The organism is Acinetobacter sp. LoGeW2-3, from assembly GCF_002688565.1.
In the GTDB taxonomy this organism is placed as follows: Bacteria; Pseudomonadota; Gammaproteobacteria; order Pseudomonadales; family Moraxellaceae; genus Acinetobacter.
Window position 1 is genome coordinate 1,787,816 of record NZ_CP024011.1, and the last position, 57,671, is coordinate 1,845,486.

Genomic DNA, 57,671 nt, shown 5'->3' on the forward strand with positions numbered 1-57,671 from the left:
GTCTATATCCACAAAGCTTCCTTGATATTTCGAACTCAAGCATGGCGTGGTTAGCAAATAGCTACATTCCTGTGTCTGAAGCAGCTGATGCTGTGCAGCAAGCTGCCGTTTCAGCTGAAAATGTGGAGATCCAATAAGCCATGAACTTCACAATGTCTTTTTCTGAGCTTATGCCCCTAGCACCTGTGATGATCGTGGCGTTGACTGCGATCGTTGCAATGCTGGTGACAGCAGTTAAGCGTAACCACAACCTGGTTGCGACGACGACAGTTATTGGTTTAAACCTGGCTGCGTTATATATGATCTTCGTCCTGTTGGCGGGTAAATTTGCACCTGCCAACGTGATGAACCTGTTCATCGTAGATCCGTTTACGATGCTGTACCAGTTTGTGATCCTGATTGCTGCACTTGCGTGTAGCACACTGTCACATGCATACATTGAAACCTATAAAGATAACCGCGAAGAACTCTACATCTTGATGTTGTGTTCGGTTGCAGGTGCAATGTTGATGGTGGCAAGCACGCACTATGCTTCATTCTTCATCAGCCTTGAGTTAATGTCGATTCCGGTTTACGGCCTGTTGGCGTATACACATCAACGTTCTCAGTCGCTTGAAGCGGGTGTGAAATACCTGGTATTGTCAGCAACTGCATCTGCAATGCTGCTGATGGGTATGGCTTACATCTATGCGTACACAGGTACACTGAACTTCACTGCTGAACCAGGCAAAATGTTTTCTGCATTTAGCCAGCCAGCTGTGGTAATCGGTCTTGCGCTAATTGTCTTTGCTGTGGCATTCAAACTATCGCTTGCACCATTCCACAAGTGGACACCAGACGTATATGCAGGCGCTCCATCACCAGTTGCAACTTTCCTTGCGACTGTTGCAAAAGTAGCAATGTTGGGTCTGTTTGTGCGTTATGTATTGTCTTCAGGTTTAATCTTGGCAGACAGCTTCGTCACCATCATTACGATCCTTGCAGTGCTTTCGATTCTTGCTGGTAACTTGCTGGCAGTGAAACAGGTGAACCTGAAACGTATCCTTGCATACTCTTCAATTGCTCACTTCGGTTATGTACTGGTTGCCATCGTTTCTGCACGTAACTCTGACTTCCTGCAAATCCAGGGCTTCGCGACATTTGAAAGCGTGAATGTGTATATCATCACTTATGTGTTGACGACAATCGGTGCATTCGGTGTGGTAACCCTGATGTCTAGTCCGTATAATAATACGGATGAAGCTGGTAGTCTGGCTGAGTACCGTGGTCTGTTCTGGCGCCGTCCAGTATTGACTGCTGTATTAACGGTAATGATGCTGTCTCTTGCTGGTATTCCATTAACAGCGGGCTTTATTGGTAAGTTCCTGGTGGTGAAAACTGCGGTAGCTGGCGAGTCTTGGTTCCTTGCTGCAATGGTCATCCTGGGTTCAGGTATTGGTCTGTATTATTACCTACGTGTAATGGTGGTAATGTACATGACTCCACCAGAAACGCCTCGTCTTGACGCTGTAAATCACTGGGGGCAAAAAGTGGGTGGTATCATGGTGCTGGCAGTGGCTGCACTGGTACTGATCCTGGGTGTTTACCCAGATCCAATGATTGCATTCTCTAAGCTTGCTTTCTTTGCAATCTCACCTGAGCTTCAACAGTTCATTTTCACTCTGGTGCAAAGCGGTTATAACTAATTAATCGAAAGATTAGAACGTTATTACAAAAAAAGCCTCCTCGATAGGGGGCTTTTTTATTTATATAAAAACGAAAATCGCTTTATAATAAGCAGCAATTTATCTTTAACCTTTTAGGTGTTCTCCCGTGGCTATCCATGAAATCCGTCATCCTTTAATCCGACATAAACTCGGTTTACTTCGTCGTGCAGACATCAGTACCAAGAACTTCCGTGAGCTGGCTCAAGAAGTGACCATGCTCTTGACTTATGAAGCGACCAAGGATCTTCCTGTTGTTGAGCATGAAATTGACGGTTGGAACGGCTCAGTCACTGTAGACCGTATCGCTGGTAAGAAAATTACCGTTGTGCCAATTCTACGCGCCGGCATTGGTATGCTGGATGGTTTTCTGAACCTGATTCCAAGCGCCAAAGTATCTGTACTGGGTCTTGAGCGTGATGAAGAAACTTTAGAAGCACGTACTTACTATAAAAAACTGGTACCAGATGTACAAAATCGTATTGCGATGATCATTGATCCAATGCTGGCGACGGGTTCTTCTCTGGTGGCTGCAATTGATGTGCTGAAAGCAAGCGGCTGTAAAGACATTCGGGTGATGGTACTGGTTGCTGCACCAGAAGGTATTAAACGTGTTGAAGCAGCACATCCAGACGTGGTGATCTTTACGGCTGCGGTGGACGATGGCTTGAATGAAAATGGTTACATCGTTCCAGGTCTGGGCGATGCGGGCGACAAGATTTTTGGTTCGGTTCAAAAAGACTGATTTTTGAAGATGAACAGGAAAGGGGCTTTTATAGCCTCTTTTTTATATACTGAACAATATAATGGTCAGATTAGGGTACGTAAATGAGTTCTGAACAATATCAAGGCAAAGTCAAACAATACAATGCAGAGAAGGGCTTTGGTTTTATTTCATCTCCAGAAGGTGATGTATTTTTCCATATTTCGGATTTTCCTGCAGACTCAGGTGAGCCGAAGCGTAATGAGCGGGTAAAGTTTAACGTGATTCAAAATGGTGATAAGTACAAAGCTATTAAAATTGAACGCGTAGCTGATAAGTCCAAGAAAGCGAAAAAAGCCAAGGCTGTCGCGGTAAATACTTCAATTACCACTGAATTATTGTCTAGCTTAAAACGTTAAATTTTTACTTTCGATTTAAACTGAAAAGGGGCTTTAGAGCCTCTTTTTATTTGATTTTTTATTTAATGTAATTTTATAACGGTTTTTTTAACTTAAATGCTATGCGATGTTGCTAAAACAATAAAATACCTACTAAAGCTCACAATATATCTTATGGCCTTCCACTTAAAATACGCATCTATGATGATTCAGGGACATATATCATGTTTACAGATGGAAGAGTTAAAACCTATGACTCCCTAAGCGGGACCGGAAGCATTGAACTGGCAAACACGGCACAGGAGTTAGGTTTCCAGTTACAGCAATTACCTTCACCTGAAATAATGCCTCAAGTTGGAGAGCGGCTTAAATTCAGAATCATTGAAGAACAGAATAAGATTCAACTGGACAATATGGTGCGTCTAGATATCAAACCCCAACAGGAATTTGTTCCTGATGTAGTCGTACTGCCATCTCTAGCACCTGCCGTGGTGGCTGTTCCAGTACGTAACAGTATTTTCTTTAGTCCTACACTCTGGCTGGCTTTTGTATCAGCGCTTGGATTCATGATATTTGGAGAAATTTAGGTCAGTCTTCAATTTTTAATAAGATATTTGTCCCATTCTTAAAAAAGCGCCTTAAGGCGCTTTTTTAATTTGAACAGAAATTTAGGCTTCACAGAATTTCATAAAAGCTTTTAAACCTGGACCTTGATACTTCTGACGGTGTACCAGCATAAATAATGGACGGGTTAGAGACCAGAAGGGTGTATCAAGAATCACCAACTGACCTTTTTCACGTAAAGGTTCAATTGCCAGTTTAGAAATACACGACATACCTAAGCCACCAGCTACAATTTTCAGAATTGCTTCGTTATGACCGAGGGTCAGACGGATATTGGCATCCGGAACATCTTGCAGAATTGCGTTATCAAAGACTTCACGTGTACCTGAACCTTCTTCACGAAGAATCCATTCAACCGATTTAAAATCTTCCGCAGTCAATGGGCGGTCTAACTGAGCTAACGGATGATCTGGGGCACAGCAAACAGCAAGTTCATCATCACGCCAATGGATGCATTGCAACTGTGGCAAGTGACATGAACCTTCAATTAATGCGAGATCCAATTGGAACTGGTTCACAGCTTCGATCATCTGGCGGGTATTACCCACCTGAAGTTGCAAATGGGCCTGCGGCTGGATTTTCAGGAAATCCGCCATCAGGTCTGGCATCAGATAGTCAGAAATGGTCAGGGTTGCACCGAGACGCAGGTCAATGCTTTGCAGTTCACCTTTGGCGGCTTGCTCGAAAGATTCACAGCGACCCAGAATTTCTAGGGCTTGAGGGAGAAGGAAGCGACCTAAGTCATTGAGCTGTAAACGCTTACCAAGACGGTCGAATAAAGGCGCGCCAAGACCATCTTCTAAATCTGCTAAAGCCATACTCGCCGCACTTTGGGTGAGTTTGACTGCATCACTGGCTTTGGTGACGGTGCCTTCTTGAGCAACTGCTACAAAAACAGCCAACTGGCGTAAAGTCATGCGCATGAATAGAGCCTTAACATTTAAAAAATATTAATAAATTATGCTGTCATGCTAACATGAGCACAGTCTTTGATGCCACGTTTGAATCATGTCTATTGAAAAATTTAGCTTAGAAAAGGTTTTATCTGTACACCGTTGGACCAATACGCTGTTTAGTTTCACTATGACCAGACCCGCACATTTCAAGTTTACCGCTGGTCAGTTTGCGCGTATTGGCTTGAAAGTGGGTGATGAAATCGTGGTTCGGGCGTATTCAGTGGTGTCATCACCGTTTGATGAAGTCTTAGAATTTTTCTCGATCGTGGTACCAGAAGGTAAATTTACTTCGAATTTACAACATCTTAAAGTAGGTGATGAACTTTACCTGGAAAAGATTCCTTATGGTTATCTGACCCTTGCACGTTATCAATTGCCTTTGCCACAAGATTTATGGCTACTTGGAACCGGCACCGGTTTGGCACCATTTTTATCCATGCTACAGGACTTTGAAACCTGGAATAACTATACAAAAATTAATCTGGTTTATAGTGTGCGTAGTCAAGCTGAACTGGCTTATGTAGATCGGATTCAGGAAATTGCTGAAAGCTTTGGAGAAGGGCATGGTGGCTTTAAATTTATTCCAATTATTACCCGCGATCCTGAAGCACCACTACATGACCGTTTACCGATTCTGATTGCCAATGGTGAGCTGGAGAAAGCAGCAGATATGCAGCTTAATCCCGAAACCAGCCATGTGATGTTGTGTGGTAACCCGGAAATGGTTGAAGATACCAAAGAAGCGTTGAAAGCACGTGGCCTGACTATGAACCGCCGTGGTGAAGGGAATATTGCGGTGGAGAATTATTGGTAGGCTTGAATGACTTACCTTCAAAAGCTCATCCTAGGATGAGCTTTTTTATAGGTATCTAATAAAAGCTAAGTGGTAAAAACTTAGTGCAGAATCTTATTCAGGAATTGCTGCGCACGCTCACCACGCGGTGTATTGAAGAAATCATCTTTACTGCAATCTTCCACAATTTTTCCCTGATCCATAAAGATCACGCGATTGGCGACCTGTCGGGCAAAGCCCATTTCATGGGTGACGCACATCATGGTCATGCCTTCTTTGGCCAGTCCGACCATCACATCGAGTACTTCATTAATCATTTCAGGATCGAGTGCTGAAGTCGGCTCATCAAACAGCATTGCAATCGGATCCATACTCAATGCACGGGCTATTGCAACACGTTGCTGTTGTCCACCAGAAAGTTGTGCCGGGAATTTATTGGCCTGTGCACTTAAACCGACCCGATCCAGATAGGCAAGACCTTTCTGTTGGGCTTCGGTTTCAGAACGGCCTAATACTTTGATTTGGGCAATGGTCAGGTTTTCGGTAATGCTCAGATGTGGAAACAGCTCAAAATGCTGAAACACCATACCGACACGACTACGTAATTTATTTAAATTGGTTTTTGGATCATTAATTTTAATTCCATCAACCAAAATAGTACCTTGCTGAACCGGTTCCAGACCATTGACGGTTTTAATCAGGGTTGATTTTCCTGAACCCGAAGGACCACAAACCACCACGACTTCACCTTGGCGGATCTGGGTGGTGCAGTCAGTCAATACCTGAAAATCCTTGTACCATTTACTGACATGCTGGAGGTCAATCATGATTTTTCCTTCGCTCATATACTTAACCTCTGCTGTAATTTTTTCACGATATATGTGGCGATCAAACTAATAGTGAAATAGACCAGACCGGCAAAAAGAATATATTGGGTGAGTAGAGACATCAGATCTCCACGCACATAATTGGTCCGGAAAAAGTCCAACAGGCCAATCGCATAGACCATGGTGGAATCCTGAAACAAAATAATGGTCTGTTGTAATAACAGCGGTGTCATCTTGCGAAAAGCCTGGGGCAATACAATCAGCCGCATGGATTGCCCATAGCTCATGCCCAAGGCATAGCCTGCATCCGTTTGTCCCTTGGGAATGGACTGAATCCCGGCTCGGACAATTTCAGAAAAATAGGCAGCCTCAAACAGCATAAAGGCCACAATACTGGACACCAGTGCCGTATCCATGGTCAGGTATTTTCCAGTCACTCCGGTATAGATAAAAGGTACAGCGAAGTAAAACCACATCAGCACCAGCAGCAAGGGAATCGAACGAAACAGATTTACATAACCCTTGGCAATCCAGTTAAACACCCGAATTGAAGACAGTCGCATTAAAGCCAGTAATGTGCCAATCAAGACCCCGCCAATAGTGGCAAAACATAAGACTTTTAAGGTGATACTCAGACCATGCCACAAGGCAGGTGCGGATAACTGTAAATCCTGAAAAAAAGCAGTGAACCATTCCATTATTCTGTCCCCGCAATCAGACCAGGTACCTGGAAGCGTCTTTCCAGAAAGTTCATCAAGCCAATCAGGTAGACATTAATCAAGATAAAAATCAGCGTGACGTAGGTATAGACCTCAATGGTATTTTGCGTATATTCACTAATGGTCTTCATCTGGGAAATAATTTCCGCAACGCCAACCAGTGAGGCTACCGAAGTATTCTTGACGCAGTTGGTCAGTTCAGAACTGAGCGGTGGCAAGATCATGCGGAAAGACTGCGGTAAAATCACATAGCGATATAATTGTGTGGTACTAAAACCCATGGCATAGCCGGCATTGACCTGCCCGGGTGGAATGGCTTCAATCCCGGTACGCACCTGTTCACAAACCCGTGCTGCAGTAAACAGTCCCAAACCGATACTGGCTGAAATCAACGCCGTGGTATTTGCGCCAAAATCATTAATCCACCAGCTTTGAATACTGTTCGGCAGAAAGTTGGGAACTACATAAAACCAGATAAATAACTGGATCAGTAAAGGCACATTGCGGAAAACAGTGACATAGGTAGTCCCAATCGCCCGAGCAGTGGGACTAGGCAAGGTTCGCATAATGCCCAACAGACTCCCCAGGAGCATGGCGATCGACCAGGCCACAATCGCAATCACCGCTAACCAGCCGATGCCCGTCATGATCCAGTTAAGATAGGTTGTATCACCAATCCCGGTCGGTTGTAATAAGACACCCCAATTCCAGCTGTAATTCATTATCACTCCAGAATCTGCTTAAACAGGCCATGCTTAAGCAGATGGATAAAGTTTAGTGCTTATTGATCGCGGTCATGCGGGTTGCTGATCAGGGCTCTTAAGTCATCCGACATGGCAAAGTTCAGGTTGATATTTTTGGGTGGAATTGGCGACTGGAACCATTTTTGGTACATGCTGTTGATTTCACCGGAGCTATAGGTAGCTTTAATTGCATCATCTACCACCTGCTTAAACTCGGTGTCACCTTTACGGATCATTCAGCCATAGATTTCGTTAATTGGCGCGGTTCCGACAATGTGCCATTGCTCCGGATTTTTAGCTTTGGACTTTTCACCTGCCAGCAGAATGTCATCCATCATAAAAGCGGCTGCACGGCCACTTTGCAGCATTAAAAAGGATTCTGCATGGTCTTTGGTAGAAATAATTTCGCCAATACCCAATTCTTTTTCATGCTGACGAATATAGCGTTCAGAGGTGGTGCCAGCCGTAGTCACCAACTTTTTGCCTTTCAAATCGCTAAAGTCATTAATACCAGAATTGGTAGAGGTTAATAGGCGTGAACCCACTTCAAAAAAGCCCACAGAGAAATCGACCTGTTGCTGACGCTCTTTGTTATTGGTAGTGGAACCACATTCCAGATCCACTGTACCGTTGGAGACTAGAGGAATGCGGTTCTGGCTGGTCACCAGGTTATAGCGGATTTTTAAATCAGGAAGATTCAGCTTTTGTTTGACTGCTTCAACCACTTTGAGTTGCAGGTCATGGGCATAACCCACTGGCTGATTCGGATTATCCGCGATATAAGAAAATGGAATCGAGGAATCACGATAACCTAAAACAATCGTGCCAGACTGCTTGATTTTATTCAGTGTGCCAGAAGTATTTTCGCTACCTTGCTGATTACTTGGCGCCTTGTTATCACTACATGCGCTGAGTCCTAAGGGCACTGGCACATAGCAGCGTAGCGAACTGAGTCTTTGCTTTCATCGTAAAACTCCATTTTCATTTTCAATTATTATGCGTCAGCCCTTCTTAGGCTGTGCTGAGACGATATTCTGGTTATTGCTATAAAGTCTAAGTGCTCGTTTATATTCATCTTAGTTGATCATTCCAGCATGACTCAAGCTGTATTTATTGCTGAAATGTTACTGAGGCAGAAAAGAAAATCTGCGGGATAATGTTTTGAATGCAAATAAAGAAAAGAATAGAGTCAAAAAATAAAGGCACAAAAAAACCTCCATCATGGAGGTTTTCATCACAATGTTATTTAGTGTACAAACATATCCATAAAGTCACGGATTTCCTGAATCGCTGTCTCTACATCCGAGGTCAACCAGGTTGGTTCAAAGAAACCGGCATAATGTTCCAGGCGTTCTGCAGGCACGACCAGACGTACTGGACATTCTTCTTCCAATAAGCGCCATGGAATGATCGGCACGTCATTATCGAGCCAAGCTGCAACATTACGCACATCAATGATCATTGCGTTCACGCAATCCGGAAACGGCATCACCGACATTTCTTCGGTACGACGACGGAAATATTCCAGATCCTGCCAGCGCAGCAAAAAGCTTGGCTTGCTGAATTCAATAATTCCAATCAGATGCTGATCGCGGGTGTGGTGTAACGCACATTGATGTGTGACGTCAGTGTCAAGATCAAGCGATACACTTTGTTGACGATACGCCATAAAACTCGAGTGTATAAATAGGAGGTGGATGATTATAGCGCATTTCGTACCGATAGGGCAGCGATTCAATTTGCTTTCACTGAACAGTAAATAAACTGGTACGGCTTATGCATATCTTCAGGGAACAAAGATAAAAACAAAGAGGTTGCTATGTCAGAGCCAAAAAGTGTCATCGATACCGGCGTCACCGAAACTACAGTACAAGAAGATTATTTTGCCCTGCGACAGCTGAAAAAAGGCGCCGTAGGCTGGCTGCTCCTGGTTGGGTTAGGCGTAGCCTATGTGATTTCAGGGGACTTTGCTGGCTGGAATTTTGGTCTGGCACAGGCGGGTTGGGGCGGAATGTTTATTGCCACTATTGTCGTGGCATTTATGTACCTGTGCATGTGTTTGGCGATGTCTGAGATGTCAACCATGCTACCGACAGCGGGTGGGGGTTATAGCTTTGCCCGTACAGCTTTTGGTCCATTTGGCGGCTATTTGACAGGCAGTGCAATCTTGATCGAATATGCGATTGCACCCGCAGCAATTGCCTGCTTTATCGGGGCGTATTGTGAGGCTTTATTTGGTATTGGCGGCTGGATTATTTATCTGGTCAGCTACCTAATCTTTATGGGGCTGCATCTTAAAGGCGCAGGCGAAGCGCTGAAGATCATGTTTATTATTACCGCAATTGCTGCTGTAGCCTTGATGGTGTTCATCTTTGGTATGTTGCCGCATTTTAATAGTGCAAACCTGTTCAATATTGCAGTCAATACTGGAGCCGCTGGCGCAAGTACTTTCCTGCCATTGGGCTATTTAGGGATCTGGGCTGCTGTACCTTATGCAATCTGGTTCTTCCTGGCGGTTGAAGGTGTGCCATTGGCAGCGGAAGAAGCTAAAGAGCCGGCAAAGTCCTTACCACGTGGTCTGATTGGTTCCATGCTGATTCTGGCTTTCTTTGCTTTAAGTATTCTGCTGCTAGGTCCAGGTGCTGCTGGGGCAGATGCGATGAAAGACTCTGGTGCGCCGTTGGTCGATGCTTTGGTTGCGGTCTATGGTACTAATACCTGGATGGCGAGCTTTGTCAATTTTGTCGGTCTGGCAGGCTTGATCGCAAGTTTCTTCTCGATTATCTATGCCTATTCCCGTCAAATCTTTGCGCTGTCACGTGCAGGCTATTTACCGAAAAAACTATCCTTAACCAATACTAATCATGCACCGTATCTGGCGATCATCATTCCAGGGATTATTGGCTTCTTACTATCACTTTCAGGTGAAGGTGATCTGCTGATTTTAATGGCTGTGTTTGGTGCGACGATTTCTTATGTCCTGATGATGATGTCTTACATCAAACTCAAAGTATCTCGTCCGAATTTGGCACGTCCATACACAGCACCGGGTGGGATTGTGACTGCGTCGATTGCTTTAGTTCTTGCTGCAATTGCAGTGGTGGCTGGCTTCCTGGTTGATCCAAAAGTCTGGTTAATGGCAGCTGCGATCTACGTGGTGCTAATTCTCTACTTCCTGTTATATAGCCGTCATCATCTGGTGGCAGGTACGCCGGAAGAAGAATTTGCCCGTATTGAGGCAGCAGAAAAAGAACTGAACTAAACCATCAAGCCAAGGGAGCATACGCTTATGTTGTATCAGATTAATGTGGCTAATCAGCACTATGTTTTCGAGGATTTAAAAACGCTGATGGCCAAGGCTACCCCTGAACGTTCTGGCGATCAGCTGGCGGGGATTGCGGCCAATGATGCAACTGAGCGTGTTGCTGCACAAATGTGTCTGGCAGAGGTGCCGTTAAAGCAGTTTCTGAATGAAGCGCTGATTCCTTATGAAGAAGATGAGGTGACCCGACTGATTCTGGATGAACACGAGGCTGCTGCCTTTTATCCGATCTCGCACTTCACCGTGGGAGATTTCAGAAACTGGTTACTCAGCGAGGATGCCACGACTGAAAAGCTCACGGCTTTAAAGACGGGACTCATCCCGGAAATGGTCGCGGCAGTGAGCAAGATCATGCGTAATCAGGACCTGATTCTGGTGGCGAAGAAATGCCGAGTGGTGACCCAGTTTAGAAATACCATTGGGCTGGAAGGACATCTGTCGACACGCTTGCAGCCAAATCACCCTACTGATGATCTGATGGGCATTTCCGCTTCGATTCTGGATGGCTTGATGTATGGTAATGGTGATGCGGTGATCGGGATTAATCCCGCGACGGATAACCTGCAAAATCTGTCTGAGTTATTAAAATTACTCGATCACATCATTCATGAATATGAAATTCCGACCCAGTCCTGTGTGCTGACTCATATCACTTCCGGGATTCAGCTCGTGAACAAAAACATCCCGATCGACCTGATGTTCCAATCCATTGCTGGAACCCAAACCGCCAATACCGGTTTTGGGATTAATCTGGCTTTGTTGCAGGAAGGCTACGAAGCCACTTTAAGTTTGAAACGCGGCACAGTCGGTCAGAATGTGATGTATTTTGAAACCGGACAGGGCAGTGCCTTGTCCAGCAATGGGCATCATGGCGTTGATCAGCAGACCTTGGAAGCACGTGCCTACGCCGTGGCGCGCAAGTTTAATCCGCTGTTAGTGAATACTGTGGTGGGTTTTATCGGACCAGAATATCTGTATAACGGTAAGCAGATTATTCGGGCGGGGCTGGAAGACCATTTCTGCGGCAAGCTACTCGGTGTGCCGATGGGCTGTGACATCTGTTACACCAATCATGCTGATGCCGATCAGGATGATATGGATGTACTGCTAACTTTACTCGCCAATGCTGGTCTGAATTTTATTATGGGGATTCCAGGTTCGGATGATGTCATGCTGAACTATCAGACCACGTCTTTCCATGATGCCTTATATATTCGTCAGCTATTGGGATTGAAGCCTGCACCTGAATTTGATCACTGGCTGCAACAGCAGGGTATTCTGTCCCAGCAAGCCAATCAGTTGCAGTGGCCAACAGAATTACCCAAACAATTTTCTCGTCTGATGCTGTCTTAAGGAGTGATGATGAAACTGGTTCCTGATGTGCAATTTCAGTCACAACTGCAAGACAATCCCTGGCAACAACTCAAAGCCTATACCGATGCACGCATTGCCTTAGGCCGTGCCGGTGGTAGCTTGCCAACCCGACCAAGTCTGGAATTTCAGTTGGCCCATGCTCAAGCCAAGGATGCAGTGCTTAAGCCACTCGATACAGAGCAACTTAAAGAAAATTTAGGCAAGATTGACCTGCCCATCCTGGAAATTGAAAGTCAGGCGGTGGACAAGGATCTGTATCTGAAACGTCCTGATTTAGGACGTATCCTGTCCGCTGAATCTAGAACGATGTTGCAGCAATATCGGGCTGAATATCAGAACAATTGGGATGTCGTGATTGTCGCTGGAGATGGACTGTCTGCACGTGCCATTGAGGAGAATACCCCACATTTTATTCCTGCATTGATCGAGGCTTGCAAAGCACAGGGCTGGAGCATCGCACCTTTAATAATTGCCCGCGGTAGCCGTGTCGCACTGGGGGATGAAGTCGCAGAAATCTTAAAAGCCAAAATGCTGGTCATGCTGATTGGGGAACGGCCTGGACTAAGCTCACCCGACAGCATGGGAATTTACTACACTTATAATGCTTTTAAAGGCTGTCATGATGCACTCAGGAACTGCATTTCAAATGTTCGTCCAGCAGGCTTGTCCTATCCTTTGGCGATTCAGCGGCTGGTCGCGCTGATGCAGAAATCCTGCGTATTGCAGCTTTCAGGCGTACAGCTGAAAGATGAACATGAAACCCCAGCTGAAGTTCAACATGAACCCAGCAAAAGATTATTTTAGATAATAAATAGCGTAGAAATTTCTGCGCTGTTACAGACTTACACGCCGTCACCATCTCACTTATTTTTGTCACACAAGTTAAAAAATCAACTTGTTATGATGAAATCCACACATGAATAAAAAACAGTGAGGATGGTTATGGCTAATGATTTCAAAAAAACACCACCTTCAGGCTATGATGAAGATACACGGGTGAAAAAAAGAATTCCTGTCTATATTTTGATTTTAGTAGGTATTTTCCTATTGGCACTACTGCTTTATATGTTTGCTGATATTAATCCTTCGCCAAAAGAAGCACCACCGGATCATCCAAATCCACAAGCTGAGCCAGCGACCATGAACAATACGACCCCAGCTCAGTCAGAGGAAGGGCGTAGTCAGGATCTGGATCAACCTGCCAACTTAAGTGGTGTCACCGGTACCACTGAAGCCACCGCAGAAGGTACAGCGGGAGGCATGGACGTTGGTATAGCGACTGATTCGGAAGGAACCAGTCAAGGCGGAGCTGCTGGTCAGTAAGCACCCTCTTAAAAGGCCCTGGTTAAGAATCAGGGCTTTTTTGCAATCTAATGTGCGGATTTGTTGTAGTTGTGCATTTCTCAATTGAATAAGAAAAGCTCAAATTCTAATGTGAATAGTGCATAACAAACGGCTTTACAACTTTCCAAATAAGAAGTCTGTAAATACTTATAAATAAAGTAAAACCATAGAGGGCATGACAACATGAATGAATATATGAGAGGCCCAGGCGGTTATGATGCCATGTACTATTGGGAGCAGTTCCATCCCATATTAAGTGCAGTGGCGATCCTGCTAATAGGCTGGGTCATTGCATTACTGGTCTCTGCAGGCGTAAAAAAAGTTCTGCAAAAACTCGGAACCAATGAACGGCTTAGCCATGCGACTGGCCATCGTTCCAATATTGAAAATATCATTACGCGAATTGTCTTCTGGTTAATCCTGATTATGGCAGTCATTGGTGCACTGAATGTGCTGAATCTCACCAATGTCAGCGGACCGTTCAGTAACATGATTCAGCGCTTCCTGTTGTTTATCCCTCAATTGCTTGCCGCGATTGCAGTCGGATTCATTGGTTGGATTGTCGCCAATCTGGTCAAGGTTGGGCTGCAAAAGCTGCTTGATCGCACGCAACTGGATGAAAAACTCAGTTCAGAAATCGGTGTAAAACCACTCAGCGAAAATATCAGTGAAATTATTTACTGGCTGATTCTACTGTTATTCCTGCCAATCGTGCTCTCGATCCTTGGTTTAAGCGGTCTGCTTTATCCAGTTCAGAACATGGTGAATGATGTTGTCGGTTATCTGCCAAATATCTTCATTGCAGGCGTGATCATTTTTGTCGGTTATATTCTGGCAAAAATCGTTCGTGGCATTGTAGAAGGTTTACTGCGTAGTCTGAATGTGCAGCAACAGGCAGAGAAGGTCGGCATCTTCAAGAACTCGAATGTTCCTCAGGTGATCGGTTCCTTCATCTTTGCTGTAGTTATCATTACAGCGTTGATCATTGCCTTTGAAGCACTCGGAATTGAGGCGATTTCACAGCCTGCGACTGCAATGCTGTACGAAGTAATGAACGCCATTCCAAACATCATAGCCGCAGCCCTGATTCTGATTTTGGCTTATGTCGTGTCGAAACTGGTTGCGAAGCTGGTGACTGAAGTTCTGGCAGGCACAGGTGTCGATGAAGTTCCGGCTAAACTGGATCTGCAACGTTTTCTGGGTACCACTAAAATTTCTCATGTGGTCGGTTGCCTGATCATTCTGTTTACCATGCTGTTTGCTGTGTCTGAAGCGGCGAACCGTCTTGGCTTTGAACAGGTGAGTAGCCTGATTGCGATGTTCATCTACTTCGGTGCGAACATCCTGCTTGGTGCGGTGATTCTTGTAATTGGCTTCTGGCTGGCGAATGTGGTTGCGAATGTGGTGCAGCGCGGTGAATACAACAGTTCACGCTGGTTAGCCAATCTGGTTCGTGTCCTGATTATGGGCCTTGTAGTTGCCATGGGCTTACGTGCCATGGGCATTGCCGATTCGATCGTCAACCTGGCATTTGGTCTGACTCTGGGCGCAGTAGCTGTAGCGTTTGCGCTGGCATTCGGTCTCGGTGGTCGTCAGCCGGCAGAACGTGTGCTAACTGATCTGATTGATAAAGCCAAACGCGAAGCCAAAGAGCCAAATCCTGTGAAAAATGATACCGATATCATGACAGCAGCTTTTGGTTCAGGTAATGCAACTTCAGCAACTGGTTCAACTGCAACAACAGGAGCGAATATCGTGCCTACTCCAGGTCAATCTAATGATGACAATGCACCAATGAGTACTGACTTATCCAATACTACTCCTGCATCACTCACTACTGCACCGCAGGCTGATGAAGCATCAGGTATTGATCAGGTTACGCCAGATATAGATCAAGCCGTACCAGATTCACTCGACGTCGATCCGACTCATCCACCAGCCAATAATCCATTTGGCTCTACCGGTGAAGATGAACCGAATATCGATAGTCATCCTAAAAAAGATGACCCGAATTAACCTGTTCCAATCATTCAAAATCGGCCACGCTTAAGTGGTCGATTTTGTTCAGTCATGAGGAAAAATGAATGAATACAAGGAAACCTAATAAGATACTTGCTCCCTTAGTAATCGCGGGGATTACCATAGGCTTCTTTACCGCAGCTTATCGTTTTATTTTTGCTAAAACCGAAGGTAGTGAAAATGAGCAGTCTGCTATGCAAGAGTCTGAAGTAGAAGATAATAATTTAGAAAATTCTTAAAAAATTATGATTCAGAGTGCTATTTATTGATCAATATTTTATGTAATATTCAAATAAATATTAGAGTGTTTGGTCTAATATTTGCTTATTAAAAATAAATGATAAATAAAATGGAGATCATTAAAATGTTGAATACACTTAAGAATATTTTAAACCTCAGTGCAGAGCATGAAGCACCTTCCTATTTGCAAGATGCAGCTCAGAAGATGCAGCTGACGATTGACCGTCTTGAAAATACGGCCAATCTCAACCTGTTTAAAACAGACTATCTGGAGTGATCTTAAAACTGACTTTAGAACATTTATTGCTTAAACATATTCCGATGCGGCATGTGCAGATGACCATGCCCATTGGAAATTAAACCCGCCCAGATGTCCAGTCACATCCAGAATTTCACCAACAAAGAATAAACCTTTCTGTTTCTTGCTTTCCATGGTCTTAGAAGATACTTCCGTGGTATCGACACCACCTAAAGTCACTTCGGCAGTACGGTAACCTTCAGTACCTGACGGTTTCACTTCAAAGCCGTGCAGACGTTTCGCGATCTGTTCCAGTTTATCATCACTAATATTGCCAATCGAAGTTTCTGCAACTTCCGCCCAGATCAGAGTCTGTAATTCCAGTACCACGCTTTTTGGTAAATGCTCGGTGAGCAGAGTCCGTAACAAGACCTTCGGCTGGTTTTGTTTTTTGGATTTGAAGAAATCAAATAGATCCACACTTGGCAGGAAATCGACTTTAAAGCTTTGACCCACATCCCAGTAATTTGACAGCTGTAAAGAGCTTGGACCACTTAGACCACGATGGGTAAATAGTAGCGCTTCAGTAAAGCTGTTTAGCTCATTGGATAAGGTTGCTTCTACGGCATTACCACTGAGACGTGTGGTCACTTCTTTAAAATTATCCGAGAAAGTGAAAGGAACCAGACCGGCACGGGTCGGATAGATATAGTGACCAAACTGCTTGGCAATCTCATAGCCAATGCCTGAACCACCCAGTGTTGGAATGGATAGCCCCCCAGAAGCCACGACGACTGATTCAACTTCGAAATATCCTAAAGACGTCGCAACCTGGAAACCTTGATCATCTACCGCATTGACTGCTTTCACTTCACAACTAGTTTTAATCTCAACCAGACCGGTCTTGTCACATTCAGACAGCAACATTGCCAGAATTTCTTTGGCACCATTTAAGGTAAATAGTTGACCATGTTTTCGTTCTTCATATTCAATTCCATACTCGCATACCATGCCAATGAAGTCCCAGTTGGTATAACGGGTCAGGGCTGAAATGACGAAATGCGGGTTATGTGAAATGAAATTTTCCGGCTCAACGTACAGGTTGGTGAAGTTACATTTGCCACCACCAGACATCAGGATCTTCTTACCGACCTTGTTGGCTTTTTCAACCACGACAACACGACGACCACGTTGCGCAGCCATATATGCTGTCATTAAACCTGACGCACCTGCACCTATGACTAAAACATCGTATTGCTTGGAAGACATGACACACTCAAGGGAGAAGAAAAGGAAAGCATTATAGACAATTTTATTTCAGCTTTCTCTATTCATCCCGAAGCAAATTGAATTACAGATTCTCATCACACGTTCATCACAACTGATTTGAAATATGGAAATGCTGCTTCTATAGTTTTTATACATGAGGATAAAAAGCCTAAGGAGAAATACTGATGGCGAATATCGAACAATTAAAACAATATAATCTGATCACTTATATTCTGTATATTTTGGGCTTCTTTGTGGGTCTGACACCGATTGTTGCCATTATTATGAATTATCTGAAACGCAATGAAATGCGCGGTACGTGGCTGGAAAGTCATAGCGATTGGCAGATTCGAACCTTTTGGGTAAGCCTAATAGGTTATCTGGTTGGTGGCCTATTAACCACGATCCTAATTGGATTTGGGATTCTGTTTGTAGTCTTTATCTGGCACATTTACCGTTTAGCCAAAGGTTTGATGGCTTTAAATAATAATGAGCCAATCAATCCGGTTTAATTCGTATTGAGCGCAGGGATTCTGCCTTGCAAGCCACCGGTATGAATGACCAATAACTTCGAGCCAGCAGGGATGTGGCCTTTTGCAATCAGATCGGTTAAACCCATCAGCATTTTCCCGGTATAAATCTGTTCCAGTGGAATACCATGTTCAGCTTCGAAATTCTGAATAAACTGAATCAGTTCAGGTGTAGTCTTGGCATAACCACCAAAACAATAGTCATCGATAATTTGCCAGTTCTTCTTGCTGGTTAGCTGGGCAACATCTTCATTTAAGAATGAACCTTTTAAAGCAGAAAAGCCTAAAATTTGCTGATGACTCTGACTGGCTTCAATTAATCCTGTAATTGTTCCTCCAGTACCGACGGCACAGCAGATCAGATCAAATTGTTCATCATCTGGCTTTAAAATTTCCTGACAGCCTTGGATGGCAAACGTATTGGTGCCGCCTTCAGGAATCACATAATGATCTGGAAATTGTTGCTGCAATTCTGCCAAAAATTCGAATTGTTGTTTACGTCGATAATCTTCTCGGCTAACAAAATGCAGCTGCATGCCAAAGTCTTGTGCCGTCTTTAATGTTGCATTTAAAGGTTTATCTTTGAGTTCTTCACCACGAATAATGCCGACACTTTCAAAACCAAATTGCTGTGCTGCAAATGCTGTTGCTGCAATATGATTGGAATAAGCCCCACCAAAAGTCAGCAACTTGTTAAAGCCGAGTCGTTGCGCTTCCAGAAAATTATATTTCAGCTTAAAGAATTTATTGCCTGAAATCTGCGGATGCACCAGATCTAATCGGCGGATGGTCAGTTGCATGCCGTGTATAGTCAGGTTCTGGTCGATGACTTGCTGGGCAATTGAATCAAACATGGCAATCTTAAAAGTGAGAACCGTAATAGTATAACCAAGTTATGAGTACTCGAAAGTGGCTTGATTTCTATCCAGAAAATGAAATGCTGTATGATGCAGCTTGAAACAAAATAATTGAATAAAAAACAGACACAGAATGCTAATCTAGAGCCAAGGGAATCTTGTCAGGAGGGTAGCAATGAAAAACCTATCCTATGCTGTGCTCGCGTTATTATTATTCAGTCTTGCAGGCTGTGATAATGACAAAATGAATAAACCAAAAACTGAAGTCAGAACCATGATCATTGGGGGGATGCCAGTGCATGATCATGACTATCATTTGCCTAAACCGCAATTGATCGCCCAAGAGGTGCAGTAAACTTAAACTGAATATTTATTAGATAAAGTTAAGATTTCGCACCATAAAAATGCAGCATTCGTGCTGCATTTTGCTTAGAATAGCGCAATCAAGATTTAACTGAGTTATGTTGTGGAATCATTCTGGATTTTGGGCTCGATTGCCTTTGCATTAATGTTAGGCGCAATGAGTCCTGGGCCGACATCCATTTATGTGGCAAAAAATTCAATTGCTATTTCGCGTAAGCATGGCCTGTTTACGGCTTTAGGTACCGGTACCGGTGCGGCTGTTTTTGGCCTGCTCGCAGTGCTTGGCTTACAGGCATTCTTGCTGGCGGTGCCATCTGCCTATCTGGCTTTAAAAATCTGTGGTGGCATTTATTTACTGTGGCTGGCATTTAAAATTATTAAACATGCCAAAGAACCGATTGAGTCGGATGAAAATAGCAATACTCAGATGTCGTTGCGTCGAGCTTATACGACAGGTTTAATTACTCAGTTATCTAACCCAAAAATTGCGATTGTACTCGCCAGTATTTTCACGGCACTTTTACCGAAAGAAATTCCGACTTATTTCTATGTGGTACTGCCAATCCTGTGTTTCTTTATTGATGCAGGCTGGTGCTCACTGGTGGCTGTTGCATTATCAGCAGAAAAGCCACGTCGAATATATTTGAAGTTTAAAGCTGGTTTTGACCGTGCAGCAGGAGCAGTTATGACGGTACTAGGTTTAAAATTAATCTTTGGTATGAAGTAATTTTTCCTATAGAAACTCAATCTATAGATATAAAAAAGCCCCGATTATTCGGGGCTTTTTTAATTTTGTTCTTAAAAAATATTTTCTTCGGAATTAGCCGAGATCCGGTGAATAGATAAATCCGCACCGGTAAATTCTTCTTCCTGACTCAAGCGAATACCGATTAATACTTTCAGCAGGCCATAGACCAGGAATCCACCTGCCAGAGCGACAATAATGGCTAAAACTGTGCCGAATAGCTGTGCAATGAATGACACTCCACCCATGCCACCGAGCCATTGCTGACCGAAAATACCCACAGCAATCCCACCGAAAGCACCACATACCCCATGCAAAGGCCAGACGCCTAGTACATCATCCACTTTGAGTTTATTTTGGGTGTAGGTAAACAGTTTCACGAAAATTACGCCAGCACTAATTCCGATAAATAATGCACCCAGTGGATGTACAACATCAGAGCCTGCACAGATCGCCACCAGACCCGCTAATGGTCCATTATGCAGGAAGCCTGGGTCATCTTTACCAGCGACTTTGGCTGCAATAGTTCCACCGACCATTGCCATTAAAGAGTTAATCGCCACCAGTCCAGAAATCGCATCAAGACGCTGTGCACTCATCACATTAAAACCAAACCAGCCGACAATCAGAATCCATGAACCTAAAGCCAGGAATGGAATCGATGAAGGAGGATGTGCGGTAATCTTGCCATCATTTTTATAGCGACCATGACGTGCACCGAGCAGAATCACCGCAGCCAGTGCAATCCAGCCGCCCATGGCATGCACCACCACTGAGCCAGCGAAATCATGGAAGCTGGCACCAAATGCCTGAGCCAACCAGTCCTGAAAACCAAAGTTCCCATTCCAGATCATGCCTTCAAAAAACGGATAGATCAGGGCAACCAGAAATAACGTCGCTAAGGCCTGTGAGCGCATTTTAGCTCGCTCAGCAATACCACCAGAAATAATCGCTGGAATGGCTGCAGCAAAGGTCAGCAGGAAGAAACAGCGCATCAGGTTATAACCATGATCGGCTGCCAAAGTATTGGCATCATGGAAAAAATGCTGACCATAGGCAATATAGTAGCCCACCAAAAAGTAAGCGATGGCGGAGATGGAAAAGTCAGTTAAAATTTTACTTAAGGCATTCACCTGATTTTTATGTCGAACTGTCCCTAGTTCTAAAAATGCAAATCCTGCATGCATGGCAAGCACTAGAACTGCACCGAGAAGGAGAAATAACAAGTCTATATTTTGCATTGTGCGTTCCAAATTAGTGCGTAGAATCACAAAAGAAATCCAGTATATAGAGGCAAGCTGATTCTAAAAGAGGCACAAACACGGGAAATTTTGATAAAGAATTTCTTGAAATTGATAAGACTCGATATAAAGCACAATGTGATTTTTCTGCACCAAACTAAGACATATTAAGAAAAGATAAAGTTTGAATTTATATTTTATTTTTAATGATTTAGGTTTATTACACTAATTTTAGTGCTAAAAATGAGTGCTAAAGGTGCACATTCAATGCGAAGAAATTTTTAAATAAAAATTTAAATAAATTAAATGAAATAGCAAATTTTAATCATCAAGTTGCATTTGATTTTTAAATTTAAGATTCGTAGAAACTGTAGTCCAGCATCTATAAAATAAATGAAACCCTAAAATTTTAGGGTTTCAGATTTAGAATATTGTAATCGGAGTATTCTCTTAATCTTTAAAATGTACCGGAATCCACTGATAGCTCTTTCCATCTTTTGAGTAAATATGACCGATTCCCGGGAATGGTAAATGTGGCGCTGCAATGGTCTGACCTTGCTTCGCATATTCAGCAAAATGCTTCAAACGGGTTTGTACCGCAGTTTGAGGGTCCACATCGAATTCTATTGCTGTTTCAGGTTTGTCGAATTGCAAGGTATGCGAATGTACGATGTCACCCACAAATACCACTTCTTGACCATCGGCTTTGAGTTTAAAGCTGTAATGTCCTGGGGTATGACCAAAGGATGGCTTAAATTCGACGCCACCAAATGCTAAAGATTTATCTGAGAAGACTTTCACTTTTTTAGCTTTTTCATAAGGAGCGAGTGCAGCTTTAATTTTCTCTACTGTGCCTAAGAAACCTTCCTGTTTGTCTTTCGGTAGTTTCTTAACAGTATTTGGACTCAGCCAGTAGTCATATTCGGTTTTGGAAATATGCAAAGTCGCATTTGGATAATTCGCTACGCCATTGTTTGAAATACCGCAGACATGGTCAGGGTGTAAGTGCGTCAGGAAAATGTCATTCACTTGCGTAGGCTGATAACCTGAAGCTTTAAGATTGTTATAAATTGAACCTAAATGTTCGCCAAAGCAGCTTGCTGCACCGCTATCGACCATGAGCAGTTGCTTGCCTGTATTGATTAAAAAGGCGTTGACTGAGGTTTGAATGCCTTTGTCATTTACAGCAGCGTATTTTTTTAGAATCTCAGATTTTTCAGTGTCACTTAAGCCTTTAAACATGGATGGATTTAAATAGTTTGTTCCATCAAGCAGGGCTGTGATTTGGGTATTACCGATTTGGTGATGGTAATAGCCAGCGACTTGTTTTTGAGTTGCGATGGTTGTTGGTTCAATTGCGTGGGACGTGAGGGCTATGGTGCTTAGAGCGAGTGTGAGGAATAGGGGTTTTAAAGTTTTCATAGGATTTTATAAGTTTTGAAGGGTTACTTCTTTTTTATCATATTTATTAAGGAAGTTTAAAATTAGTTGGAAGCTCCTTCTCCCTATGGGAGAAGGTTGGGATGAGGGCTATGACCACTATTTTGTTATCTGCCTTACTTTTGAAGGATCAAAAGTAACAAAAATCCTTTGTTCTTTAGAGGGCACGTCCGTGTGCCCCTAACGAACGGGCGACATCCATGTCGCAGGTCATTTAATGTTATGCTGCTTTAAGCTTATTTAATTTCTTTGAAACTATTTTTTATTAGATCAATTAATTCATCTTTATATTTAGAATCTAAATTTAATTTAGCTTGATTTTTTTTAGCAACTAATTCTTCTTGATATGGGTAAGGTTGACCTAATTCTAAAGATGATTTTTTAATAAATTCAAAAGCTTTTTTGCTATAACCTTCTATTTCAGGAAGTAAGTAGATTTCATTAATTTGTATATTTTCAATTTTGATAAATTCATTTTTATTTTTATTTTTATTTTTAATAGATTCTAAGTTATTAAGTATTTTCAGTTGGACTAAATCAAACTGATTTTTATCAAATTCATTTAATAGGCTTTCTTTAAGAACTTTTTCCTTAACTTCACTAAAACATGGAGCAAGATCGTAATCTAAACGATCAGAGTATTCTGGAATTTCTGTCAGAGGATTTAGTACACATGCAAAAATATAAGTTGTCTGCAAATCCTTAATGTAATTTTTTTTAAGTACGGAATATTGTGTCGCAACTTGATTATTAATTTTTTTTAATTCTATGGTTTTTTCTGCAATTTGTTCTTCTAAAACAGCTTTCCCATATAGTGGTATAACCGTATACCAAATTGTAAAAATAGCTGATAAAAGAAGTCCAATCTGCGAAAGATGACTAAATCTACTTAATGTTTTGTCTAGATCAATCTTCATTATTAATTTATTTAGGTGGTAGTTATGGATAATTATATAGAAAAATCATAAAGTTGTGAAAGTTTACTTGTGGCGGATCAAAATTAAGGTAATGCCTACGCAATGAAAATTGAGTTTTAATCGTAAAGCAGGGCAGTGATTTAATAAATCCTATCCCTAACCCTCTACTTTAAAAAAGGAGAGGGAACTTAAAGGCATAAAAAAGCCCCTACAACGTAGAGGCTTTTTCTTATCTTAATCTAACAATTAAGACACTTTATCACCTGGTTTAGCACCAGATTCAGGTGAAATCACCCAAACACCTTCGCCATTACCAGCCGCAAGTACCATACCGTTAGAGATACCAAAACGCATTTTACGTGGCGCAAGGTTAGCGACCATCACCACCAATTTACCTTTCAGGTCTTCAGGTTGGTAGAACTCACGAATACCGCTAAATACGTTACGTGGTTCGGCTTCACCGACATTCAGAGTTAATTGAAGCAGCTTGTCAGAACCTTCAACCGTTGCAGCCTCTAAAACTTCAGCTACACGCAGGTCAACTTTCATAAAGTCTTCAATGCCAATAACTTCAGCTTCGCCTGATTGTAAGGTCTTAACAGTTTCTTTACGCTTTTCCTTAGCATCTTTTTTCTTTTCAGCTTTTGGCGCTTCAGCAGCAGCTAAAGAATCTTTAGATGCATCTACCATGGCAGCCACAGCTTTCGGATCAACACGTTGCATCAATGGTTGGAACAATGCAATTTCGTGAGCTGTTAAGATTTCAGTACGTGAAGCAAAGTCGAAAGAAGCCAGTTTCAGGAAGTCCTGAACTTGAGCAGCCAAAGTTGGCAGTACTGGAGACAGGTATACAGCCAATTGACGGAACAGATTAATACCTACAGAACCTACATCATGGACTTGTTGTTCTTCGCCTTCAATTTTCGCAAGTGCCCAAGGTTTTTTCTCATCGATGTACTGGTTGGCTTTGTCTGCAAGCGCCATGATTTCACGGATCGCAGTCGAGAACTCGCGAGATTCATAAGCTTTGGCAATCGAATCACCTGCATCAATAAAGCTTTGAACTAATTCAGGCTCTGCGCATGTAGCAGATAGTTTGTTATCAAACTTAGTATTGATGAATTTCGCACAACGACTGGCGATGTTCACCACTTTACCAACAAGGTCTGAATTCACTTTCTGAACGAAATCATCAAGGTTCAAGTCAGAATCTTCAACTTTGTCAGAAAGTTTAGACGCGAAATAGTAACGCAGGTATTCAGGGTTCAAATGCTGTAAATACGTTTCAGCTTTGATGAAAGTACCGCGAGACTTCGACATCTTCTGACCATTTACAGTCAGGAAACCATTTACAAATAAACCTGTTGGAGAACGGTAGTTTGCACCTTCAAGCATTGCAGGCCAGAACAGCGCGTGGAAGTAAACGATATCTTTACCAATGAAGTGATAGACTTCATTTTCAGAATCTTTTTTCCAATAATCGTCGAAGCTGAGTTCTGGACGCTTGGTTTTGATGTAATTCTCAAAACTCGACATATAGCCAATCGGCGCATCCACCCAAACATAGAAGTATTTGTTTGGCGCATCTGGAATTTCAAAACCGAAATACGGTGCATCACGAGAGATGTCCCAATCGTTCAAGCCATTATCAAACCATTCATCCAGTTTGTTGGCAATAGACACTGGCAGGCGACCTTCGTCACGGGTCCATTTTTGTAGATATTCACCAAAATTCGGCAATTTAAAGAAGTAGTGATCTGAAGATTTCTCTACAGGTGTCGCACCACTTAAAGTCGATTTTGGATTTAATAATTCAGTTGCATTGTATGTAGTACCACACACTTCGCATGAGTCGCCGTATTGATCTTCTGCCTTACATTTCGGGCATGTGCCTTTAATGAAACGGTCAGACAGGAACATGCCTTTTTCAGGATCGAACAACTGGGTCACAGGACGAACTGCAATGTTGCCTGCTTCACGGTTCTTAATGTAAATCTCAGAGGCACGCGCCTGGTTTTCAGCGCTGTTGGTAGAGTCGTAATGGTCGAAGTCTACTTTAAAGCCAGCAAAGTCACGCTCATGTTCTTTTTGCACATTGGCAATTTGCTGTTCTGGTGTAATACCGTTGGCTTCAGCACGCAGCATGATCGCTGTACCGTGAGCATCATCCGCGCAGACATAGGTCACATCATGGCCCATTGCGCGCATGGCACGTACCCAAATATCAGCCTGAATATAGCCGAGTAAGTGGCCCATATGGATCGGACCATTGGCGTAGGGAAGGGCATTGGTGACTAAGATTTTACGCACGGATTAACTCTCTCATTCGTATTCATTATGCAATGGGCAATAATTTTACCTGATGAGCGAGTGAATACAAAGCAAAGCTTGAAACGATTACAGCTGAGTTTTAGGCTTTTCTACGCTGTAGCGACAGGAATATCGAGAAATCCGGATCAAATACAGAATTCTCTATAACTAGAATGCATTAATAGCGATAATAATAGTTTGAAGTTCAGTGTGAAGAGTGCGACTGCCATGATCTATGAAGATGATTACGATGACGACCGTCCGGTGAAGCGTATTAGTGCCAATAAAGCACAGCAGACTCAATTTGGCAGCAAAATTCTCAAACAGGCACAGCAGTATCTGGAGGATATTTCTGCGCAGGAACATGCCTTCTTGATCAAGACCCTGGAACAGCTGGCAAATGAAGAAGCTTATTTCCAGACCCTATCAAATGAACTGAATCAGCCGGTTGGGGCTAAAGTCGCCAATGATGCACTAAACTTATTACATTTCTGGCAGGCAATCCACCAGTTTGAGGATGTCAAAAGCTTTAATCTACTCGATGTCATTAATGGTGAAGACTTTCAGCGCGATCTCCTGTCTGCCTTTGATCAGTTGGAAATCAATGATCAGGAAGAGCGTCGTAAAGTCCTGCTAGAAAGCCTAAAACTCTACAAGCTTGGCTTTTATACGGGATGTATTCCCATGCTCTATGCGCAGCTCGAAGGACTGCTCACTGAAGTATTGTTAAAGCATGGATTCCTGAAACAGCAGGGCAACAAGTTTGTTGATGTACACAAAATCGTCCCGGGCTTAAAAGGAAGTGAAATTAAAAGCCTGTGGCATAAATCAAAAATAGCCTGTGAACTGAATCCTTATTTTGCAGAACTCGCTGCCTATAAAATGGATACCAGTTCAACCGTGACCATGACTCGGCATAATATTCTGCATGGCACAGATGTGAGTCATTTTCATCAGGGACGCAGTTTTGTGCTGTTTATCTGGCTATTTTCTGCGATTGGCTTTATTAGTACCTTGCGTGCTTAAGCTGAAGTAATTCTTTGTGATGAACTTGGTTTTTGTTCAATATTGAAAATACAAAGATCAACCATCCTATTGGTAGCAATTAATAGTTAAAGCAGTTAGGTTTGTGCGATCTCATGCCATGATCAGCAACAACATGTACAGGCTTTGTTGCAGTTTGCTTAATACGCCCGATTCATTCACAGCTTTATGCTAAAAACTTGTCTGAATGATTTATATGAATTACCTAAGGAGGGTGCTCATGACTCAGAATAATCAGACAAGTACTTCTAAACAGAATCAAGATCAAGTACAACATGCACGTGAATTGCATGATCAAATTGAAAAAGAGCAAAAGCAGAACGAGATTGATAAACAGCACAACCAGGAACATCAGGAAGTACTAGAGGCTCAGAAGAACGGTACGGATGAGAAATCTGATCAGCAAAGTGCTAAAGAGTCTGATGGTGACCAGTCAGATAAAAAAAATGAAATGCCCAAGATGGATGACCTAAAAGCCAAGGCGATTGCCATTGGTGAAGATTTATTGAAAAAAGGCGAAAAGATTCTGAATGAGCTTAAAAATGGCAAATCTGAAGCCAAGCAAAATGGTGAGGCAGATGATTTAAAACAGTCTGCTGATAAAGATAGCAAATCGGACCAGCAACATGCTAATGGTCAAGATCAGCAGGATCGTATGACTCATCTTAAAGATGAAGCCCTGCATAAGTTTGAAGATACGAAACAGAAGATTACCGAGCTGGTCAATGAAGCGTCTACCAAACTGGCTGAGCTAAGACAAATGGCAACCGACACAGTGAGCAAAATGAAGAAGGATGATCAGTCTAAAGATCAAAATTCTAAAGATGACTCATCTAAGGATAATTCAAAGGAAGCCAAAGGTTCAGACTCGGATTCAAAACAGTCTAAACAAGATCAAGATAAAAATGCCAAGGACAACAAAGACAAGTCCGAAGACAATAAAAATCATAAATAGGCTTTGATCACATGCCACTTCAACCGCAATAGGGTTGAGGTGGCTCAAACTATGCAGAATCTCGTTTTAAAAATAATAATTCTTGAAATAGTGTCACCACCTTTTATTTTCTATTAATAATTCATTTTCATTATTTCTGTTCGCCATGCATTCATAAAACCAAGTAAAATAGTTGGAAATTGAAACTATCTCCCTCATCTAATCGGGTAGAGTGCTTAACCTTAAGCCAAAACCTCGTTAAACTAAGCTATTTAGATGTCTATCTACAATTTTGGAGTAACCTATGTCGTGGCTTTCTTCGCTTAAATCGGTTTTTTCGCCTTCCCAGGAGGTGAACGAAGAAGCTGTGCAGAACGTGCTGCAAAACTATATTTTGCCAAATTCCAGCAATGCTTTGAAAGACCGTATTACTCAGGTCAATGTGCAGGGTGAGATTTTACAGATCACCATTAACACCTATCCTGAAGAGAAAGAACAATTACAGCAGATTCATGATGAGCTGGCGGACGCGCTGGAAAAATGTGGCATCAAAGAACTCAATATGCATGTGATCCAGCAGAAAACTGGACATAAAAAAGAGGGTGGTTGCGGACATCATCATGCTGAAGGTGAAAGCTGTTCTAGCCAGCCGCAAACTACAGCTGCTTCAAAATCAAATTTACCGCCAGTGGTTGATGCATCAGGCAATGCTGCTAAAACAGAAGAAGTTGATCCAAATAATCCACCCATTCAGAAAGCTGCACCGCAACAGCGTGATGTACCAAAGCATCCCCGTATTCAGAATGTGATTTTGGTGTCTTCTGGTAAGGGCGGTGTAGGTAAATCAACCACCACCGTAAACCTGGCTTTAGCTTTACAAAAACTGGGTTTAAAAGTTGGCGTACTGGATGCTGATATTTATGGCCCAAGTATTCCGACCATGCTCGGTAATGCGGGCAAAACGCCGATGATCGAAGCTGAGCATTTTGTACCATTAGATGCCTATGGCATGGCGGTACTTTCGATTGGCCATTTAACCGGTGATCACAACACACCAGTCGCATGGCGTGGTCCAAAGGCAACCGGTGCTTTAATGCAACTATTTAACCAGACCTTATGGCCAGATCTGGATGTACTAATGATCGATATGCCACCGGGCACAGGTGACATCCAGCTGACACTGGCGCAACGTATTCCGGTAACCGGGGCGGTGATTGTGACAACACCGCAAAATGTTGCCTTACTCGATGCGACCAAAGGGATTGAACTGTTTAACCGTGTGCAGATTCCAGTCATGGGTGTGATCGAGAATATGTCGACCCACATCTGCTCGAACTGCGGCTATGAAGAACAGATTTTTGGTACAGGTGGTGGTGATAAACTGTCAGAGCAATATCACATTCCATTACTTGGCCGTCTGCCTTTAAATGCAACTATTCGTGAAAATGCTGATGCCGGAACGCCGTCAGTGATTGCGGGAGATGATGCCGCTGATAGCTATATGGCGATTGCGGAAAAAATAGCAGCCAAACTGCCAAAAGCTCAAAAAGACCAGTCCCGCATTTTTTAACATTCTATAATGAAAAAAAGAGAGCTTAAGCTCTCTTTTTTTATTTGGTTTTGGTTGTAACTGTATTTTCTTTCTTGGCTTGAATAATATTGAAGCCAACTGCAATAACGACCATAACTGTTCCTACAATATCAGTGATAGTTTCAGGCACAATCATCATGAGTGCACCTACACCCAGGAAAATACGCCAGAACCAGCTCAAGCCAGTTTTAAAATAACCTTCTACCGCAGCACCCAGTGCCAGAATGCCGATGATAGAGGTCACCGTAATACTCAAAATGACATTCCAGGCCGGTAAGGTAAATTCTCTGGCATTTACTGCAATATCCGTGGTGTCGATCATCAGCATGGCCGGGTTATAAACAAACAGGAAAGGCACAATAAAACCTGCCAGTGATAAGCGTAAAGCCAAGAATCCAGTCCGCATCGGATCACCACCTGCAATCCCGGCACCGGCAAAGGCGGCCAAGGCAACGGGTGGGGTAATATTGGCAAACAGGCCAAAATAGAACACGAACATATGCGCGACTAAGATTGGAATATCAAAGTTGGCTAAAGCAGGCGCTGCCATCGTCGCGGTAATGATATAGGCAGGAATGGATGGTAGGCCCATACCCAAAATCATTGATGCAATCATGGTAAAGAACAGGGTCAGGAACAGACTACCCGCACCAATACTCATGATCGAAGATGTCATCACTGAACCAAAGCTGGTCAAGCTCACCACCCCGATAATAATGCCGACCACTGCACAGGCAGCCATTACAGAAAGTGACTGTTTGGCACCATCCGCCAGCGCTTCTAGAATTTCCTTAGGCCCCATACGGGTCGATTTTCTGAAGGCTGCGATCACAATGGTCAATAAAATCGTATAAACAGCTGCATAGCTGACGGGAATAGACTGAAACAGGAAAACCACTAGCGCGACAATTGGAATTAGCAAATGTCCACGCTCTTTCAGGACTTCTTTTACCCGTGGCAAGTCTGCTTTAGGAACGCCTTTTAGGTTATCCCGGCCGGCCCTGAAATGTACTTGTGCCATCACCCCCAGATAATACAGCAGCGCTGGGAGTAAAGCAGCGAGCGCAATGGTGCCATAACTGACCCCAGTCGTTTCTGCCATGATGAAAGCACTTGCCCCCATCACTGGAGGTAAAATCTGACCGCCGACAGAAGCACTGGCTTCAACTGCACCAGCAAAGTTTTTGTGATAGCCAATTTTCTTCATTAAAGGAATGGTAAATGAACCGGTTCCCACCACATTAGCAACAGCAGTACCATTAATACTGCCCATAAAACCACTGGAAATCACTGCAACTTTGGCTGGACCACCTTGCTTATGCCCGGCAAGTGCCATCGCCAGATCATTAAATAATTTCCCCATTCCCGATTTTGCCAGAAAGGCACCGAACAGGATAAACAGGAAAATAAAAGTAACCGAAGCACCAATGGCTGATGAATATAAGCCTTCAGTTTTCAGATACATCTGTCCGAAAATATCGCTCAATGTATAAGGACGGGTCAGCAAGCGATCCGGCATCCAGTCAAAATGACTAATAAACGGATAGCTTAAGAAAATGAGTCCGAGAATGGGCAGCATCCAGCCCATCACACGTCGTGCACCTTCAACAACCAAGACGACGGTCATAATAGACAACACAATATCCAGTGTATTGGGAATGCCTCCTCGGGTGGTCATGATCGCTTGATATTCTGTAAACAGATAGAAGAAAGAAGAAAAAGATGCAATGACCCAAATCCAATCCGTCCAGGCAACTTTCTGTCTACTGCCGGCTTGACGTGCAGGATAAAGCAGATAAATCAGTGCCAGACCAATCGATACATGCGCTGCACGTTGAATCAGTTCGGGTAAGGGATTAAAAGTAATATAGAGATGAAATAGAGAGTAGATTATTGCCAGTGCAGCAATAAACAGGCGAACCGATTTATTGATCGGGTTACGAGTCACAGATTCGCGGTCAAACTTTTCTAATAATTCTTGCTGCTGCTGTTCATTTAGTGCTTCTGGCACCGGTTTTGTTTCTTGTGGATTCATAGGCAATCATTTAAACCTCTTTTTTTCCATAGGCTGTCTTTTCTTATAGAGATGTGTACGGTGCTGTAATCAGGAAAGTCCTGGTAAATGTTCCAGACCCGGTCAGCAATCTCGATTTTTCCCTGCATCCTGTGAGATATAACCCAGTTGAGCTCTTTAAGTTTCCTGTTAATTTGCATCTGGATGTTGCCATCTTCTTGCCTGCTAATAACACCTTGGTCAGGTGTTCCTGCACCAAATGAAACAAATTGGGTTTCTGTCAAAATTAACGCTTCATTGTCTTGAAGATAACGTTCCTTCCATGGGGTTTTTTCTACCGAGTGAATCCAGCTGAGTTGAAAAGTGTTTTGCTTAATTTTGCACTGAAAATTTTGCGCTTCCACTTCAACAAGAATGTATGGAAACTTCACCCCAAAATAAGTGATAAAAAAGGCAGCCAAACTAAAAAGTGCAGCAATCGCTGCACCTTGTATCCATTTCATCAGTTCGCTTTATTCTCATCATAGAATTTTTGCGCGCCCGGATGCACTGGAGCAACCAGACCTTTTTGTGCACCTTCTAAAGTGATTTCTTTTGCTGCCTGATGCGAATTTGCCAGTTGATCGAGACTAGAGAAGAATGTCTTAGTCAACTTATACACATCATCAGTAGATAGATCCGAGCGAACCACCAGCGCATTCATGATTGCAGCTGTTGGAATATCCTCAGCATTGCCATACGTACCTTTAGGAATGGTCATTGGCAGGAAATAAGCCTGATCTTTGGCGATGGCTTTCACCTTATCCGGATTGATGCTGACCAATTGAAGATCAAAACCTTGTTGCAGTTCCATTAGGGATGAGTTAGGAATACCACTGGTCAGGAAGGCTGCATCCAGCTTGCCGCCTTTTAAGGCATCGGCAGCTTCTGCATAACCCAGATAATCTACTTTCACATCCTTATAGGTAATGCCAAAGCCATTTAACAAGCTACGTGCATTCACTTCTACGCCAGAGTTTTGTGCGCCAACTGCAATACGTTTGCCTTTCAGGTCTTCAATATTTTTAATACCAGAGCGTTTTGATGTCACGATTTGCACGTAGTTTGGATAAAGCGCTGCAATCTGCTGCACATTATCGATCTTTGTGCCAAAACTACCTTGACCATTAATCGCTTCGGTCAGGCTGTCACTCATGACAAAAGCCATTTCAACTTTATTCTGTTTCAATAAATTCAGGTTTTCGACAGAGGCACCAGTCGTCTGGGTTTTAGAGTTAACGCCGTAAGTCTTGTTATAAATTTCAGTCAGTCCAGTGCCAATGACATTATAAGGACCTGAAGCACCGCCTGTTGCGATATTTACAAAGCGGGTTTGTAGCTTATCTTCAGCAACACCCTCACTGATCGCAGCCTGATTGTCAGCCTTATTTTGTGCATTATCATTTGAGCAGGCAACTACGCCTGATAGCGCCACACTCATGACTGAAAGCTTGATCCATTTATTCATCTATGACTCCTTGATATTATTCTGTAATTTTTAAAAATGTAATTAAAACAACAATCTAGTGAACCATTTGGATGTTAAAAATGTGAATTATAAATTGTTGTTCTTGTACAATCTATCAGCAATTATTTTGCCTGAATACCTTTAATAGCATTTTTTTTTAAAGAATTTACGTTATCAATATGTTGATTAAATTTAGCAAGATAGGCATCTTAAATTAATAGCTAAAATATAGTGGTTAGAAATAAAGTAAAAATTGAACCAATAACAAAAGTTTCATATAGGGTTATATCAAGTTAATACATAAGAGCAGTGCATTTGTAGAAATTTAAGCTCCATCAAAGATGATTAAAAGTAATGGTTTTAAAGTTTTAAACTTATTTATCCTTAAAATTCTAGAAATGAATATTTGTAAAATTTTAAATATCAGTATTGCGTTGAAATTCCCTTTTTTTAATAGCTTTTTTCTTGTAGCTTATATTTCTATAAATTGACAAAAATGACTTTCAAGCCTGAAGCTTGTTGTCTTTATTAAATGCTTAAATTAATTAGAAAAACAAAAAATGTAAGTTTTTGGAATATGTGTTCTTACAATTAATTTTTTGCAGATTTGACCGAGCTATTCTATGCTTTAGATATACAAGCGAGGTCGAGCTATGATTTCTTGGTTATTTATTGGTTTAGTAGTCACAATTTTGCTGACTCCGGGCCCAACCAATACCTTATTGGCATCCTCCGGGATTCATGCAGGTTTTAGGAAATCATTTTATCTTATTCCCGCCGAAGCATTAGGTTATCTACTCGCGATCAGTTTCTGGGGAATCTTGATTGGTAAGATTTCAACCCATCTTCCAGCTTTACCCAATATCCTGAAATTATTCAGTGCTTGTTACATTCTCTATTTGGCTATCAGGTTGTGGCGTACTGCAGAAGTTGCTGACAGTCTGAGCCAGTTCACCATCCGCGCCAGAGAACTGTTTCTAGCTACTTTACTCAATCCTAAAGCCTTATTATTTGCGTCAGCGATTTTTCCAGTGATTGCGTGGCAGAACAATTATTACTATGTGACGCATATGCTGATGTTCTTGGGACTCTTGATTCCAATCGCATTCTTATGGACATTCCTGGGCACTTTGTTAGGTCGTAATAATAGTCGCTGGCTGAATCAAAAAAATATGCAAAAGACTGCATCATTGGTATTGATGAGCTTTTGTGTGCCGCTCAGTTATTCTGCAATTTTAAGTCTGTAAGTTCATTAAAAAAGTGTCATTAAAATCTCAAAGTGTCATCGGGAATGATCACTTATTTTCATTGAAGTGAATTTCAGTTAAAGTACGTCGCAATAACTGAATTTAAGATTTTTGGATTAGTACCAATGGCAATTAAGTCTGATCGCTGGATTCGCGAAATGAGCGAAAAACACGGCATGATCGAACCATATGCAGAAAACCAGGTTCGTTTGGATGAAAATGGTGAAAAACTCATTTCCTATGGCGTATCGAGCTATGGTTATGATGTTCGTTGTGCACGTGAATTCAAGGTATTTACCAATGTGCATTCTGCCATTGTAGACCCGAAACACTTCGATGAAAAAAGCTTCATCGATATTGAATCTGATGTATGTATTATTCCGCCTAACTCATTTGCACTCGCACGTACTGTCGAATATTTCCGTATTCCGCGTAATGTATTGACTGTTTGCCTGGGTAAATCTACCTATGCGCGTTGCGGTATTATTGTGAATGTGACGCCACTTGAACCAGAGTGGGAAGGTCATGTTACTTTAGAATTTTCAAATACTACTAACCTTCCTGCACGTATCTATGCCGGTGAGGGTGTGGCACAGATGCTATTCTTTGAATCTGATGAAGTGTGTGAAACTTCATACAAAGATCGTGGCGGTAAGTATCAGGGCCAGACTGGCGTGACTTTGCCGAAAGCATAATCGCTTTAAAGTATTGAATAAACGGGACTTTAGATCCCGTTTATTTTTTTTGGTTTTCATTCATCGGAAACTCGAGCATTTTTGTCACGATATTTTGGAATTTGACGTAAAAATAAGCATAATAAAGGAAATATATTTATAAAAGATGCCAACTGCATCATATAAAAAGCACTGACTCGGCTGGGAAGCTTAAGGATACGAAAGCAGTGTTTAACATAAGAAGAAGGATGTTTGACATGATTCCACAACGGACATATTCATTTAGTGCAAGTTACTTGGCTCTGATGGTTGGTTTATGTATGAGTCCAGCAACCTTTGCATTACAAGAGTTGTCGGATACTTCTTTATCTGAGTCAACTGGTGAGGGGGTAGCCCTCGTTTTAGATAATTTTAAAATGGTATTCCAGGGAGCCAACGATAGCTCTGCACATTCAAGTTATAACTTGAATGTTCCAGTGGCAAATCCCGAACAATATGACACAGGTTTTATTCGTATTATTCCGACAGGTGAGAACTATCAGGGACAATACGATGCTGCTATTAATCCAAGTTTCATTCAGTATTCAAATACAAATTATCAAAATACATATACTCAAACGTTGAATACTATTACTGATGCTAAGCGTACAGAATTGATTGCATATGAAAAATCAAGAGCATCTGATTCATATTGGACAGAACGTTATTATAATTACTATAACGGTATATACGATAATTGGTTGACATCAGAAGCAAACCGTAAAGCATGGAGTGAAAGAGATGCTACTAATGATGTAAATCGGACTTCAGGTACTCATTATAATGCTATTAACACACGTGTTACTAATAAAATTAATGCTTTAGAAAATGAGTTAAAGCAAAATGCCGAACACTGGGCAAGAGCGGAAACTGAAAAAAACTTTATCAAAAATGTATTGCCGTCAATTAATACAAATATAAGTGATAAAAAAATAAAAGCAGATATGTTTATTTATGGTCTTGCATTATCAAAAAGTGATGGTTCCTTAAATACGCGATTTAGTAATGAAGGTTTTAATTGGGGTACACCTGATAATCCATGGTTGTTTAGAGCGGGTACTCAGGATGTAAAGCAGTTTAAAGATAAACAGGAAAGTGTAGGTTATATTGCTTTTGAAGCTCCTCTTGCCCTAGAAACTAGAGATGGTGCAGATAATAATATCAAATTGGGTTTTTGGAGCGATATATTTGCCAGAAGCTATAATTCATCAAATGTCGTAGATCCTATAACAGGAGCTCCAATCTCTGGGCTTAATAAAACTGATCGTCTTAGGACTCAATTCGTGGCCAATGGCTTGAGTTTAAATGGATCTCAAGTCCGTATGTTTCAAACTTTAGAGTCAGACAATCCTGAATATAATAAAACATTAGGTTTAGCAAGTTTAATCCGAATTAATACCCATCATGATCCAAAAAATCTCACTATAAATGATACTGACTTGGATCGTAGAGGGATTCGTATTAGTACCGCAACGCTGGATGATTTAGATACAAATTTTGCTACACCAGCAATGAGTAGAGATGCTAAAGCTCCTATATTTCAACCGAAAGAGGGTCTCTATCTTTATAGTCCTAATATAAATTTGGTGTTAGGTAATATGTATCAGCCATTTGTTGTGGGTTCTGAAGGAAATAATATTATTTTAGAAATTACGAAAATTCCTAATGTTCCAAGTATTTATAATCAGATATATCAAAATTATGGTGTTGGTCTAGGTGGGGCTGAATTTAAAGGGTCTACCTGTAATGTTTACCAGTGTGGTGATTCAGTTGTTATTAGTAATAAAAATTATCAAGGTAATAATGCTACGCACAGCAGTATAGCAATTGGTACGGTTGAGCGTGTACCAAATACAAATTTATTAAGAGCAAATGATGGACAAAATGTGACAGGTGTTGTTTTTAAAGATGCAAATGGCATAAGTAAAAACTTTGGATCTGCAGTCATTGATGGTGTTTTAATCCAGCATTTAAAGTTCAAAACTACAGGGCTATAAGAAGGGAAGTATTATGTCGAATCGATTACTTATGATTGCATTACTGAGTTTTTCTTTTACAGCTCAAGCTAATTTAACTAATATGTCAAATGAGCAATTAGTGGAAATAGCAGGACAGGGTGGCGCAGATTTAAGTTGGACACTCTCCTTAAATCATCAGTATGCAGCAGATATGAGTAAAAATAATATTTCCTCATTAGATGCTACTGGCAAGCTGGAAGTTTATTATCAATTGTCTAATGAGTTGTGTGCAAATAAAGTTTTATGTCGTTTGGCGATAGCACCAAATAACCATATGGATGCGAATAATAATAAAAAATGGCTAGTCTTTAAAGGGATTCAAGGAACAATCCAGATTGATAATTTTGCTATTGATGGTACAACCATAATGAATTATCAAAACCAACCGCAATCTGCCTTACAAATAAGCTTTAAAGATGCATATCCACTTAAAATTAGGAATCTAGGATTCGAAACCCTCTCTATCGAGACAGGTACAGGTGAGGGGGCATTGGAAGGTTATGCTAATAATACAAAATATAGCACATATACTACTAAAGCCTTAGCAGCAGATGGCAGTGCTACAACTAAAGAAGTTACAGTTCCTACATTTGATCAGGGAGCGGAAAAGGGGTTTATGGGCTTAAACGTTCAAGGCAACTTACATATGGATGGGAAACTAAAGATTTTCAGTTATAACTGTAATGGTTCTGGTCGTTGCTGAAATATGTGTGCAGTAGCATAAGGATATGAAAATGAATATAAATACAAAAATAAAGTTGTTAACTGCATGTATATTTCTAGTACAACAAAGTCATGCATTAGAACAAATTCAGGATAATGATTTAGGTCAAGTTACTGGCCAAGATGGTATTAGCATTACGCATCAAGTCAATAATGGTCTGTCTACAGATAATGCCATATTGCCGGCTATTGAAATTGAAAAGCTAAATTGGTATGACCCTAATCAAAATAAAGATATAAAAATGGGTTTAGGTTTACATAACGTAAAAGTCTATGCTGAAGATCAAAATGCATTAGAAACTAAGATTTCATTTGATGTAGGAGCTACAGATGCTGGAGCTGGAATCAAGCTTGATGCAAGTGTTAGCCCTTTTACAGCAAAAGCTGATTTAAAATTAGTAAAAATTAAAGATATTGAGAATGATCCAACTTCCATTCGTACTAAAGGTACAGAATCTAATCAATCATTAGGTAAGTTTTCTCTATCTACAAAATCACCTTTTAGTGTTGTACTACGAACTACAGCAGGTTTATTTAATAAAAATGAATTAGCTAGCATTGACTTTAATTTACAAGATGCCTCTTTAAAACATTCCTTAGAAAATAATAGTCTTGTATTTAGTAATTTCAATTTTAACTTCGCTGGTCAAGGTTATATTTATATTGATCCTAAAGAGGGTATAGTTTTAACAAGTAACAATGGAACAACGGATAATTTTATAGTTTTAGAGTCTGTGCAAATAAAAGATAGTGGTGGAGACCCAACAGGTGCCAATACTGCTGGCGTGAATTTTGATCTTCGATATCAAAATGATAACGGTGAACTTAAAAACATCATGCGTTACGGCATTTCAGGCACAGTTAAAAATGCACGCTTAGCAGTGAGTGCAAATCAAAATGTATCGGATGTTGCACCGTTACAAACCCCATTATCAAGTTTTAATGTTTCAAATAAAGAGCGTACAGAAAGACGCATTAAAATGAGTGATAATCAAATTAAAACAATTATTACTGAAAGTGAAATTATTCGTGCTGATACAGCGGTTACAGACTACAATGTTGGATCGGGTGGATTACATCTAAATCTTTCTGCAGATTTTACCAATAAGACAGAGCTTGAGGGTAAAAGCTTTAAGGATAAAAGCCTGAAGGCTACAACATTAGAAATTGGACATACGGGCAGAGGGAGTTACTCAGTACAGTTCCAGAATCTTAGATCATTAACAGGGGAAAATGCAGCTTATATCGATTTTGGTGATATTTACATTAATACCCTAGAAGCAGGAAGCCTTAGCTTTCTTATTAATGAAAAGTTAAAACGGACATTAGATCAATCATCGAATCTAATTATCCAAGATGTCGGTGGAAAAAATAACCAAAATCAGCAAATTAATAAAGATGTAGTTTTGATAGCTATTAGGGATATGGATTTTCAATCTATAGCTTCTAAAGCAAATTTTATTTCTAATGATACGAGTTTACCTACAAGTAATAGTGGGTCATGGGGTATCGGTATTCCAATTTACAACTTAAATACAAATATCGCTTTATCTGGAACTAAATATAATAATAAAGAAGCGATAGCTTATAATTTAATAGCCTCTACACAAGGTTATGGTATTGATAAAGTGACTGGAGCGCCAAGTACTACTTCTATTATTTTAATTGATGGAGAGGTGGAAAATGGTCATGCTCGTAACTATTACGCAGGTTTACGTAATATTGATGCATTTGTACAATCTGATGGTGTGATTGCTTATGAGCAAGAAGGTATCCACATTGATGCTAAAAATTTAGTCATTGCAGCAAATGCTGAGTTAGCGATTGGTCGGTTACCAGGAACGACATATTCATATGAATCTAATGATATTCTTGTTGATAATAATAATAATCCGATTCTTGATAATAATGGTAATCAACAAAAAGTTATTAAGCAGACGACAGTACCTTTAGATAATTTTTCAAATCGTAATGATGTATTAACTAATATTGCTTTTAAATTAGATGGCAGTGGCAATTTATTCATTATCCCTGGAGTTAATCCAACTACCGCAAACCCTGATACAAATTTTCTTAGTTTAAAAGGCGACTTTAAATTTAGACCTTTAGCAAATACAAATGATCCCAATATTTTAGGTAGTTATTTTAGCTTAAGTAATATTGATGAAGTTGAAGTAGTAGGCCAAGAGGTGAATAATTCAAATGCTAATGTTGAATCACCAACTCAAAATTTTAAATCAATCCAAACATCTGCAATAAGCCTGAATAAAATGCAAGGGCACATAGACTTTGATGCTCGCATTAAGGTGAAAGAAGATAAAGTTGTTTTAGATAATCAGATCGGCTTTAATCATAATAAAGATATTGCACAGCCATTTAGAACAAACTTTGCTATGCAAGTAAATGATAAAATGCAAAACATGGCTAGTATCGCGATTACGGGTGGTGCAATGCGCAGCACTATGTCAATTACGCCAAGATAATTAAAAAATGAAGGGAATTCAAAAAATGAACAAGATTATTTATGGTTTATTTTTATGCTCTACAATACTAACCACTTCTAGTTATGCCATGACAGAATTAGTCGATCAAGATCTATCTGAGGTTACAGGTCAAGCACTCTTTAATATGATTAAAGAAACTGACTCAACTCAAGGTTTGGATTTTTTTAAACTAGCTATTAATGGTGAGCTTTCGCTAAATACAAATATTAAAAATTTGCAACTAGGTTGTGGCGGAATTAATGGGGCAGATGGTTGTGATATTGATATATCTGAATTTTCACTAGGTTGTGTTGTTGGTGGTAGTGGTAGCTGTATCACATTACCAACCAATGTAACAGGTCAACCCAAAGGAACAGACTATGATAATACTATTGCAAATCAAAAAGATTTAAGAGACTTTGTTCTCACAAATCCATTTTTCCAATTTGCAATTAAAGGTGGAAATCAAGCTTCAACTCGCCAAGTTGTTGGTGTTAGGGTGGGTGCAGAGAATGCGAAAGGACCTATGAGCATTGGTACTATGAATAGCTTTAGCGGCTATTTAACTGGTGTAAATAATTTATATATTCAAGCACAAGAAAATGTAGCAGTAACATGTAAAGCAGGTACGACAGGATGTAGTGAAGAAAATGCTTCTAAATATTCTCAAGACTTTATGGGAGACTATGGTCTTCTTGGTGGTGGAAAAAAACAGCAATATGCAGCTAGCGCATATTTAGGCGTTGCAAATGCAGAAATCTTAAATCTTTTAAATGCTGTAACAGTTGAGTATCGAGATCAAACAATTAATACTCAAGCATCAAAACGTGAAAATCTAAGTATTTTGGCAAACGGAAAACGTATGCAACAGGTTCAAATCCATGGATTGCAATTAGGAAGTTTAGTTGATGAAGTGGTACAAAATTTAACTATTAATCAGATGTGTACAGGACATGATCCAGGCGAGTGTAGTTTTATTGGAACACAAGATATAGGTAACTTACTACTACCTTTATTACGTACAGGTATCAAAACTTATATGAAAGAGGAGACATTAAAAGGGCTAAACCTAGGAGTACCAAATAAAGGTTCTCAAACTAATGACGCCTATAGTAATCAGCTTACAACTATACTCAATAATTATGTATTGCCTTTTAATTTGGGGAATGTACACCAAATTGATGTTGACTCAAATTTGTTCGGAATTGCTTTAACATCTTTAGCAGAAGGTATTAAATATCCGGGATTTGCTGAGCAAGCAAAAGCTACGCAGGGCTGGTCTATGTACTTAGAAGATGCATTTACAATTAATATTAACCAGCCATTAACGACTCTAATGTCAAATATTGTTCAAACAGGATTGGCTGCACAAGGTAATATTACAATGCTTGAACCTGCTTATCGTAACTGTTTTGGTGGCCATAAATTCTGTTAAACCTGCTATAAAAAATCCCGCATATAGCGGGATTTTTTATTTAAAGTAAATTATTTAGCAATTTTAGCTAATAATTCTTCTTTAGATAGATTAACGGATTCTGCATCACGGCGACCTTTGTATTCAAAAGTGCCTGCATCCAGACCTTTTTCACCAATCACGATGCGGTGTGGAATACCAGTTAACTCAAGATCAGAGAATTTCACACCTGGGCGTTCATTACGGTCATCAAGTAGCACATCATAACCAGCCGCTTGAAGCTCTGAATAAAGCGCTTCAGCAGCTTCTAAGGTACGTGGTGATTTATGTGCATTCATTGGAACAATTGCCACTTCAAAAGGTGCGATGGCAGATGGCCAGATAATACCTTTTTCATCGTAGTTTTGTTCAATCGCTGAAGCAACGACACGTGTTACGCCAATACCATAGCAACCCATCGTTACAGTGAATGGTTTACCATCTTCACCTAAAACTTTACAGCCTAGCGCTTCTGAATATTTCTTGCCAAGTTGGAAGATGTGACCAACTTCGATACCACGTTTGATTTGAAGTGTGCCTTTACCGTCTGGAGAAGGGTCACCTTCAACCACGTTACGCAGGTCATAAACTTCAGTAAATTGTGCATCACGTTCCCAGTTCATACCAGTCGCGTGCTTGTCAGCTTCATTGGCTCCAGCAACAAAGTCAGAAAGTACAGAAGCAGCACGGTCAGCAATTACCGTAATACCTTTTTCTACCAGACCTTGTGGCCCCACAAAACCAGCCGTTAAGCCAAGTTCAGCAAGTTGAGCTTCAGTGGCAAATGCCAAAGGAGCAGCAATTTGTGGGTGCTTTTCAGCTTTAATTTCATTCAGTTCATGGTCACCACGAAGGAATAAAGCAACCACTGGAGCAGGTTGACCAGCTTCTACTGCTATGCCTTGAACCAGTAGTGCTTTCACTGACTGAGCTGGATCAGTACCCAAGAACTTAGATACATCCGCAATGGTTTTTTGATTTGGAGTGTCTACAACTTTTAACTCTTGAGCAGGAGCAGCGCGTTCACCCACCAAAACAGCCTCAGCCATTTCAATGTTGGCTGCGTAATCTGATTCAGTTGAGAATGCGATATCATCTTCACCACTAGAAGCCAATACGTGGAATTCGTGAGAACCTGAACCACCGATTGAACCAGTATCTGCCTGTACTGGACGGAAATTCAAACCTAGACGGGTAAAGATTTTGCAATACGCATCGTACATCTTATCGTAAGTTTCTTGCAGTGATTCTTGATCCGCATGGAAAGAATAGGCATCTTTCATGATGAATTCACGTGAACGCATTACGCCGAAACGTGGACGGATTTCGTCACGGAATTTAGTTTGTACTTGATAGAAGTTTGCAGGCAATTGTTTGTAACTTTTCAACTCATTACGTGCGAGATCAGTAATGACTTCTTCGTGTGTAGGGCCAAGCACGAAATCATTTGTATGACGGTCTTTGAAACGAAGCAGTTCAGGACCATATTGCACATAACGGCCAGACTCTTCCCAAAGTGAAGCCGGCTGAGTGACAGGCATCAATACTTGGAGTGAACCAGCACGATCCATTTCTTCGCGAACGATCGCTTCAACTTTATTTAATACGCGAACGCCCATCGGCAGCCAGGTGTATAAACCTGAAGCCAACTTACGAATCATACCGGCACGAAGCATTAGCTGATGTGAAATAACTTCAGCATCGTTCGGGGTTTCTCTCAACGTTGCAAATAAAAAGCGACTCGCGCGCATGGAAACTGTCCTAAAAAATTAAGCGTTAAAGCAGAGATTATACAATAAAAAATGAGGTGAACATTTCAGAATGTCACCCCATTATTATGGAATAAATTATGACATGATTTTACGGGCTTGGCGCAGCATAAAATTCTTAAAATCGTCCAGATAGGTAAAGATCACTGGAACAACCACCAAGGTCAACAGGGTAGAGGTAATCACACCGCCAATGACTGCATGTGCCATTGGTGCACTTTGTTCACCACCTTCACCAAGTCCAAGTGCAAGCGGTACCATACCCATCACCATGGCACTTGTGGTCATCAGGATAGGACGTAGACGGGTTTTGCCTGAAGCAATAATGGCATCATAGCGATCTTCGCCACGATCCATGGCTTTCTTGATGAAGTCGATGAGTAGAATCGCATTCTTGGTCACCAGACCCATCAACATGATGATTCCGATGATGGAGAACAGGTTCATGGTCGAGTTAAACAGGAAAAGCGCTAAGAATACCCCGATCAAGGATAAGGGTAATGAAGCCATAATTGCCGCAGGGTGAATAAAGCTGTTGAACTGCGAACCCAATACAATATAAATAAATACAATTGACAAGGTAATTGCAGTCAGGGCATAACCTGCAGATTCGGCCATATCAGCGTTAGCACCTTGAGTCACAAAACTATAACCTGGTGGCAAGTCAAAATCAGCCTGAACCTTGCTTATTTCTGTACCGATATCCCCCGCAGGACGCCCCGTTGTATTGGCTTCGACCATGACTTCACGTGCCAGGTCACGACGGTTAATCTGAGATGCCCCGAGTTTTTCCTCAAATTTCGCCACACTTGAGAGTGGAATCATGATCGGTTGACCACTGGCATCGGTTTTATTGGAAGTGAGATACATATTCTGCAGATCGCTTGGCAACGTACGTTTGTCTTCAGTTAGGCGCAGATTCACATCATAAGTTTCACCTTTTTCATCTTGCCAAGATGTCACATCATCACCGGCAATGAGTGGGCGGATGACATTGGCAATTTGATTAACTGAAAGACCGAGGTCACTGGCGAGTACGCGATTGACCTGTACAGCCAGAGTCGGCTTCGGTTCTTTCAGTGAGGTCTCAAGGTCAACCACGCCCTCGACTTTGCTAAGCTCTACCATAAAGCGGTCAGAAATCTTTTGCAGTTCGTCAAGATCTGGTCCCTTAATGGAGATCATGATTGGCTTTTGCCCACCAGAAACTGTTTCATCTGCAGAGGCTACTGAAGTAATGGAAATGCCGCCAACAGACTGCAAGCGCTCACGGAATTCATTGTTGAGATCATTCAGCGTCTTTTCACGTTCAGTACGTGGCGTCACGGTGACGCGCAGGCTGACATGATTTTTACCCCGGTCGGTCACACCATTGATTACACCATAAGTCGCACGGACATCTGGATGTTTACGGATAATATGATCAACCTGCTGGAGTTTGGCTTGAGAATATTCTAAAGATGAATCTACTGGCGTTTCAAACTTGATCCGGATTTCACCCTTATCTGGTACGGGAACAAACTCGGTACCAATCAATTTGGAAAGTCCCAGTGCGCCAAACAGGGAGGCGACTGCGACCAGAATGGTGATCAATCTAAAACGGAGTGCTAATTTGAGTAATTTTTCATAGACCTCACTCAAGCCATCCAGCTTGTTAGAAATCCATATAAAGAAGCGTTTTACAGCATTTGGCTTTTTATTCGGATCCTTTTTACGCTCAGCCCAATGTGCCGACAGCATCGGATCGAGGGTAAAGCTGACAAACATGGAGATCAGGACGGCGGTACTGACAGCCACACCAAACTGGAAGAAGAAACGACCGATAATCCCGCCCATAAAGGCAACCGGTAAAAATACCGCAACAATCGTTAAAGTAGTCGCGAGGACAGCCAGGCCAATTTCTTTGGTGCCATCGAGCGCAGCAGTCACATGGTCTTTACCCATATCGCTATGCCGGACAATGTTTTCCCGGACCACGATGGCATCATCAATCAACAGGCCAATACTGAGTGAAAGTGCCAGCAGTGTCATCATATTAATAGTGAAACCAAAAGCCCAGATAAAGGTCAGGGTGCCGAGTAGGGCAATGGGCAGGGTGAGGCCAGTGATCACCGTAGAGCGGAAGGAACCTAAAAATAGCAATACGATGAGTACAGCAAGCACCGCACCTTCAATAATCGTTCGTGCGACATCGCCAATGGTTCCGCGGATACTCTTGGAAGAATCAACGACCACTTGCAGAGTGGTACCTTGCGGTAGCTGGGCTTTAATGCTTTCTAGAGTTTTATAAGTTTCATCGACAACTTCAATGACATTGGAATCGGAACTGCGCAGAATATCGACAGCCACCGCTGCCTTGCCATCCAAGAATGCACCAGTTTCCAGTTCTGCTTGACTGTCCTCAATCTTAGCAACCTGTTTCAGGAAAATAGGTGCGCCGTTTTTATTGGCTATCACCAGATCACCAAAGGCCTGTGGATGCAGTACTTTGGAATTAATTTCAATAACCAGTTCAGAATTTCCAGATTTCAGTGTGCCGCCAGGAACTTCAATATTTTCCGATTTTAGGGTATTGATGACACTGTCTATGCCAATTCCAAAAGCTTGTAATTTTTGTGGTTCAATCTGAATGCGGATTTGACGCTGAGCATCTCCCAGAAGATTGACGGTCCCTACACCGGGAACAGTACGGAGTTGCGGTACAATACGTTGATCCAGATAAGAGCTTAATGATTTGAGATCCATCTTGTCGGATTCAAAGACAATCGACATCACCGCATTGGCAGATGGATCATAACGCTCAACTACGGGCTCCTGAATTTCGTCACGGAATTCAGCTGTCACTGACGCAATTTTATCTCGCACATCCTGTGCCGCAGTGGTCGACGGAACATCCAGATTAAATTCTGTGGTAATCATCGACAGGCCTTCACTGGACTGGGAAATCACCTGTTTCAGACCAGAAATGGTATTGATCTGATCTTCCAGTTTTTTGGTAATCTCAGATTCAACCGTTTCAGGGGAGGCACCCGGGTAGTTGGTATAAATCACGACAAAGGGAAAATCGACATCCGGAAACTCTTCCACGCCCATACGTTGCCAGGAGGCGAGACCGAGTACCATCAGGCAGAACATCATCATGATGGTAAAAACAGGAAATTTCACACTAATCCGCGTCAACCACATCTTGATAATCCTTTATTGATTTTAGTTTTGGCCAAGGGTGACGGTTTTATTGATATCGGCATCGGTAAAGCTGATTCGGCTGATTCGATCGCTACTATCAAGGCCGCGAACTACGGCAAGATTATCGTTATAACGTTGTTCCAGTACTTCGATATTTACTTTAATTATTTTATTTTGACGAACAGCCCAGACATAAGGCTTGTTCTGAATATCCCGAATCGTATCTAAAGGAATCAGCTGCCCAGAAATTTGACGTGCACTGAGAATCTCGCCATCAACAAAGGAACCGATACTCAAAGAGGTAATCGTTTCATTTGGTCGGGCGAAGAATTCAATCTGGCGGCTGGCCTGATCAGCGATTGGAGAGATCCGGCTGATATTGGCAGTCAGCAGGTTTGGATTACCTTGAATCCGGTATTCAATTTTACTGCCGGTTTTTAGGTCAGCCTGCATATCGCTTGGGACTTTGGCTTGAATTTCCAGTTGATCTGGATCGACAATTTCAAAGATGGTTTGACCAGGAGCAACAGTCTGACCAGGTTCAACCTGACGTTGAGTGATCACGCCACTGATTGGGCTGGTGATAATACCATCCCGATCTGCCTTTTGCGCAATATCGACATTAGCTTGTTGCGCGCGTACATTTTCTAACTGCGTTTGATAGTCGACTCGGCTTTGTTCATATTCGGCTTTAGAAATAAAACCTTGATTCAGCAGACGCTGCTTACGCTCCATCATCAAGCGTGCCTGATTAGCCTGTGCTTGAGCAGAAGCACGATTGGCCTGCGCCTGTGCAAGACGCGCAGCGTTGTCCTGATTATTCAGGCGAACCAGAACCTGACCTTTCTGTACGCGTTGTCCGACTTGGGCATTGACACTGGTCGCAGTGGCAGTCACCTGAGCCTGGATACTGCTTTGATTTACCGCACGGATGGTGCCAGTAAATGCAGTTTTTTGCACAGCATTACCTGTCTTAACTGCAACAAGGTCCTGAGCAATCAGTTCTACGGTATTTTGATTCTTTGGTGTTGCTGTATCAGCAGTTTCTTGTTTATTGCATGCACTTAAGAGCAGGCTCATGCAGAGCAGACTCATGGCAAAACTAGAACGACGATTATTATTTTTCAAAAAATAAGTATGCTGTGCAGGGTGCATAGGAGTCCTTTTTATTGCGCTGACCACAGAAGCAGCATCTAGAATATTAGATTATTCAAGCGCTTTTAAACGATGGATAATTCTGTCGTATTCTGCTTCCTGATTTCGATAGCGACTTTGTAAAGATTGAATATTTTCTTTTTGTGCATTCAGGTTTTTTTCATTGGTGATCAGCGTATTTTTTAGGTGATCAGGTACATTTTTGCCTTTACGTAAAAATTCACGTTCCTGACGCACGAACATAATCCGGTCTTTTTGGAGTTGCTTCAGTTGCTCTTGTTGAAAAGCCATTTGCTTTTTTAACTGTGTAAGGACTTCATTCTTTTTCTGTAATGCGATCTGGCTATTATTATAAGCACGTTTTAACTTCTGGTCTTCTGCTTGTTGTCTGGCGTGTGCTGCACGTTGTGGTGCCTGACGAATGTCCGCTTCCACATTATAAGGTTTAGCACGCTGAATGACCTGCATATTCTGATCTAAGGCTTCATAGCCGTAACGGATATGGTTAGGGGTTACATTGGTACTGATGTTTGCCACACCCTTATGATCATAATAACGATACCATTTTGCCTTCTGCGAGGCGGCATTGGTTGCGGATGCATTGCTAATTGTCAACATCGTTTGCAGCAAAAGTGCCACTAAAACAGCAGTATTCCTGATTATGGATTTTCTCTGACCCATATAAGCAGGTTTTTCCCCAAGCTGGCGCATTATCGGCTCCGCAAAATAAAAGTTGACTAATAAAGCTATTTTAAAGTTGACTAAATTACTTATTTAGAAGTAATAATACTGATATATTATTCCTAATTTCGACAATAAAAAACTATTAGCACTCAAAAAAAAATCATTGAATCAGGGAAAGTGTGAAGTTGTTATTGGAATTCTAATTTTTTGACTACTTGTGTAGAAAATGCGCGTTGATAATATCACGACAGGTATGTTAAAAATAATCGACACTTATATAAAATTCCGCTATAAGCCTTTTGTCGCTTATGGTTTCTAAATGGGAAGGGTTAAAATGGACGATAAATTCCAAAATCTAAAAGTTATGGTCATTGATGATTCAAAAACCATTCGTCGTACAGCGGAAACTCTTCTTCAGCGTGAAGGTTGTGAAGTCATTACTGCAGTAGATGGTTTTGAAGCATTGTCAAAAATCGCAGAAGCGAATCCCGATATCGTTTTTGTGGATATTATGATGCCTCGTCTTGATGGTTATCAGACTTGTGCCTTAATTAAAAACTCGCAAAGTTATCAGAACATTCCTGTTATTATGCTATCGAGTAAAGATGGTTTGTTCGACCAGGCCAAAGGCCGTGTGGTAGGTTCAGATGAATATCTCACCAAGCCATTTAGCAAAGATGAGTTGCTTACCGCAATCCGCAACCATATCAGTGCTTAATTTATTAGATTTTTCTTGGGGAAGTAGGCATGGCACGTATTCTAATCGTAGATGATTCACCGACAGAAACTTTTCGTTTCCGCGAAATTCTGTCTAAGCATGGCTATGACGTAATTGAAGCAGCAAATGGTGCTGATGGGGTGACCATGGCGCAGGCAGAATTGCCTGATCTGGTGTTAATGGATGTCGTGATGCCAGGGGTAAACGGTTTTCAGGCAACCCGTCAGATCGCACGTGGGGCAACAACAAAACATATTCCAATTGTAATTGTAAGTACCAAGGATCAGGCAACTGACCGTGTATGGGGTAAGCGTCAGGGCGCAGCAGATTATCTGACTAAGCCTGTAGATGAAAACCAGTTAATTGATGTGATTAAGCAACACCTCAATGCAGGATAAGCGCTATGGCAGCGAATGGATTTATCGAACTGCTTCGGATTGCGAAACGGGGTAATAAAAACTACGTTTCCAATGAAAACGAAGTTAACCGATGGTCAGGCATTGCTTTTGAAATGATGGGGCAATATTTTGTTGCCCCGCTTGGGGAAGTCTCGGAAGTCATCTATCCGCCAAAATATACGCCAGTTCCGAACACCCAGCCTTGGGTAGTAGGACTGGCAAATATTCGAGGCAGACTGCTTTCAGTCTCGGATCTGGCTCAATATATGTCTGGACATAGAAGCCAGTATTCACCAACTCAAAAAGTATTATGCATTAACCATAATGATCAGTATGTCGGCCTGGTTGTAGATCAGGTTTTGGGGATTCAACACTTTAATAAGAAAAGTTTCTTTTCTAAAACAACTGAATTAGACAAAAATTTACAGGAATATTGTCAGGGGTATTTCCACCAGCATAATCAGCAGTGGCATGTGTTCTTATTCAGTCGTTTGTTGCAAAATCCAAAGTACATGAATGCATCTATAAAATTTATAAATTAATTGTCGCACGAAAGTAAAAAGGGCGTAAATTCGGGGAGAAGCTTTATGGGCTTTAAGCTTAAGAAGAAAAATACAGGCGAGAGTAGCAGCCGCAGCGGTGGTAATGCTTTTTTAGCCAAGATTCAATCACAAGCAGATCAGTTATCACGGGTATTCGGTGATAGTGAAAAGTCTAAGCCACTCATTTACGGAGCAGTGGGCTGTCTGTTAGCAGCAACTATCACGCTGTTATACTTATTCTATAGCGTTCCTCGTGCCAACGAACTTACCCAAAGTTTGGGTGAATTACGTCTACTTTCACAAACCATTTCGCGTCAAGCGACAGAAGCGACTGCTTCAGGTACGCCTGAGGCAATGAAGAATCTGACTGATTCACAAAAGTCTTTTGCTGAAAACCTGGACACAGTAAAAAGCATTCATTCCAATAATGAAGCGCTACAGGCTGTAGACAAGCAATGGACTGAAGTGTCTTCAAGTATTAACCTGATTTCTTCACAACAAAAAATCATTAACCAGCTATACGATACCAACATTGCGATTGGTGAAGCAATTCCTGGAATTCAGGCAGAATACAACTTGATGGTCGACCAGATGGCGCGTCAGGACATGCCGTCTAACCAGGTGGTGATTGCGAAAAACCAGGTATTCATTGCAGAACGTATCTTACGTTCAATCAGCTTGGTATTAACAGGTACAGATGGTTCACGTGAATCTGCAGATGACTTCAGTGCCGATACCGAAACCTTCGGCTCTTACCTGACTGCACAGCTGAATGGTTCTGCACAACTGGGTGTACAACGTATTGATGATCCGAATTTACGTGAATCATTAGAAGGCATCAAAGCTGAATATGATGATGTATTACAGTCAGCTGCATCTACAATTCTGCAAAACTCAGCACAGATCGTAAAAGTACGTCAGGCTTCTGCTTCTATTTTCTCTCAATCAGATCAACTATTAGCGAACCTGAATAAGCTGTCTGGTGGTTCAACTTTAAAAACAGTGATTCCAGCAATCCTGTTATTGGCATTCCTGGCTGGCTTCATTGTTTGCGTATTCCGTTTACTGTCATTACGTGGTGCATCGGATAAACAACGTGTAACGCGTCTACAAGAAGAATATGACCGTAACCAGAATGCGATTCTGCGTTTGCTTGACGAAATCGCCGACCTTGCAGATGGTGACTTACGTTCATATGCAACGGTATCTGAAGACTTTACCGGTGCAATTGCCGACTCGATTAACTTCGCAATTGACCAGTTACGTGATCTGGTATCGCGTATTACGGAAACGTCTCAGGAAGTTGCGCAATATACCGCGACCACGCAAAGCATTACCAACCAGTTAGCAGAAGCTTCTGAACACCAGGCACAAGAAATTGCCGGTGCATCTGCAGCGATTAACGAAATGGCACTGTCGATTGACCAGGTATCTGCCAACGCTGAAGAATCTGCTGTCGTTGCGGAACGTTCAGTACAAATTGCGGCAAATGGCGCAGACGTTGTAAACCGTTCGATTGAGGGTATGGATACGATTCGTGAACAGATTCAGGAAACCTCTAAACGTATTAAACGTTTGGGTGAATCTTCACAAGAGATTGGTAACATCGTTGCCCTGATTAACGATATTGCCGACCAAACCAACATCCTGGCATTGAACGCTGCAATTCAGGCGTCTATGGCGGGTGAAGCAGGTCGTGGTTTCGCCGTGGTAGCGGATGAGGTACAGCGTCTAGCAGAACGTTCAGCTTCTGCGACCAAGCAGATTGAAGGCCTGGTGAAAACGATTCAGACCGATACCAACGAAGCCGTAATCTCGATGGAACAAACCACTGCCGAAGTTGTACGTGGTGCGAACTTGTCTAAAGATGCCGGTGTGGCACTGGATGAGATTCAAACAGTATCGAACAACCTTGCGAAACTGATTGCGAACATTTCCGATGCAGCGAAACTTCAGGCGGCATCTGCGGGTCATATTGCAACCACGATGAACGTTGTACAGGAAATTACTTCACAAACAACGACTGCAACCTTCGATACGGCACGTTCGGTATCTGAACTTGCTAACATGGCCGATGCATTACGTGAATCTGTATCTGACTTTAAACTTCCAGAATAAGTCAGACAATTTTGGGGAAGGGGCGTGTCTTAATCCCGGTTAAGACACCTCCACATACAGATAAAGCCTCGACAAGATGCACTTAACTTCAAACGTTAGGTCTCGCGTGACGGTCACAATTAAGTTTGAGCGCCCTTCTTGGCGGCAGAACGTAAGAAGCCTTAGCTATGAAAGAAATATTAAAAGATCTAGTTGAAACGACAGCGCTTCCTGAAGATAGTTATCTTGATCAAGATGCTGAAATTTTAGAGATATTTGTCGAAGAGATTGAAGAAATCTTTGTCGAGTTAAATGCTTTATTGCCACAGTGGTTTACCACACCAGATCATCAAGAAACATTAACCACCATTCGCCGCCATTTTCATACCTTGAAAGGTTCGGGGCGTATGGTTGGTGCGAAGCAGGCAGGCGAAATCGCCTGGGCAGTTGAGGATACTTTGAACCGTGTACTTTCCGGTTCAATCACTTTAACGCCAGTCATTCAAAAGTTTGCTCAAGCAACTTTAAATATCTATCAATATGTACTGTATCCATGCTTTAAACAGGTACAGCCATTAACCGTGGATTTACGTCCAGTTGTTCTTTTGGGGCAACAATTACAACAGCAATTGAGTCCAGAGCCAGCACTTGAAGAACTGTTGCAACTTGCAGACAACCTGACTGCTGAAGGTCAGCTGACAGGTCTGGAAATTGCAGATACTGTAGAAGCAGATGCAACAGTTACAGAGATTACTGCCAACACAGAAACTGATCTCACTGTTCAAGTGGATGCAGTTGAAGAACAGCGTACAGATCTTGAAGAAACAGTCGCAATCTTTATTGAAGAAGCCGAAGAACATCTTGCAACGATCCATGAATTCCTGAAACACGAAAATAATGCCAAACAAGACTATAATGGCCTGATTCGTGCGCTGCATACCTTACGTGGTAGTTCATCTATGGCACAGATTGAAGAGATCTGTGAAGCCAGCGTCAAAGTAGAAAATTTATTTAAGACGCTTGTGCAGGATGAAATTGCTTCAACTTCAAGGGAAACAGCACTATTACAGCAATATTCAGAATTCATCGGCGATTATTTGCATCTGCTGAAGCAGGGTAAAACTGAAAAGCTGGCAGCGATTTCTGCCACTTTTGAAGATGTCTGGAATGCTTATGGCTTTACCTCGTCTGAAGAGCATGATGCTGATCAATCTCAAGGTATGGTTACACGTCTAGTTGAACTGAATATCGACCAGTTACTGGATGCTGAGTTTGAGTTTGATAAGCGTGTACTTGAGGAATATCCAGCCTATATCGAAGCTTTAAGCCAGCAGGCTGCAGAGCTGATGGCACATACCGATAACCGTGCTTCAATTGGTATCCATGAATTCGCCTCTCAATTGAAATCAGCTTATGATGCATTGCTGACAAGACCAGTGCTGCTTGAAAGCGATTATGCTTTTGAACTTTTTGCCCAGGCACATCAGGAATTCATTCACCTGTTTGATACCCTGGCTGCGGGTCAACGCGTTATTCTGAATGCCGAAGTTGAAAAACTTCTAGCAGATCTGTCTGCCTTCGTGCAGCAAGATATTGAGGTATTCACTACAGATGAAGCAGTTGAGCCTGTTGCTTCTGCACCAGTCGAGTCAACTGGCTCTATAGCTGTGGATTTTACAAGTCTCAGCCAGCGTATTGCAGCTGACCATCAGCAGCAAAATTCTGAAGATGCTAACCGTGACTTTGATGAAGACTTGCTGGATATCTTCTTGGAAGAAGCAGATGAGTTACTGGCAGGGATTGATGAAGACCTGAACACCTGGTCCAAAGAGCCTGAAAATACCAATTCTTTAAATAATCTGATGCGTTATTTGCATACCCTGAAGGGTGGTGCAAATATGATTACCGCCTCGCATATCGGTTCGATTGCGCATGAGCTGGAAAGCATTTATGAACGCGTGATCCGTCAACAGATAACCGTAACGCCAGCTTTAATCCAGATCATCCGACTGGTACAGGATAACGTGTCTGATCGTATTCAAAGTATTCGTGATGACAAGATCGATTACCCGGCACCTGAAGCAATCAACATCCTGCAAAACATTCAGTCGCTTGTTGCCGGCACAGCTAGCACGGTTCCGGTTGCTGTGGCTGAAACAATAGAAGAACCAACATTATCTATAGGTGTTGAGCAAGAAATTGTTGAAGATGCATCTGAATCTGCTGAGTTCATTGCTGAATCTCAAGAGCTTGAGCAGGTAGATATTCTTGAAGCTGAATCTATCCCTGTGTCAGATGAGCAGTTCCAAGAAGATCCAGCTGTTGAAACACTTACTGTTAAGCCAACTGAATCTACGCTTTCTGAAGAAGATGATCTGAAATCCATTGTTGAAGAAACTTTCCTAGAAGAATCACAAGAGATTCTGGAAAATGCAGAAAAATTACTGAACCAATGGTTCGACCAACGTAGTGACCGTAGCTTATTACTACAACTTCAGCGTGCTGCCCACAGTATCAAGGGTGGCGCCCGCATGATCAGCAATGAAAGCATTGCAAGCATTGCTTATGGTTTAGAAAGCTCATTCGAACAGTTTGCGGTTCATCACTTTAACTCTAATGTCTATGACAGCTTGCTGCAAAAGACATTAAAGTGGCTGGCACAAGCCATCTTTGAGCGTGATTACAGCGGTTTTGAACAAATCAAAGCAGCGTTGGATGCAATTGAGTTTGTCGATGTCACTGCGCAATTGCCTGAGCGTCTGACCAAAACTGAAAGTCTGGAAATTACAACTGGATTCGAGTTTGTTCAGGGTGATGGTACTGAGCCACCGAACATGCTGGGTGAATGGGCTGAAAACACCACCAGCGATAACAGCAACGAGATGATCCGAATCTCAGCTGACCTGGTTGAGAAGATGATTGACTTGTCGGGCGAGAACGCGATTAACCGTTCGCGTATCGAGATGGATCTGGGTCAGCTTGGCAACACATTGAACGAGATGGAGCTGGCGATCAAACGTCTGGCTGATCAGCTGCGTCGAATGGAAGGCGAGCTGGAATCTCAGATTATTGCTAAGCATGGTTCTGAGAACTCACGCTATGCTGACTTTGACCCATTGGAGATGGACCAATATTCATCCCTGAATCAGTTGTCGAAATCTCTTGCCGAATCTGCATCGGACTTAGTGGACTTTAAGACCACACTGGCAGAGAAAATCCGTGATACCGAAGGTTTGTTATTGCAACAATCACGTATTCAAGCAGAGATCCAAGAAAGCTTGATGCGTACCCGTCTGGTTCCGTTTGATCGTATGTTGCCGCGTTTACAACGTATCGTGCGTCAAACCTCAACAACGTTAAACCGTCCAGCGGAACTGATTGTTCAGAATACAGAAGGCGAACTGGATCGTACCATTCTGGAACGTCTGGTCAATCCATTCGAGCACATGCTGCGTAACGCGATTGACCATGGTCTGGAAGATACTGCGGAACGCCTTGCGCTGAATAAACCGGAAGTCGGTTCAATTGTCTTAAACATCAGCCGTCAGGGTACGGATGTCATTATCTCCTTCAGTGATGATGGTAAGGGGATTAATGCCGAAAATATTCGTGCTAAAGCAATTAGTCTAGGCTTGATCACAGCGGAACAACATGTAGATTCAGAAGAACTGCTGCAGTTTATTTTCCATCCAGGGTTCAGTACGGCGAAAGCAGTCACCCAGATTTCTGGTCGTGGTGTTGGTCTGGACGTGGTGCAAAGCGAAATTAAAACACTGGGCGGTCACGTATCGGTAAGTTCTGAACTGGGCAAAGGCACGACCTTTACCATTCGCGTACCGACCACAGTAGCAGTCAGTGATGCCTTGATGGTGAAAGCGGGCGATCAGCAATTTGCTGTTTCCTTGGCGCAAATTGATCGTATTGTCCGTATTGCACCAGCAACTCTAGAAACTTACTTCAACAGTAAGGATGACTACTTCAAGATTGATGGCGTGAACTACAAACTACGTTATCTGTCTGAGTTTGTATCGAATCAGCCAATTCCACGCTTGAATAACGTCGCGCATTCTTTACCAGTCCTGCTCATTAAGGGTAATGGTGGTCAAAGTATTGCGTTACTTGTTGATCAATTAGTGGGTTCACGTGCCCAAATTGTCGTGAAATCAATTGGTAAGCAGTTTGCCAATGTGGGTGTTGTGGCAGGGGCAACCATCCTCGGTGATGGTCAGGTTTGTCTGATTCTGGATGGACAGAATATTGCCCGTCAGGTTCAGGCGACTCAGCGTATCAAACAGGTATCTGATCAACAGGATCTGTCACGTCGTGGTAATGCACGCCGTCTGGTGATGATTGTCGATGACTCCGTAACTGTACGTAAGGTAACGTCGCGTCTGCTAGAACGTCAGGGTTATGACATTGTCACTGCCAAAGATGGTGTTGATGCAATTGAACAGCTAGAAAATGTCCGTCCAGACCTGATGCTGCTAGATATCGAAATGCCACGTATGGATGGTTTCGAAGTGACCAACCTGGTTCGTCACCACGATATTCATCGCAACTTACCGATTATCATGATTACCTCACGTACGGGTGAGAAGCATCGTGAACGTGCCTTCAGCCTTGGCGTAACGCACTATATGGGCAAACCGTTCCAGGAAGCGGAACTGCTTGCCAATGTTCAAGAATTAATTGCTGCTCAACAGGGGTAATGAATGAATAGTCAAACTAAGGTGAACGCCGTATCGGCTGACAAGATCAGCCAGCAGGAGCTACAGCATCTCATTACCGTGTCTACGGGATTCATTGATGCGTATATCATCGACTGTCATGGTAAGGATCCGATGTTGCTGCCGCAGAACATTGTCCTGTCAGCACTAGATAGTGCGACACAGGTAAAAACTGTAGAGTGGCACGATGCGCAGCTACCAGTATATGCAGTGAATGATCCAGAGCGTAAGAATGGTGTTGCGTTAGTCATTGAAGGGGATGAGGCCAATCAGCGCTTTGCCCTGATGTGCAATGAAATGCCGAAGACCATTCGTTTACGTATTTCGGAAATTGTCGATGATGAACGAGAAGTCGAAGATCCGGCAATTTTCCAATATGTTCGTATGGGCGAGAAGATGTACCATATTCCGCAAATGGCACATATTCAGTCCTTCGTCGGTCTATAAGCTAAGGTGATAAAAAAGGAACTCAATTGAGTTCCTTTTTTATTTTGATCATTCCAGTTTGACTTAATTAGCCAACAGGTTAATCAGGATTTTTTCATAAATCTCAGCCAGTGGCTCGAGATCGGCAATATCGACATGCTCATTGATCTGGTGAATCGTTGCATTCAATACACCTAATTCAAGTACTTGCGCACCTGTAGGCGCAATAAAACGACCATCAGATGTACCGCCAGAAGTGGATAGTTCGGTTTCAGTACCAGTGACATCCCGAATCGCATCTTTAGCTGCATTTACCAAATCACCTACTGGGGTCAGGAATGGCAGACCTGATAAAGTCCATGAAATATCGTAATCGACGCCATGACGATCCAGAATTTCTAAGGTACGTGCTTTTAATTCATCCGCTGTTACTTCAGTTGAATAACGCCAGTTGCACAGCAAATTCATGGTACCAGGAACAACATTGGTAGCACCCGTACCGGCATTGATATTTGAAATCTGGAAAGAGGTCGCTGGGAAGTATTCATTACCATTATCCCAGACGGT

50 protein-coding genes and 1 pseudogene (2 of these 51 running past the window's edge) are annotated in these 57,671 nt (G+C 42.1%); 31 read left to right on the forward strand and 20 right to left on the reverse strand.

Features of this window, described 5'->3' with window-relative positions; translation table 11 throughout:
- The 5 genes from nuoM to BS636_RS08575 all read left to right on the forward strand — a co-directional run.
- Nucleotides 1–137, forward strand: partial view of an NADH-quinone oxidoreductase subunit M gene (gene nuoM / locus BS636_RS08555; RefSeq protein WP_099338376.1) — the end only. The gene continues 1,477 nt to the left of window position 1, outside the view; the window shows 137 of its 1,614 coding nt (coding positions 1,478–1,614); its start codon lies beyond the left edge, outside the window; the stop codon is at nucleotides 135–137.
- 3 nt (nucleotides 138–140) lie between these two features.
- Nucleotides 141–1,685 (forward strand): NADH-quinone oxidoreductase subunit NuoN, encoded by a 1,545-nt coding sequence (gene nuoN, locus BS636_RS08560; RefSeq protein WP_048882353.1) that lies wholly within the window; start codon nucleotides 141–143, stop codon nucleotides 1,683–1,685.
- A gap of 127 nt (nucleotides 1,686–1,812) precedes the next feature.
- Nucleotides 1,813–2,448, forward strand: a complete 636-nt coding sequence (gene upp / locus BS636_RS08565; protein ID WP_004814701.1) for a uracil phosphoribosyltransferase — start codon at nucleotides 1,813–1,815, stop codon at nucleotides 2,446–2,448.
- 83 nt (nucleotides 2,449–2,531) lie between these two features.
- The gene (locus BS636_RS08570; protein ID WP_004814703.1) at nucleotides 2,532–2,825 is read left to right on the forward strand and encodes a cold shock domain-containing protein; all 294 of its coding nucleotides are present in this window, start codon (nucleotides 2,532–2,534) and stop codon (nucleotides 2,823–2,825) included.
- 203 nt (nucleotides 2,826–3,028) lie between these two features.
- On the forward strand, nucleotides 3,029–3,391 hold the full coding sequence (locus BS636_RS08575; protein ID WP_048882354.1) for a hypothetical protein: 363 nt from the start codon (nucleotides 3,029–3,031) through the stop codon (nucleotides 3,389–3,391).
- Between the two features lie 81 nt (nucleotides 3,392–3,472).
- Here BS636_RS08575 and gigC read toward each other — a convergent pair whose 3' ends face one another.
- Nucleotides 3,473–4,351 carry a LysR family transcriptional regulator GigC gene (gigC, locus tag BS636_RS08580; RefSeq protein WP_099338377.1) on the reverse strand — a complete coding sequence of 293 codons (879 nt, stop codon included), beginning with the start codon at nucleotides 4,349–4,351 and terminating at the stop codon, nucleotides 3,473–3,475.
- 85 nt (nucleotides 4,352–4,436) lie between these two features.
- Between gigC and BS636_RS08585 the strand changes: the two genes are divergently transcribed.
- Nucleotides 4,437–5,198: a ferredoxin--NADP reductase gene (locus BS636_RS08585; RefSeq protein WP_099338378.1), complete on the forward strand. Its 762-nt coding sequence runs from the start codon at nucleotides 4,437–4,439 to the stop codon at nucleotides 5,196–5,198.
- Between the two features lie 80 nt (nucleotides 5,199–5,278).
- On the opposite strand, the gene BS636_RS08590 is transcribed toward BS636_RS08585, so the two are convergent.
- The 5 genes and pseudogenes from BS636_RS08590 to BS636_RS08610 form a co-directional block, all read right to left on the reverse strand.
- On the reverse strand, nucleotides 5,279–6,004 hold the full coding sequence (locus BS636_RS08590) for an amino acid ABC transporter ATP-binding protein (protein WP_171265998.1): 726 nt from the start codon (nucleotides 6,002–6,004) through the stop codon (nucleotides 5,279–5,281).
- A 14-nt stretch (nucleotides 6,005–6,018) separates the two neighbouring features.
- Nucleotides 6,019–6,702, reverse strand: coding sequence for an ABC transporter permease subunit (locus BS636_RS08595; RefSeq protein ID WP_099338380.1), 684 nt, complete (start codon nucleotides 6,700–6,702; stop codon nucleotides 6,019–6,021).
- On the reverse strand, nucleotides 6,702–7,445 hold the full coding sequence (locus BS636_RS08600; RefSeq protein WP_099338381.1) for an amino acid ABC transporter permease: 744 nt from the start codon (nucleotides 7,443–7,445) through the stop codon (nucleotides 6,702–6,704). Before BS636_RS08600 ends, BS636_RS08595 begins: the two co-directional genes overlap by 1 nt.
- 59 nt (nucleotides 7,446–7,504) lie before the next feature.
- Nucleotides 7,505–8,398 (reverse strand): annotated as a pseudogene (locus tag BS636_RS08605) (transporter substrate-binding domain-containing protein).
- 314 nt (nucleotides 8,399–8,712) lie between these two features.
- Entirely contained in the window at nucleotides 8,713–9,135 is a 423-nt protein-coding gene (locus BS636_RS08610) for a hypothetical protein (protein ID WP_099338382.1), read from the reverse strand.
- A 150-nt stretch (nucleotides 9,136–9,285) separates the two neighbouring features.
- On the opposite strand from BS636_RS08610, the gene eat reads away from it, so the two are divergent.
- The 7 genes from eat (at nucleotide 9,286) to BS636_RS16285 (ending at nucleotide 16,042) form a co-directional block, all read left to right on the forward strand.
- Nucleotides 9,286–10,728 (forward strand): ethanolamine permease, encoded by a 1,443-nt coding sequence (gene eat, locus BS636_RS08615; RefSeq protein WP_099338383.1) that lies wholly within the window; start codon nucleotides 9,286–9,288, stop codon nucleotides 10,726–10,728.
- A gap of 27 nt (nucleotides 10,729–10,755) precedes the next feature.
- Nucleotides 10,756–12,141: an ethanolamine ammonia-lyase subunit EutB gene (locus BS636_RS08620; protein ID WP_099338384.1), complete on the forward strand. Its 1,386-nt coding sequence runs from the start codon at nucleotides 10,756–10,758 to the stop codon at nucleotides 12,139–12,141.
- Nucleotides 12,142–12,150: 9 nt separating this feature from the next.
- Nucleotides 12,151–12,966 (forward strand): ethanolamine ammonia-lyase subunit EutC, encoded by an 816-nt coding sequence (gene eutC, locus BS636_RS08625; RefSeq protein ID WP_099338385.1) that lies wholly within the window; start codon nucleotides 12,151–12,153, stop codon nucleotides 12,964–12,966.
- A 138-nt stretch (nucleotides 12,967–13,104) separates the two neighbouring features.
- Nucleotides 13,105–13,485 carry a hypothetical protein gene (locus BS636_RS08630; protein ID WP_099338386.1) on the forward strand — a complete coding sequence of 127 codons (381 nt, stop codon included), beginning with the start codon at nucleotides 13,105–13,107 and terminating at the stop codon, nucleotides 13,483–13,485.
- A gap of 204 nt (nucleotides 13,486–13,689) precedes the next feature.
- Nucleotides 13,690–15,522 (forward strand): mechanosensitive ion channel, encoded by a 1,833-nt coding sequence (locus tag BS636_RS08635; protein WP_099338387.1) that lies wholly within the window; start codon nucleotides 13,690–13,692, stop codon nucleotides 15,520–15,522.
- 68 nt (nucleotides 15,523–15,590) lie between these two features.
- Nucleotides 15,591–15,764, forward strand: a complete 174-nt coding sequence (locus BS636_RS16280) for a hypothetical protein (RefSeq protein ID WP_171265999.1) — start codon at nucleotides 15,591–15,593, stop codon at nucleotides 15,762–15,764.
- Nucleotides 15,765–15,889: 125 nt separating this feature from the next.
- Nucleotides 15,890–16,042 carry a hypothetical protein gene (locus tag BS636_RS16285; protein ID WP_171266000.1) on the forward strand — a complete coding sequence of 51 codons (153 nt, stop codon included), beginning with the start codon at nucleotides 15,890–15,892 and terminating at the stop codon, nucleotides 16,040–16,042.
- Between the two features lie 30 nt (nucleotides 16,043–16,072).
- Here BS636_RS16285 and BS636_RS08640 read toward each other — a convergent pair whose 3' ends face one another.
- Nucleotides 16,073–17,272: an NAD(P)/FAD-dependent oxidoreductase gene (locus BS636_RS08640; RefSeq protein ID WP_099338388.1), complete on the reverse strand. Its 1,200-nt coding sequence runs from the start codon at nucleotides 17,270–17,272 to the stop codon at nucleotides 16,073–16,075.
- A 185-nt stretch (nucleotides 17,273–17,457) separates the two neighbouring features.
- Between BS636_RS08640 and BS636_RS08645 the strand changes: the two genes are divergently transcribed.
- A complete protein-coding gene (locus tag BS636_RS08645; protein WP_099338389.1) occupies nucleotides 17,458–17,784 on the forward strand; it encodes a DUF4870 family protein in 327 nt (108 codons plus the stop codon).
- Here BS636_RS08645 and BS636_RS08650 read toward each other — a convergent pair.
- On the reverse strand, nucleotides 17,781–18,656 hold the full coding sequence (locus BS636_RS08650; RefSeq protein ID WP_099338390.1) for a 1-aminocyclopropane-1-carboxylate deaminase/D-cysteine desulfhydrase: 876 nt from the start codon (nucleotides 18,654–18,656) through the stop codon (nucleotides 17,781–17,783). The genes BS636_RS08645 and BS636_RS08650 overlap by 4 nt on opposite strands.
- A gap of 178 nt (nucleotides 18,657–18,834) precedes the next feature.
- Between BS636_RS08650 and BS636_RS08655 the strand changes: the two genes are divergently transcribed.
- Nucleotides 18,835–19,014 (forward strand): NF038215 family lipoprotein, encoded by a 180-nt coding sequence (locus BS636_RS08655; RefSeq protein ID WP_099338391.1) that lies wholly within the window; start codon nucleotides 18,835–18,837, stop codon nucleotides 19,012–19,014.
- Between the two features lie 111 nt (nucleotides 19,015–19,125).
- A complete protein-coding gene (locus tag BS636_RS08660; RefSeq protein ID WP_099338392.1) occupies nucleotides 19,126–19,749 on the forward strand; it encodes a LysE family translocator in 624 nt (207 codons plus the stop codon).
- A 71-nt stretch (nucleotides 19,750–19,820) separates the two neighbouring features.
- On the opposite strand, the gene BS636_RS08665 is transcribed toward BS636_RS08660, so the two are convergent.
- The 4 genes from BS636_RS08665 to metG all read right to left on the reverse strand — a co-directional run bounded on the left by BS636_RS08665 (nucleotide 19,821) and on the right by metG (nucleotide 25,675).
- Nucleotides 19,821–21,008 carry an ammonium transporter gene (locus BS636_RS08665; protein ID WP_099338393.1) on the reverse strand — a complete coding sequence of 396 codons (1,188 nt, stop codon included), beginning with the start codon at nucleotides 21,006–21,008 and terminating at the stop codon, nucleotides 19,821–19,823.
- 450 nt (nucleotides 21,009–21,458) lie between these two features.
- The gene (locus BS636_RS08670) at nucleotides 21,459–22,430 is read right to left on the reverse strand and encodes an MBL fold metallo-hydrolase (RefSeq protein WP_099338394.1); all 972 of its coding nucleotides are present in this window, start codon (nucleotides 22,428–22,430) and stop codon (nucleotides 21,459–21,461) included.
- 254 nt (nucleotides 22,431–22,684) lie between these two features.
- Nucleotides 22,685–23,365 carry a hypothetical protein gene (locus tag BS636_RS08675; protein ID WP_099338395.1) on the reverse strand — a complete coding sequence of 227 codons (681 nt, stop codon included), beginning with the start codon at nucleotides 23,363–23,365 and terminating at the stop codon, nucleotides 22,685–22,687.
- A gap of 246 nt (nucleotides 23,366–23,611) precedes the next feature.
- Nucleotides 23,612–25,675 (reverse strand): methionine--tRNA ligase, encoded by a 2,064-nt coding sequence (metG, locus tag BS636_RS08680; RefSeq protein WP_099338396.1) that lies wholly within the window; start codon nucleotides 25,673–25,675, stop codon nucleotides 23,612–23,614.
- A gap of 228 nt (nucleotides 25,676–25,903) precedes the next feature.
- Between metG and BS636_RS08685 the strand changes: the two genes are divergently transcribed.
- The 3 genes from BS636_RS08685 (at nucleotide 25,904) to apbC (ending at nucleotide 29,223) form a co-directional block, all read left to right on the forward strand.
- Nucleotides 25,904–26,701 (forward strand): hypothetical protein, encoded by a 798-nt coding sequence (locus tag BS636_RS08685; RefSeq protein WP_099339635.1) that lies wholly within the window; start codon nucleotides 25,904–25,906, stop codon nucleotides 26,699–26,701.
- A gap of 238 nt (nucleotides 26,702–26,939) precedes the next feature.
- Nucleotides 26,940–27,674: a hypothetical protein gene (locus BS636_RS08690; protein ID WP_099338397.1), complete on the forward strand. Its 735-nt coding sequence runs from the start codon at nucleotides 26,940–26,942 to the stop codon at nucleotides 27,672–27,674.
- 283 nt (nucleotides 27,675–27,957) lie between these two features.
- Nucleotides 27,958–29,223, forward strand: a complete 1,266-nt coding sequence (apbC, locus tag BS636_RS08695) for an iron-sulfur cluster carrier protein ApbC (protein ID WP_099338398.1) — start codon at nucleotides 27,958–27,960, stop codon at nucleotides 29,221–29,223.
- A gap of 40 nt (nucleotides 29,224–29,263) precedes the next feature.
- Here the strand turns inward: apbC and BS636_RS08700 are convergent, their stop codons facing one another.
- Genes BS636_RS08700 through BS636_RS08710 form a run of 3 tightly spaced genes read right to left on the reverse strand, consistent with a single transcriptional unit; the run spans nucleotide 29,264 to nucleotide 32,765 of the window.
- On the reverse strand, nucleotides 29,264–31,279 hold the full coding sequence (locus BS636_RS08700) for a TRAP transporter permease (RefSeq protein WP_099338399.1): 2,016 nt from the start codon (nucleotides 31,277–31,279) through the stop codon (nucleotides 29,264–29,266).
- Nucleotides 31,276–31,761: a DUF1850 domain-containing protein gene (locus BS636_RS08705; RefSeq protein WP_099338400.1), complete on the reverse strand. Its 486-nt coding sequence runs from the start codon at nucleotides 31,759–31,761 to the stop codon at nucleotides 31,276–31,278. The genes BS636_RS08700 and BS636_RS08705 overlap by 4 nt, the downstream gene beginning before the upstream one ends.
- Entirely contained in the window at nucleotides 31,761–32,765 is a 1,005-nt protein-coding gene (locus tag BS636_RS08710; RefSeq protein WP_099338401.1) for a TAXI family TRAP transporter solute-binding subunit, read from the reverse strand. The genes BS636_RS08705 and BS636_RS08710 overlap by 1 nt, the downstream gene beginning before the upstream one ends.
- A gap of 653 nt (nucleotides 32,766–33,418) precedes the next feature.
- On the opposite strand from BS636_RS08710, the gene BS636_RS08715 reads away from it, so the two are divergent.
- The 6 genes from BS636_RS08715 to BS636_RS08740 all read left to right on the forward strand — a co-directional run bounded on the left by BS636_RS08715 (nucleotide 33,419) and on the right by BS636_RS08740 (nucleotide 41,384).
- Nucleotides 33,419–34,012 carry a LysE family translocator gene (locus tag BS636_RS08715; protein WP_099338402.1) on the forward strand — a complete coding sequence of 198 codons (594 nt, stop codon included), beginning with the start codon at nucleotides 33,419–33,421 and terminating at the stop codon, nucleotides 34,010–34,012.
- Nucleotides 34,013–34,137: 125 nt separating this feature from the next.
- Nucleotides 34,138–34,707, forward strand: a complete 570-nt coding sequence (dcd, locus tag BS636_RS08720) for a dCTP deaminase (protein WP_099338403.1) — start codon at nucleotides 34,138–34,140, stop codon at nucleotides 34,705–34,707.
- Nucleotides 34,708–35,006: 299 nt separating this feature from the next.
- Nucleotides 35,007–36,722 (forward strand): hypothetical protein, encoded by a 1,716-nt coding sequence (locus BS636_RS08725; protein WP_228206891.1) that lies wholly within the window; start codon nucleotides 35,007–35,009, stop codon nucleotides 36,720–36,722.
- A 13-nt stretch (nucleotides 36,723–36,735) separates the two neighbouring features.
- Nucleotides 36,736–37,446, forward strand: a complete 711-nt coding sequence (locus tag BS636_RS08730; protein ID WP_099338404.1) for a hypothetical protein — start codon at nucleotides 36,736–36,738, stop codon at nucleotides 37,444–37,446.
- Nucleotides 37,447–37,477: 31 nt separating this feature from the next.
- A complete protein-coding gene (locus BS636_RS08735) occupies nucleotides 37,478–39,949 on the forward strand; it encodes a hypothetical protein (protein ID WP_099338405.1) in 2,472 nt (823 codons plus the stop codon).
- 25 nt (nucleotides 39,950–39,974) lie between these two features.
- Nucleotides 39,975–41,384 (forward strand): hypothetical protein, encoded by a 1,410-nt coding sequence (locus BS636_RS08740; RefSeq protein ID WP_099339637.1) that lies wholly within the window; start codon nucleotides 39,975–39,977, stop codon nucleotides 41,382–41,384.
- 50 nt (nucleotides 41,385–41,434) lie between these two features.
- Here BS636_RS08740 and BS636_RS08745 read toward each other — a convergent pair whose 3' ends face one another.
- The 4 genes from BS636_RS08745 to BS636_RS08760 all read right to left on the reverse strand — a co-directional run bounded on the left by BS636_RS08745 (nucleotide 41,435) and on the right by BS636_RS08760 (nucleotide 48,193).
- Nucleotides 41,435–43,153: a proline--tRNA ligase gene (locus tag BS636_RS08745; protein ID WP_099338406.1), complete on the reverse strand. Its 1,719-nt coding sequence runs from the start codon at nucleotides 43,151–43,153 to the stop codon at nucleotides 41,435–41,437.
- A 96-nt stretch (nucleotides 43,154–43,249) separates the two neighbouring features.
- Nucleotides 43,250–46,357 carry an efflux RND transporter permease subunit gene (locus BS636_RS08750; protein WP_099338407.1) on the reverse strand — a complete coding sequence of 1,036 codons (3,108 nt, stop codon included), beginning with the start codon at nucleotides 46,355–46,357 and terminating at the stop codon, nucleotides 43,250–43,252.
- 21 nt (nucleotides 46,358–46,378) lie between these two features.
- Complete coding sequence (locus BS636_RS08755; RefSeq protein WP_099338408.1) at nucleotides 46,379–47,512, reverse strand: efflux RND transporter periplasmic adaptor subunit; 1,134 nt, start codon at nucleotides 47,510–47,512, stop codon at nucleotides 46,379–46,381.
- Nucleotides 47,513–47,563: 51 nt separating this feature from the next.
- Nucleotides 47,564–48,193, reverse strand: a complete 630-nt coding sequence (locus tag BS636_RS08760; protein WP_228206948.1) for a hypothetical protein — start codon at nucleotides 48,191–48,193, stop codon at nucleotides 47,564–47,566.
- Between the two features lie 337 nt (nucleotides 48,194–48,530).
- Between BS636_RS08760 and pilG the strand changes: the two genes are divergently transcribed.
- From pilG to BS636_RS08790, 6 genes are all read left to right on the forward strand, one after another.
- Nucleotides 48,531–48,914: a twitching motility response regulator PilG gene (gene pilG, locus BS636_RS08765; protein ID WP_004814763.1), complete on the forward strand. Its 384-nt coding sequence runs from the start codon at nucleotides 48,531–48,533 to the stop codon at nucleotides 48,912–48,914.
- A 29-nt stretch (nucleotides 48,915–48,943) separates the two neighbouring features.
- Complete coding sequence (locus BS636_RS08770; protein WP_099338410.1) at nucleotides 48,944–49,312, forward strand: response regulator; 369 nt, start codon at nucleotides 48,944–48,946, stop codon at nucleotides 49,310–49,312.
- A gap of 5 nt (nucleotides 49,313–49,317) precedes the next feature.
- Complete coding sequence (locus tag BS636_RS08775; protein WP_099338411.1) at nucleotides 49,318–49,854, forward strand: chemotaxis protein CheW; 537 nt, start codon at nucleotides 49,318–49,320, stop codon at nucleotides 49,852–49,854.
- Nucleotides 49,855–49,899: 45 nt separating this feature from the next.
- Nucleotides 49,900–51,972 carry a methyl-accepting chemotaxis protein gene (locus BS636_RS08780; RefSeq protein ID WP_099338412.1) on the forward strand — a complete coding sequence of 691 codons (2,073 nt, stop codon included), beginning with the start codon at nucleotides 49,900–49,902 and terminating at the stop codon, nucleotides 51,970–51,972.
- 167 nt (nucleotides 51,973–52,139) lie between these two features.
- Entirely contained in the window at nucleotides 52,140–56,660 is a 4,521-nt protein-coding gene (locus BS636_RS08785) for an Hpt domain-containing protein (protein WP_099338413.1), read from the forward strand.
- 3 nt (nucleotides 56,661–56,663) lie between these two features.
- Entirely contained in the window at nucleotides 56,664–57,125 is a 462-nt protein-coding gene (locus tag BS636_RS08790; RefSeq protein WP_099338414.1) for a hypothetical protein, read from the forward strand.
- A 63-nt stretch (nucleotides 57,126–57,188) separates the two neighbouring features.
- On the opposite strand, the gene dapE is transcribed toward BS636_RS08790, so the two are convergent.
- A protein-coding gene (gene dapE / locus BS636_RS08795) for a succinyl-diaminopimelate desuccinylase (RefSeq protein ID WP_099338415.1) crosses the window boundary here: on the reverse strand, nucleotides 57,189–57,671 show its final stretch. The gene runs 654 nt beyond the window's last position; only the last 483 of its 1,137 coding nucleotides appear in the window; its start codon lies off the right edge, out of view; the stop codon is at nucleotides 57,189–57,191.

Bases quoted from the DNA above. Each gene is read 5' to 3' on its own strand.
- nuoN (WP_048882353.1), top strand. From the start codon at position 141: ATGAACTTCACAATGTCTTTTTCTGAGCTTATGCCCCTAGCACCTGTG.
- BS636_RS08570 (WP_004814703.1), top strand. From the start codon at position 2,532: ATGAGTTCTGAACAATATCAAGGCAAAGTCAAACAATACAATGCAGAG.
- BS636_RS08575 (WP_048882354.1), top strand. From the start codon at position 3,029: ATGTTTACAGATGGAAGAGTTAAAACCTATGACTCCCTAAGCGGGACC.
- gigC (WP_099338377.1), bottom strand. From the start codon at position 4,351: ATGCGCATGACTTTACGCCAGTTGGCTGTTTTTGTAGCAGTTGCTCAA.
- BS636_RS08585 (WP_099338378.1), top strand. From the start codon at position 4,437: ATGTCTATTGAAAAATTTAGCTTAGAAAAGGTTTTATCTGTACACCGT.
- BS636_RS08590 (WP_171265998.1), bottom strand. From the start codon at position 6,004: ATGATTGACCTCCAGCATGTCAGTAAATGGTACAAGGATTTTCAGGTA.
- BS636_RS08595 (WP_099338380.1), bottom strand. From the start codon at position 6,702: ATGGAATGGTTCACTGCTTTTTTTCAGGATTTACAGTTATCCGCACCT.
- BS636_RS08600 (WP_099338381.1), bottom strand. From the start codon at position 7,445: ATGAATTACAGCTGGAATTGGGGTGTCTTATTACAACCGACCGGGATT.
- BS636_RS08610 (WP_099338382.1), bottom strand. From the start codon at position 9,135: ATGGCGTATCGTCAACAAAGTGTATCGCTTGATCTTGACACTGACGTC.
- eat (WP_099338383.1), top strand. From the start codon at position 9,286: ATGTCAGAGCCAAAAAGTGTCATCGATACCGGCGTCACCGAAACTACA.
- BS636_RS08620 (WP_099338384.1), top strand. From the start codon at position 10,756: ATGTTGTATCAGATTAATGTGGCTAATCAGCACTATGTTTTCGAGGAT.
- eutC (WP_099338385.1), top strand. From the start codon at position 12,151: ATGAAACTGGTTCCTGATGTGCAATTTCAGTCACAACTGCAAGACAAT.
- BS636_RS08630 (WP_099338386.1), top strand. From the start codon at position 13,105: ATGGCTAATGATTTCAAAAAAACACCACCTTCAGGCTATGATGAAGAT.
- BS636_RS08635 (WP_099338387.1), top strand. From the start codon at position 13,690: ATGAATGAATATATGAGAGGCCCAGGCGGTTATGATGCCATGTACTAT.
- BS636_RS16280 (WP_171265999.1), top strand. From the start codon at position 15,591: ATGAATACAAGGAAACCTAATAAGATACTTGCTCCCTTAGTAATCGCG.
- BS636_RS16285 (WP_171266000.1), top strand. From the start codon at position 15,890: ATGTTGAATACACTTAAGAATATTTTAAACCTCAGTGCAGAGCATGAA.
- BS636_RS08640 (WP_099338388.1), bottom strand. From the start codon at position 17,272: ATGTCTTCCAAGCAATACGATGTTTTAGTCATAGGTGCAGGTGCGTCA.
- BS636_RS08645 (WP_099338389.1), top strand. From the start codon at position 17,458: ATGGCGAATATCGAACAATTAAAACAATATAATCTGATCACTTATATT.
- BS636_RS08650 (WP_099338390.1), bottom strand. From the start codon at position 18,656: ATGTTTGATTCAATTGCCCAGCAAGTCATCGACCAGAACCTGACTATA.
- BS636_RS08655 (WP_099338391.1), top strand. From the start codon at position 18,835: ATGAAAAACCTATCCTATGCTGTGCTCGCGTTATTATTATTCAGTCTT.
- BS636_RS08665 (WP_099338393.1), bottom strand. From the start codon at position 21,008: ATGCAAAATATAGACTTGTTATTTCTCCTTCTCGGTGCAGTTCTAGTG.
- BS636_RS08670 (WP_099338394.1), bottom strand. From the start codon at position 22,430: ATGAAAACTTTAAAACCCCTATTCCTCACACTCGCTCTAAGCACCATA.
- BS636_RS08675 (WP_099338395.1), bottom strand. From the start codon at position 23,365: ATGAAGATTGATCTAGACAAAACATTAAGTAGATTTAGTCATCTTTCG.
- BS636_RS08685 (WP_099339635.1), top strand. From the start codon at position 25,904: ATGATCTATGAAGATGATTACGATGACGACCGTCCGGTGAAGCGTATT.
- BS636_RS08690 (WP_099338397.1), top strand. From the start codon at position 26,940: ATGACTCAGAATAATCAGACAAGTACTTCTAAACAGAATCAAGATCAA.
- apbC (WP_099338398.1), top strand. From the start codon at position 27,958: ATGTCGTGGCTTTCTTCGCTTAAATCGGTTTTTTCGCCTTCCCAGGAG.
- BS636_RS08700 (WP_099338399.1), bottom strand. From the start codon at position 31,279: ATGAATCCACAAGAAACAAAACCGGTGCCAGAAGCACTAAATGAACAG.
- BS636_RS08705 (WP_099338400.1), bottom strand. From the start codon at position 31,761: ATGAAATGGATACAAGGTGCAGCGATTGCTGCACTTTTTAGTTTGGCT.
- BS636_RS08710 (WP_099338401.1), bottom strand. From the start codon at position 32,765: ATGAATAAATGGATCAAGCTTTCAGTCATGAGTGTGGCGCTATCAGGC.
- BS636_RS08715 (WP_099338402.1), top strand. From the start codon at position 33,419: ATGATTTCTTGGTTATTTATTGGTTTAGTAGTCACAATTTTGCTGACT.
- dcd (WP_099338403.1), top strand. From the start codon at position 34,138: ATGGCAATTAAGTCTGATCGCTGGATTCGCGAAATGAGCGAAAAACAC.
- BS636_RS08725 (WP_228206891.1), top strand. From the start codon at position 35,007: ATGAGTCCAGCAACCTTTGCATTACAAGAGTTGTCGGATACTTCTTTA.
- BS636_RS08730 (WP_099338404.1), top strand. From the start codon at position 36,736: ATGTCGAATCGATTACTTATGATTGCATTACTGAGTTTTTCTTTTACA.
- BS636_RS08735 (WP_099338405.1), top strand. From the start codon at position 37,478: ATGAATATAAATACAAAAATAAAGTTGTTAACTGCATGTATATTTCTA.
- BS636_RS08740 (WP_099339637.1), top strand. From the start codon at position 39,975: ATGAACAAGATTATTTATGGTTTATTTTTATGCTCTACAATACTAACC.
- BS636_RS08745 (WP_099338406.1), bottom strand. From the start codon at position 43,153: ATGCGCGCGAGTCGCTTTTTATTTGCAACGTTGAGAGAAACCCCGAAC.
- BS636_RS08750 (WP_099338407.1), bottom strand. From the start codon at position 46,357: ATGTGGTTGACGCGGATTAGTGTGAAATTTCCTGTTTTTACCATCATG.
- BS636_RS08755 (WP_099338408.1), bottom strand. From the start codon at position 47,512: ATGCACCCTGCACAGCATACTTATTTTTTGAAAAATAATAATCGTCGT.
- BS636_RS08760 (WP_228206948.1), bottom strand. From the start codon at position 48,193: ATGGGTCAGAGAAAATCCATAATCAGGAATACTGCTGTTTTAGTGGCA.
- pilG (WP_004814763.1), top strand. From the start codon at position 48,531: ATGGACGATAAATTCCAAAATCTAAAAGTTATGGTCATTGATGATTCA.
- BS636_RS08770 (WP_099338410.1), top strand. From the start codon at position 48,944: ATGGCACGTATTCTAATCGTAGATGATTCACCGACAGAAACTTTTCGT.
- BS636_RS08775 (WP_099338411.1), top strand. From the start codon at position 49,318: ATGGCAGCGAATGGATTTATCGAACTGCTTCGGATTGCGAAACGGGGT.
- BS636_RS08780 (WP_099338412.1), top strand. From the start codon at position 49,900: ATGGGCTTTAAGCTTAAGAAGAAAAATACAGGCGAGAGTAGCAGCCGC.
- BS636_RS08785 (WP_099338413.1), top strand. From the start codon at position 52,140: ATGAAAGAAATATTAAAAGATCTAGTTGAAACGACAGCGCTTCCTGAA.
- BS636_RS08790 (WP_099338414.1), top strand. From the start codon at position 56,664: ATGAATAGTCAAACTAAGGTGAACGCCGTATCGGCTGACAAGATCAGC.